Raw genomic sequence first — 57,671 nt, 5'->3', positions numbered from 1 at the left:
GCGCCGGGTAATGATATTGACCACGCCGCCCATGGCGGAGGCCCCATACAGCGATGACGCGGGGCCCTTGAGCACCTCGACGCGCTCGATGCTTTCCGGCGACAAGGTGGTGAAGCTGGTCGAGCCGGAAGGCCGGCCATCGATCAGCACCAGCGTGCGCGGATTGATGGTGAACTCGAAGTTCGGCCGCATGCCGCGCAGGCCGACGCCCGCCAGACCGTTAGGGTACTGGATGACGTCCACGCTGGCGTTCTTCTTGAGCTGATCGAGGAAGGTATTGCCGACGGTTTCCTCGAGCACCGGGCCTTCGACGACCTCCATTGACGACGGCACTTCATCGCGGCGCTGGGCGCTGCGCGTCGCCGTCACCACCACGGGGTTGAGTTCGACCGGCGGCACCGGCGGCGGATTCGATGCGCTCAATGCCGCATTGGCACTGGCGCCGCGGGGTTCGGCGGAACCCTCGGCGGCCTGCGCGCCCCACGCGGCGCATGCCGCGACAACCGATACCGCGGCGCGCCGCGCCGCCTGCCGCCGCGCGCCATGCGCCACCCTGCTCCCTCTCATGCCATTTCTCCCTGAAATACAAATATGATATGTTATAACATACCAAATAATCAGGAATGCAATGCCTTGGAAGTCAATGCCAGGCCGAACCCGCCGCCCCTCGACCCCGACATGATGCAATACAATATCCGCACTATCCGGGGCGCCGACCCGGCGTCGGCGCCCCGCCAAAGGTGTTTTCTGGAGCAAATCAAGTTTTTGACCTAGCGCTACCCAAAAACAAGAGCGCGCCCCGGGGGGCGCTTGAAGGCCGAAGCGACATTCGCGGACTGCTCGCGGGGCTTGCCCTGGCGCTTGCCCCATTCAGCCTGCACGCTCACCCGCACGCCTGGATCGACGTGCGCAGCACCGTCATCATGTCATCCGACGGAATGATTTCGGCCATTGAAGAAGAATGGCTGTTCGATGACCTCTACTCTTTGGCTGTGATCGATGAAATGGCGATCGACAGCCCGCAAAAGACGACCGCAGTCAGCGATTTCGCCGCCAAGGTCATTGAAAACCTCGGCCCTTATGGCTATTTCATGCGAATCACGGCGGACGGACGCCCCGTCCGTATCGGCGCTGTCACGCAGTTCAAAAGCGAAATGAAGGGGCAACAACTGCTGTTGTCCTTTACCGCTCCGCTTGCCGAACCCGTGGATCCCATGCGTTATGCCGTAAAGTTCTCGGTTTACGATCCAAGCTATTTCATCCAGATGACTCACCGCCAGGACGAGCCGCCAGCCATCAGGGGCGCAGGGAAATATCGGTGCCAGGCCTACGTGAAGCAGCCCGATCCATCCCCCCAGGCCATTGCGCGCGCGTTTGCGCTGGACCGAGGGGCATCGCCGCAGGACAATCTTGGTGATCTGTTCGCGGAGAAGGTGCATATTCAATGCAAATAACGCAAGGACGATATTTCCGCGTTCTGGCGGGAGGCGGCATAGCGGGCGCCCTGACCCTCGCGCTATGGGTCTGCGCCGGTGATTATGACGTCCGGGGCAAGCTTCTGGCCTGGCTCATGAGCACGCAAGCCGAGCTGCACCGGGAGCTTGCCAGCGCCATGCGCCTGGTTGCGCAGGAGGGCTGGGCCGCAACCTGGCCGCTCATAGGAATAAGCCTGCTTTACGGCGTCTTCCATGCGGCTGGACCTGGGCACGGCAAAGCCGTGATTGCGACCTACCTGGGTACCAGCCGAACGCGTCTGCGCCGCGGCCTGCTCTTGTCGGTATTGTCGGCCATCGTCCAAGGCGTCGTGGCTGTAATGCTCGTCGAAGCCGTCGTTGGCCTGCTGGGCTACTCCTTGCGCCGCACCCAAGGTGCCGCAGCCCAATTGGAAAACATAAGCTTTGCCCTGGTCGCGGTGCTGGGCGCCGCGCTGGCCTTGCGCAGCATGACGGTGCTATATCGCCGGTGGCGCCAGCCAAACCGCCACGCCGGCTCCTTATTTGCGGGCGGCGGCGAAATGCAAGCGTACTGTGCCGATTGCGGGGGCCTGCACCGTTTGGCCGGCGGGCATATGGACCAGCCCCTGACATGGCGTACAGGGCTGCCAATTGTCCTGGCGATCGGAATGCGGCCATGCACGGGGGCGATACTCGTGCTGCTAGTCGCCTACTCGCTGGGATTGCGCTGGGTCGGGATCGCCGCCGTGCTGGCCATGTCACTCGGCACATCAGCGACCGTCGCCCTGCTGGCAACAGCGGCCGTCACGCTTCGGCAAGGCATGCTGCGCGTTTTTCAGCGGCAAACATCGTCCAAACGCCGGACAGGCGTCATTTTTGACGTGCTGGGCCTCATCGGCGGAACGGGTATTTTCCTGATCGGAATCGGGCTCATCCAGCAAGGGTTGAAGGCATCCAGCCATCCCCTTTTCTGAATGTTTACTCCGCAGGATTTCTGCCTTGCCGCCCTACGAGACACTAAGCACATATAGCGCATAAAACGGCACGCCCGTCAGCGCCCGGAAAACCGGCGCAAACAGCGAATACGGCAAGCCATAGCCTTCCATGATGCGGTGTATGGCGTACAGCTTGAGCCGAGGCTGCGGCCGCAGCAAATCGGCCAGCTTGCGCGGCCCCCAGTGAAACTGCGCCTCGGTGTGCCTGATCGATGGATGGCGCTTGGCGCGTCCGGCCGCCAGCCAGCAGATGGCGTCAAAGGCAAACAGGGATCCCGCAGGCGCGCGCTCGCCGAATGTCGCCAGTACAGCGTCGACCTCGCGCGGCTGCAGATACATCAAGACTCCTTCGCTGAAGAGGAACACCGGCGCCCCGCTGCGCGCCGCCGGCAGGCCGAGCCCGTCCCACCAGTTCGCCGCGGTCAGATCCAGCTCCTTCAGGGAATAACGCTCGGCGGGCGCCGGCAAAAGTGCGCGGCGCAAGGCCAGCACCTCGGGCAGGTCGGCGTCGGTCATCGTGGCCTGGCCATTGTCCAGCCATTGGACATAGTGGCTCAGCCCGCAGCCCAGGTTCACGATATGCCCATCGGGCCGGCCTCTGAGATAGTCGGCAGCCAATTCGCGAAAGCGGCGCGTGCGCGCCAGCACGCCATAGACGCTATGGCGGTCGCTCAGCCACTGCTGGCCGTCGTCGCCCAAGGCCTCGAGCGCCCGCCCGGCGTAGGCGTCCGCCGCCGCCATTTCAGGAAACAGCGCATCGCCCAGGGCCCGGGCCGCCAGCGGAATGCGCAGCGTCGAACTGACAGCCGATATCGGCGGGCGTGCCGGTACTGCCGGTACTGCCGGTACTTCCGGACCTGCCGCGCCGGCCGGCGAGGCGGTCTGCGGCGGCGTCACCCCCTCGATCGACGCCTTATCCATCGCCGGATAATCGAGCGCGAGTTGCATTTGCTCCTCGGTCGCCTGTCCGGCTACCGGTCCGTTCATGGCTGCCGGTCCATTCATAGGTGGCTCTCCTGAGTTGTCGGGCGCGGCACCGGCATCGCAGCCGGTAGCCATTGCAATAATATCCCGATTACTCATTCCTTTCACCCCGGCGGCGGCGATCACTTTGCCTGCGAGGACTCAACGTCGCGCAGTCCGCGCGCGTAGCGAAACAACAAGCTGGCGACGGTATGGCGGTGGACCAGGACCGGGCAGAAAAAGCATTCGATCAGCACATGGCGATCGAACTCAGTGACTTCGACCACCAGGTCAAATGCGGCATGTGCCGCGCGATCGATCCGATCGCTCCGTGGAATCGCGCCAAACTGGCGCACCACCTGATCTTCGCCATCGCAGCGGCGCGAATAGATGAACGCGGCCATGCCGCCCGGGGAAGAAACCTCAATGGGCGCGCCCATGCAACCCGGCGCTTCGCCCGCAGCATTGGGAAGCGGGCGGCGCAGCGCGCCTTGAGGGATGCGAACCGCATAAGCCACCGAATGTGACATGCCATCGAAAAAGCCGCCCAGGGCCCGGGAGTCGAGCGCGACCAGCGTATCGACCGTGCCGAGCATCAAAAAACCCTTGATCACCATGCCGAATACGGCAAAAAGCACCTCCACCAGTGTGCAATCGAGCCGCTGTCCGATATTCTTCAATGCTTGCAGCTGGGGCTCGCACAGCACCATGGGCAGGCGGCCATCGACCGGATTGCCCGCTGCTCCAATACTCGTGCAATAGCGGGGCCTCGCCGGCCGGACCCTGGCTCGCCTGCCGTTCTTCGGACGCTCGGCGCAGCCGGACTCTCGCCCCGCACGGTCCGCCTGCTTGCCATTCATGACGGCTCCGATTCAATCACTGCAAGCGCCTTGGACCTCGATCCAGCATGCGAAGACCGGATGACCGTCGACCAGCACCGGAGGCGCGGCCCGATGCGCAAGAAATCCAGCGCGGCGCAAAAGCCGTTCGACCCCCAGGGGCGAGACAGTGATCAATCGCTGAACACCTTCGCTGGCCGCCAGCGCGATTACCTCGCGCAATAGCGTGACCGCCACGGGCGAGGAGAATTGACGCATGGGGCCGGCACCCGTCGCCTGAAAATCGACCGCGGCAAAGCGCGATAGTTCCCAGACATCGGCCGCCTCGGGCAGCGGCGAGCTCCCCATCAATTGGGGAAACACCTCCCCCAGCAGGTAAGGCCTATGGGTGGGCAGCAGGCGGGCCGTGCCCACCAGCCCCCCATCGCCATCGTCGCGCCGCGCGCCCATATAGAGTGTGTCGGGCCGATCGAACTGATCGTATTCCAGCCCGCCCTGGCACGCCAGGTCCCAACCCAGTTTCTCCACAAAGACCCGATGGCGATACCGGGCGAGCCCGGACATCAGCTCCGGGGCCAATACATCCGAAGTGCCTGCGAAGATTTCCACCCTTGTCTCCCTGTGAATATGCAATACGTGCATTCCACAGGGTTGAGCGGTTTTGCGTAACTACCCTTTAGCGTAGGTAGGCTCAACCATAGCGTTCGCTGACAGCGCGACAGGTCGGCTCGGTCCAGGCCATGGCGTCGACCACGGTCGCCAGTATTTGCAGATTCTTGTCCCAGCCATAATCCCGCGCGGCCGCATCGACCAGCATCACGTTGCTGCGCGGCAATCCGACCCTGACACAGCTTACTTCGCCGCCGCTCGCCTCGATGCGCCAGTCCCATCCGAGTGAAACATAGGGCTGCGAGACGCTGGCCCATTCGGTGTAGCCGGTAATCGAGGTCGGACGCCCGCAGGCCGGCGGGTCGGCGCGGTCTTCATCGTCGAGCGCGGACACGATATGAATCAATCGGGTCGAAAGGATGGCGTCTAGCGGCAGGCGCAAGAAGCCATCGTGCATGGGCTGCGTGGCGGACATAATTCCCTTACCAATTCAACGGCTCGCCGATTGCGGCGAACGCTTGTAGAAAGATAATGGTATACGCAGGCCGCGGCGTCAATTGCCTTAGTTAAGCAAACCAAGCATCGCGGCGCGCACTACCGCCGCAGTCTTGTTCGCCGCCCCCAGCTTAAGGACCGCATTTTTGGTATGGAATTTGACTGTGTCGACCGAGATGGTGAGGATTTCCGAAATTTCGCTCGACGTCTTGCCATCGGCGTGCCACTTGAGCACTTCAGTCTCGCGCTGCGTAAGGGGAACCCCGGGCTCGCCGTGCAGATGGCGTGTAAGCACGCGCGTAAGCGACAAATGAGCGATATTCACAAGCCAGCGCATCTTGAGCTCCTTGCTTTCCAGTTCGCTGGCCGTGAGCGCCTCGCTCGACCGAACGAGGGTGAGCATGCCGCCGACCCCGTAACCATCCAGGCTGGACTGCGCCCAGCCGACGCGCAAGCCGCTCAACTGCGCCTCGGCCCATAATTGCCGGGTGCCGGCGAATACGCTGTTACTCCATAGCAACGGCGCATTCGTGCGGCGCCCATGACGCACGGTCGGGTCTATGCCCAGGTAGCCGGCCTCGGCATAGCGCGCCTGCCAGGCGGAGGGATAGTTATTGACCATGATGATTTTTGGATTGGTCAACGGCAGCGGCACGCGCAGGCCATAAGCGCAATGCTCGAAGCCGAGCATGCGCGCCGCCACTTCGATCTTCCCGAAGACGCCATGCTCGTCCACGTCCGAATCGACACTGGTCAATGTCAATAGATCCTCTGCCCAGCCCTTCATTGCGATTCCTCCCGGAGAGAAATACTGCACAACCCGCTGAGTTGCACGCCACAACCGTGTCCAGACCTCGGGCCATATCAGCCGTTCTCATTCTTGCGAATGTCGTTCTTATTGGAATAATTATTATTTAACTACTATTTCGCAGCCCTGGCTAATATTTCAACCCTATAACTTAGAAGAAATGATAATACACGCAATAAAAATGCAAATCATTACATTATGAGTTGATAATTGTTTCATTATCAAGTCAAGACGTTTTCATTTGCCGGGAAATATGCGCCTGCCCTGCCGCCGGATTCTGGACAAGCATGATGGGCCGCCGGGCCCGACGAGGCGCGCGGCTTTCTCACCACGATGCGCTAGCGGCATCGCGGCGCGGAACTGGATAGATTGGGTGGACCGGGCCAGGAATTCCGGGCGCCGGGCGGGGTCATGCCGCCGGCCGTTACTCCTGCTCGGGCAAGGCGCTGGACGCGCGGCGCGCGCGCACCCGGTCCAGGGCATCGGGGCGGTCGACCAGCACGCATTGCTTGCCGGTGCGCGTGCAGTGATCCTTTACCCGCCAGTAGGTGCCGTGGCTCACGCAGCCGGTCTGGCAAATCACCAGGTCGGCGTCGACCAGAGAAGTTTCCAGCGCCTTGCCATCGATGCCGTCATGACGCAGGAAACGGCCGCCGGAGTTCTCGATGGCGCGTTGCGCGAGCGTCGCGCTGGCCTCATCCTGCCCGATGCACAACACCGCCTTGTCATACAGGTCCGCCTCGGCCAGCCGTTCGGCGGGCAAGTCGACGCCGGAATGCGGCGCGGCGCTTGCCCGCCTTGCCGTGCGCTCGCGCATCAACACACCGATGCGCGCTTTCAGCGCCTCCAGTTCGCGGGCCATGTCGGCCCGCTTCGCCAAGCCAGGCGCGGCCGCGGCGAGCGCCTCGTAATCATCGCGGGCCCAAGCCAAGGCGCTGTCGCGGGAAATCACGGCCGCGCGCAGCATCATCACCTGGGCTTCCAGCCGCTCGATCATGGCGGCCTGTTTGCGGACGACCCGGCTGGCGCGATATTGCGCGCGCCCGTATTCCGTCATCAAAACGATATGTTCCTGCTGAAGGCGCTCAAAATCCAAACACATTGTCCTCGTCGTCGTCATCGTCCGGCCACTCCCACAGTTGCGCGCGCGGGCCGCGGTTCAATACTGCATCGACCGCATTGCACGAAGCGCTTTTCTTGCACATTGAGCCGCATTATAAATGGTAATCATTTCGTTTAATAGCGGCATTGCGTCGCTCGATGACCACCCCCGGCAAGCGCCCCGCTGCTATCAGCCGTCACGCCGCTCCAGCGCCCGCTCACAGAAATGGGTGAGGATCTGCACTAAATACGCACGGTCGGGCGGCTCGCCCGCCGATACGGCATCGTCGGCCAGGCCGTGCAAGGCGTTAAAGAGCATGACGGCCACCCGATGCGGATCGTCCACGGTCCACACGCCGGCCTGTGCGCCGCTTTGCAGCATGACCGCAAGCTGGCGCACCACGACGTTATCGCTCATCTCGCGCCGGTTCTCCGGGCGAAACTCGTGAAAGATCACATCGTGCAGCGCGACCTGGTCAAAATACGTGTCCAACCCCGCCTTCACCCACGCGCGCAAGCGCGCCTTCCAGTTATCGGGGCGATGCCGCGCCATCGCCTGCTCGAGCCGCGCAAAAAACCCTTCCACAAAGCGCTCCTGCAACGCGGCGAGCATGGCTTCCTTGGAGGCAAAATACAGGTAAAAGGTGCCTTTGGCCACCTGCGCGCCCGCGGCAATGTCGTCGACGCTGGTAGCGGCAATGCCCTTGGCAACGAAGAGGTGCTCGGCGGCGGCCATCAGGTCGGCGCGCCGAGCCTGCGGCGCCTTGGTGCGCGGTCGCGCCATGGCCGAGGGTGATTGCCCATCTGGGTCCCGCAGGCTGTCCGCGGCGCGCCGCACCCGACCGGCCATCAGCCAGGTACCTTCATCTGGGCGGCCAGGGATCTGAGCACCGACGGCTGATCGAGCACCAGGCCACGCGGCGTATATACGGTTGCCTGCAGCCACGTCAGCGCGTCCTCGGGCTGCGCGAAGGTGTCCGCGGGTACGCCAAACAGTTTTTCCACATTCATTTTGCGCATTTTTTCATAATGATCGATTGGTACGACGCTGGCCATGCCCATGACTTGGGCGCGGATCGCCGGGCCGCGCTCGTGCAGCCAGAGCTTGGCCGCCTGCGCGGCGCCAGCCGGATGAACCAGCGCGTCGGCGTCGGCGAATACGCGCAGCGACGCAAAGGGCTCGCCACGCTCAAGCCAACGGTTCCATTCGTCGGTAAACGCCTGCATATCCTCGAGTGTCGAAAGGCCCGAAGCCACCGATACCACCAAAGGCCAGTGCGACAAATCATGGTGCGTCATTGTAAACTTCCTCCGATAGAGAACTTGCTGGGTCCCGAAACCTATCATTTGCGTTCGATCAGGCGCAGCGGCGTGCCGTCCGGATCGCTGAACTGCACCCAGCGATAGCGCTCATTCTCCCCGGCCTGCAGGGACAGTCCTCGGGCTTCGAAGTACCGAACGGCCTCACGCAGATCGTCCACCCGAAAACCGATCGATAACTCACCCATTGGCGGGTGGGCGGGCATGCCGCTCGCGCCAGGGCTGCCCTCATGCAGCTCGATCACCAGCCCTGGTGCGTCGACCTCAGCATAGTCCGAGCAGCGCAGACCTAGTGGCAAACCCAGCGTCTGCGTGTAAAAGCTAAGCGACACCTCCAGATCCCGGATCTGCAGGATCACGCCTGAAGCGCTCAGCAACGGGCGGTCGGTTCGCACGGACAATGGAGGCATCGTGGTCATAGGCACCAGTGACCCCGTATGGTTCGCGCCCCGACGGCTCGCAGCGCCGACACTGTGAGTGCGCGCACCGCGCGGCCCGGCCGTGTCGCGACCCTTACGAGTCCGCCGCGCCATGGCGTCGGCCATGTCGACGGTTGGTGACAGCCCATCAAACGCTCCTTCGGATTCAGCATAACCTCAATACTGACTAACGGTCAGTCATTTGTCAATCACATTGAGAATTATTTACACTTTCGGAGATATCCGCGATCTAGTCCCCGGCGCAACATGTCCGGATAGGCAGTCTTTGACGACCGCCGCAACCCAAAACATGACCTGCATAGCTGCGCCAACGCAGCACGAGCGTCGCCCCGCACCAGTGCTATTCTCCATGGACGCAGGCTGCGGTGGTCAGGCGCGCACATGGCCGCACGCAAAATCATGTCAAGCTCACTTTCGTTGGGTGCTGGCTCTTTCAGTAGCGGCTCCGAGCGGCGAGTCAACAGCCAAGCCAAGGCACGCAGGCCCTCTGCTGCCTCCTTTACGCGGTACTCCCCGCTTCCAGTCTCTGTCATTTCGTGCTGCCTTTACCGTGTCGCAACACTTATCATGGGAAATGCCTCAATGCTCAGCTTGGTGACGGTAACTACTTAGTACTTAGCGGCGGCATTGCTGGACGTCGATTCGGCACGCAGCACCCTGGGTAAGCTGCCGACAATAGCACGCCATGTTGTCGACTCCGTTGTCCCAGGCGGCTGTGCATCCATGAAGCGCGCGGCGAGGTTTCCCGCGGTATCGAAGAATTCTACGATTGTGATATCCCCTTGCCGGCTGCCGAGGCGTACAACCCAACCACGGGCGATATCCGGCGCGTGTATGTGCAACGCTAGATCTTTCGCCTGATAGCTAAACCAGCCTTCACCAATGAACTGGGCTCTGTCGAACGCGCCCGAGAACAATTGCACCAATCCCAAGTTGCCGATGGCAACCGTTGCTGGCTCTTTATCTTGCACTAGGCGCTTGGCAAGTAGTTGCACCGATTCTGGGCTGACGGCATAGGCGGCGTTAGATCCCCACTCCTGCCAGAGCTTTTGATGCGCACGCGGCAATTTCTCCAGCAGGAGTTCTACAGCGAGGAAATCCGCGGTCGCACGCAACGCGGTGCATAGTTGTTCCACTGACTCGTTTGGCGGCGAGTCAGTTGCTGCCGATGCAGTCCGAACTGATAAGGTTGTTGGTTGAACGGGTGCCCTGAACTCCCGAGTCATGCGATCGAACGCGTCGTTATGACGCTGACCCTCAAGAATAAATTTATTGATCGACGTTCCATAGGCATCGAAGGCCTGCAGGCTGCGAACCGGTGTCCTCTTCGGGCCGTAGTAATGAATGACCGAAAACAAGTACTTCCAGTTTTTCCAGAGAAAGTGCAAATGCAGCGGTTCGCCGGCATAAAGGACTTCAGGATTGCCGACATGTGCCAAATCGCGCTGCGATTCCAGGACCGCTGTGCGTTCGCTGATGCCGTAGTCGTTACGCGTCACGGAGGTCACCCGGCCGAAGCTAGCGGACTGGGCAAATATGCGGCGCAAGTCTGATGTATCGCTACGCAGCAGAACCACATCCGGACCGACTTCTGTCGCCAGCAACTGGGCTTCGGTCGTGTTCAACGCCTCGCTCGCATCGCGGGCATTGCCGTTCGGATGCGCCGCATGGAACACCTTCCAGCGGCTGGCCAGATCGCTTGGCGGCGACGCCGCCGATGCCGCCACCCAGAACGACGCCGCCAGGCAAAGCGTCAACAGCATTCGATTCCAATTATTCCAACGCATGTTCACTCTCGACGGTTAACCGTATTAAGGACGGCGACCCGCCTGTTGGCGGTCGAGACCGTGCACCGTCAACCGCAACACGCTCAAATCGGAGTCCGAGGCAATATCGTGTTCGGTATATCGCCATCGCGTCCAGTGCCGGGTGGCATAGCGGCGCGTGGCGTTGCTGTAGCGGAGCGATGCGGGGTCATCGGATTGGCTATGGGACAGCATCACGTAAGCCTGCACGCCATCCTTATCAAAACTGACCACCTGCATATAGCTATTCCCGAGCAGATCCCTGTCTCGAATGTCTCCGCTCGCCTCGTCGCCCCATGCCGCGCAAGCCGAAGTAAAGTATCCGGGTCCATCACAGCCTCCGAACAACGGTATGTTGCGGCCATCCTTATCGACATACAGCACCTCGCCTCGCGCTGGGTCTATCGGTCTCCCAGATGCCTCGATGCTCAAAATGGCCGCACCGAAGCCCTGGGCAATATCGGGATTTCTGGCATCAAGGCCCGAAGGGGTATTTACCGGGTCGGCCGGATTAAACGGCACCGCGTACAAGGACGGGCCCGCGATCTTGCCTATGCGTTTCCATATCTCGTCCCACAAATACGCGCCTTTCGCATCCACGGTTGCCGCGCCGTTCCAATGCCGCAACACTTCGCATGCCTTGCCGATTGCGACCTGCTTGGCCGGGTTGAACGTCAGCCCTGTCGCAATGTCCTTGTACACGGAAATAGACGGACGCCGACATACTTCGGTGAGCAGTCGATTCTTCAACAACAGCGCCGACATCGCTTGGCTGCCCAGCGACATGGCGCGCACTGACGCACTGTCGGCTCCTGGGTCGCCAAGACCATCCGTACCGGCCAGGCGTTCACGAACCATCAGATATCCCAGCCGCTGGCGCAGGCTCAATGGTTTTCCGGTTTCACCGAAAATCTGCGCAAAGCCGCCCAGGGGCGCCGCTGGATTGGCAAGCCGGTAGCTGTTGTTCATGTTGGCGACATAATCGCGGCGCAACAGGCTAGGCATGGCGCTGGCAGGCAGCGCGCCAGCCTGTACGGCGTCGGCATCGGTACGCCAGTTGCACATTGAACGGCTACCGTCCAGGAACGGCACGCCTGGGGCACCTTTATCAAACGCCTTGCCCAGCTGCGTGGCGCAGGCGGCGGCCAGGTCGTCCGGGACATTGGGTACTGCGCCGACATCTGCGTACCAGGCACGTCCATCGTTGCGGCCCACCGCCAAGGTGTTGACCCACGGCATTGCAACCAGGCGCTTCTGGATGGCGATGAAATCGTCAAGCGATCGGGCCTGATCCCATTCGAGGAAGTTCTGGAATATCCTGAAGTTCTCCGCGTTGACATCACGCAATGCGAACGCCTTGTGCTCGGTCCACTTCAATGCGGGCGAGAATGACGCCAAGTCCACAACCGGGCCAAACCGGGTTCGATAAAGGGTACGGTTAACCTGGGCCAGACTGCCATCGCCACGCAAGACCTGCACGGTCAGGGGCACGGCAGTCATCGCCATCGGCTTGCCATCGTACAGATAGGTCGTGGGATCTCCCGCCTGGAGCGTCAATTCGAAGATGCCGAACCGGCGGGCCGCTGATACCGTGTGGGTCCATGCGACTGCGTTGTTGAAGCCGAGCATGATGACGGGCACGCCCAGGAAAGACACGCCGCTGACGTTGATCTGTCCTGGAATCGTCAGTTGCGCCTGGTAGAAGCGGTCGGGGCCTGCCCAATACCAATGGGGGTTTCCCAGCAGCAAACCGCTGTCTGTGCCAGTAGCTGAAGCGCCAAAGGCGATGCCATTGCTCCCTATTCCTGACTGCCCGCCTGCCTGAAGCCACACGCCGGCGACCCTGCGGGTCAAGTCCGCAAGCGGTGCCGGCAGCTTCGAATCCCTGCGCAAAGCGGGGTCGGAAGGCGGCTGGGCGTTCGCAATGCCTGAAATGAAACTCGTGGTCCCGCCGGCCATATTGGCCGCGTAAAGTCGACGGTAGATGTCTGCATCGCTGATGTCTGACAGCCACGGCGCAGTTCTGCAGGCCTGATGCGCGTTCGTATTGTTACGGGAACGCAAGCCGTTCAGATAAGCGTTGAAGCCCTTGGCGAATCCAGCGACGAGTTGCCGGATTTCGACCGACTGATGATCACGGTACATATTAACCACTTCACCGCTGTCAACTAGCTTGAAAAAGAAGTCAGCGTCGATGTTCTTGAGCTCGCCGATCGTGGAATGAGTCCGAAGACGCCCTTCAGGACCAAAATACTGTGATCGCTCGCCTCGATAAGTGACGAACGCCTCGGCCATCGTGCATAGATTATCCTCAGCCTGGGCATAACCATATCCGTATCCCAGTGCAACCCAATTGTCAGCTTTGATGTGAGGAACGCCATCCTCCGTTCTTCTGATCTCGACGGATCCATAAACCTCCTTTGCCACCGAGTCATGATCGTTAAAGCTGCGGCTCATGCATCCCGAAATCACAATTACGCCGATCAGCAACGCATAGGCTCGTCCCATCGAATTCCCCAAGTTGCGCGTGGAGCACCCACACCAGTTCATGCCATCATGCAAATAATAGAATAATTATCATTTCATTATTGCATGGGAATTTCCTTGCTGCCAGCACTGATTAACCTGAGAGCCACGTCCCCGACACGCTCCACCGCCTATGCGGTTATGTGCGCTTTGCTAAAGCCGCTCCGTAGCACCACATGTTGGGTTTTTACAAATTTCATTGTAGAATCGAATGAGAATCACTGTCATTGACGTTATTATTGAGTAACATACAGAATTCTTGGTGCCGACGCATTTGCACTCTCGAGCAAGCAATTTCGACCCGTGAAAAATGAGTCTGTCGTGTCGATTTGCGCGCAGCTTGATTGCCTCCTATAGAACCTCCTCATCATCGTGGTCGAACGCTACTACAAAGAACTCATTGGCTTTTTTTCCCGTTCACTGAGAGATCGTGATGCGGCGTGCGACATTGTTCATGAGTGTTACGCACGCGTGTTGTCAATGGACGCATCTATAGCAATTCCAGAGCCGCGCGCGCTTCTTTATCGAATCGGGAAGAATATTGTCACTGACAACGTGCGACGACGAGACGCAGAGGCAAAGATGCTGCAGACACTGGATATGGTCACCCCAGATGAAGCTCCGTCGGTAGAGCGTGAGGTGGGCGCTCGTCAGCAGTTAGACTGCCTTATGGCACGTTTGGCTGCAATGCCACGCAAGCGGCGCGAGGCCTTTATACTTGTGCGTATTTACGGTTGCAGCCATGCCGAGGCGGCCGAACATTTGAACAGTACGAAGATGGCCATCGAGAAGCATATCGTCCGAGGAGTGATTGATTGTATGAATCTCGCATCCGACCATGCATAGATCGACTGAGGATAAGCACGACGTCTCGCCCATGTGCTCCGAAAACGACGCCATAAACCCCTCAAAAGCATACATTGACCAAGAGCCTCTACGCCTGCCCGCAACACCATCGCGTAAACTGCTAGAACACGCTCTGCTTCTGATCGCACGAGAGCATGGTGGCGACACGAGTTGCGCAAAAGCGGCGGAGCAAGAACTGGCCTGTTGGCGGGCGGCAAACCCATCGCATGAATCCGCCTATCAATGGGCGCTGCGCGCATGGGCCTGTAGCGACGCACGCGCATTACGTGACCATGTGCCGATCCCGCCCACGCAGGCTGAACGCGGCATTCGTGTCCGACGCGACCGCCGCCGCGTCATTGCGACTTTGGGCATCGCCGGAATTGCTGCGGGCGTTGGCCGCTGGTTCTGGTCTCAATCTGTGCAGGAACTCGTTCTACAAACTGAACGTGCACAATTGCTCAGCAAGGAGTTATCGGACGGCTCTCAAGTGGATTTAGGGGCGCACACCACCGCTCATGTCCTTTATTACGCCGACCGGCGGGAAGTGCGCCTGAATCGGGGAGAGGCTCGATTCGTAGTCCAACCTGACGCCAAACGGCCCTTCATTGTCACGACGGACTGGGGACGTGTTCGCGTCGTAGGCACCGTCTTCTCGGTTGCAGCACGCGATGGACATATGTCCGTGGCGGTCGCAGAGGGGCGTGTCGAGGTCTGGGCCAATCATAAAGCGGGTCGTCCATTCGATACGGACAGCGCATCCCCAAGCGTAATGCTTGGCCCGGGCGATGCAATACAGACCGACCATCAAGGACTAGGAGATCCTCGCCGCATACAAACCGCCGACGTTGGCGCGTGGCGGCAAGGTTGGCTTGTGTTCGATGGGACGCGATTGCCAGAAGCGATCGACCGCTGGAACGACTACATGACAAAGCCGCTCGTCTTAGGTGCTGATCCCGCGCTTGACACATTACGCCTGACGGGAAGTTTTCCAATGCGCGACCCTGATGCTTTCCTGAGCAGCCTGCCAAAAATCCTTCCGATAAAGATGGCCCAACGTGCCGATGGCGTGGTAGTCATTCGCGCGCGCTGATCCACGCCTCAGAAAATAATTGTCCGGTATTTCGCATCTCGCCCGTCTTCCGATAAACATAACCAAACAGAGAGGACGTCGAAGCAATGCTTAAGCTACCATTCCAAATACCGGACTTGCCGATACCACGCAGCGGTAAAAACAGAATCGCCGCTTCGGGGCATTTATTGACCATAGCGTTCGCTAGCGCAACCGCTCTGGCTTTTATAGCAGTGCCACATACGGCATATGCTCAGAATCAATCTGGCACTGCTGCCCTCGCCTCAACATGGCAGTTTTCACTACCTTCACAGCCATTAGGCAACACAATCAATGCCCTAGCTCGCCAAAGCGGGGTGGCGATTTCGGTGGATGCCACCCTTGTTGCGGGGAAGACTGCTTCGGCGCTGCAGGGTTCAATGACGCTACGGCAAGCACTAGATCGGGCGCTAGAAAGCACCGGCCTGATAGTTGCCGCCAATGGCTCCGCTATAACGGTGCAACCACCAGCAACAACGCAGAATGCCACTACATTGCCAACGATTACGGTTACGGCCCCACAAGCACCGATAACTTCCCTAAACCTTGACGCTCCGGTTACCAGCGGTGCACTCGGGACCCGCACTCAACTCGACACACCGTTCTCAACCACTGTAGTCGATAAGCAAGATATCGAGCGACGTCAGGCTTCGACGCTCGGTGATATTTTCAACCTCGACGCGTCTGTGGTGAACCAAGGGAACACATACAACACGCGTTCCAGTTATTTAACGGTCCGTGGCCTGCAACTGGACTACGCAAATGGCTATAAGTTAAATGGCTTGCCGATCATCAACTATGGCGTCGAGCTGCCTTATCAAGATTTTGAGCAAGTCGAAATACTCAAGGGGCTTTCTGGGTTCATGTACGGATTTGGATCCCCTGGAGGTATCGTCAATTTTGTGACGAAGAAGCCGCCTATCCTTGCCGACGGGCTTCTGCTAAGTGCAGATGTCGGCTACAAGTCTGATGGGATTTTTAAAGAGCATGTCGATATCGGTGATCGATTCGGTACTGACGGAATGTTTGGCTTCCGGCTCAATGCTGCTCACGAAGGGGGCGAAACGTATAACGGAGGTCACGTCAACGGAAATGATGTGTCTCTTGGACTGGATGCGCACCTGACACCGAATTTGACGTGGACATTGGACACCTTGTATCAAAAACGACACGCCTCAGGGCAGGTCGCGGCGATATCGACACTTCTTGGATATACAGGCACCAGTCTGCCGTCGCCGATCAATGGCCGTGCCGATAATTTAACGTCGTCCGATGGCTCTCCACAATCCACCGAATTTGGCTTAATCACAACGGGCTTGAGCTATGCGATCGCGCCGGACTGGAAGGTTAGTACGAACTATAGTTACTCGTCGACAAATCGGCGCTACATCGAAGACTGGCTGTACATCTCGAATCCGAATGGCGACTATACGGAGCGCGTCTACGACCAAGCAAACAAGTATAAATTTCAGCAATGGCAACTAATGCTGGAAGGGAAGGCTCAGACGGGTCCATTTGAGCACCAACTGGTTTTCGGCACATCGTCGCAAAAACAGACCAACGACGGGAATAGTCAGTTCTGCTTTTGCACAATTGGCACGGGCAACATCTATGACCAAAACACCATTACCTATAACAGCGCCATAACGCCGTCGTGGTACCGTCAGTCAACCTATGATCAGACCGGATTTTTCGGAAGCGACACCATCAAACTGACCGACCGCTGGTCAGTCCTCGCTGGTGCCCGTTATACGAACTACGAGCAGAATGGATATACTGCAGCTGGCGCACAGACGATCCATTATAAAAAGGACGGTGTCGTCACGCCAACGTTCGCGCTAATGTACAAGCCCCGCCCGGACACGACACTCTACGGTAGCTATGTTGAATCCCTCGAGCAAGGCGCGCAGGTGCCTCTGATGTATGAAAATGCAAACGACCTTCTCAAGCCGCTGAAAAGTAAGCAGTACGAAGTCGGCGTCAAGACAGAACATGACTCCTGGAGTGCTACTGCTTCCCTGTTCAGGATAGAGCGAGGTGCGGCATACGGTAACAGCGACAATGTCTACGTCCAGAACGGCAAGCTTCGATACCAGGGCCTGGAGCTCGGAACATCTGTGAATTTCACCACGAACCTGTCTGTTGCAGGGTCGTTCACAGCGATGAATACTGAATATGTGAAAACCAGCGAGAACGTGGGCAATCGCGTCTCGGTCACACCCAATTACGTTGGAGCACTACGCGTTGCTTACGCGGTTCCCCAACTGCAGAATTTGGAAGTGGGTGCCGACGGGCGATACGTGAGTACGCAAAAGCTTGACGCTGCGAACTCGATCGAGATTCCCGGTTATTTTATTTTCAATCTCACGGCGAACTACAACACCCGAGTTTCGGGGCACGACCTTCAGTTGACTGCAGGTGTGTTTAACGTCGCCAACAAGAGATACTGGTATGCACAGAGCGAAGGTGTAGTTTTGGTAGGTATGCCGCGAACGGTCGGCATCATGGCGAAAATCAGCTACTAAGCCATCGGAGAAAGAGGTATGCGGACGTACCTCCTCCTCCACCATCGTCAAGCACGAGTGAGAGAAGGCCGCGTTATCGTTGGGTAGGAAAAACGTGGCGTTCGGCTCCGCGTTGAATGGCCCCAAGGAGTCATCGCGATTGAGACGCCAATAGTGATCCGCCGCTATCGCTCAATGCGACTCTGCTATGACTCCGCCACCGAGAACGTCTGTGCCACCGAATGGTTAACTGACATTAGCCAATATCTCCTTCAGCTTATCGGTGGCTTGGGACCGCGTAGTGCCCGATATCTTTTTCTCTCCAAGTAAACTGGTTTTCAGTTCCTTGAGAGTCTTCGCCGAAATCAATGTGGCAAGGTCACATTCCATACCTAGGTCTCGTGATACCCGCCATTGCACACGTATGGCGCCAAGGGAGTCTCCGCCAAGATCAAAGAAGTTATCGTGTCGGCCGACCCGAGCAACACTCAACACCTCCTGCCATATCCGCGCGAGTGCCTCTTCCGCCTCGCCCTGCGGCGCCTCGTAGCCTTGCAATGCGAACTCTGGGGCTGGCAGCGACTTGCGGTCCACCTTTCCGTTTGGCGTTAGCGGCAGCGCCGCAAGCACGACGATAGCCGACGGCACCATGTATTCCGGCACAACTTCTCCGAGCTTAGCCCGTAGTTGCTGAGGGTCCAACTCCAGGCTCGCCGCCGCCGTCACATAGCCTACAAGACGCTTCCCGCTCGGACCCTCGTGTACGGTCACTATCGCCTCGCGTACCCCACCCTGCGCCTGTAGCTGCGTCTCGACTTCACCCAACTCAATTCGGAAGCCGCGGATCTTCACCTGGTGGTCGAGTCGGCCTAGATACTCCAGCAGTCCGTTTGTCCTCCAGCGCATCAAGTCCCCTGTGCGGTACAGCCGGCGCCCTGCTTCGCCGAATGGATCTGGCACGAACCGCTGCGCCGTCAGCGCTGTGCGGTTCAGATAGCCCCGGGCCACGCCGTCACCTCCGATGTAGAGTTCTCCCGCCACACTAGCCGGTGCCAGATTCATCTCATGGTCCAACACATACACCTGCGTCGCCGATACCGGTCGCCCCAGCACGATGGGGCCATCGTCGACGTGGTCTACCGTCGACCAGACAGTTGTCTCGGTGGGGCCATACATGTTCCACAGATCCACGCCGACGTCTCGTAACCGCCGCGCTAGGTCCGCGGACAATGCCTCACCGCCGCAGAGCCCCCTGATTCGCAAATGGTCCTCGCCCGCGGCAAGGAGGACTTGCCAACCAGATGGCGTCGACTGCATCACAGTGACACAATGACACTCTACGAGCGCACGCAGCTCAGCCGCATCGCGCGCAGCCGAGCTCGGCGCTACCACAAGTCGTGCGCCGCGCGTCAATGGTAGAAACAGCTCCAGCGCGGCAATGTCAAACGACAGTGAAGTCAACCCCAACAGGACGTCCTCCGCATCAAGCCCCGGCCGATCACTCATGCTATTCAAGAAATTCGATAGTGCGGCGTGGCGCACCATTACCCCCTTGGGCTGCCCAGTCGAGCCGGACGTGTAAATCACATAGGCCAGGTTCTCCGGGTGCACCTTCACTGCGGGATTGCGATGGGGCAGTCCGTTCACGTCTAGCCGATCGAGTTCCAGCGCCGCGACATCCTCTGGCAATGGCAGTGCGTCGCGCACCGTCGACTGCGTCAGTACGAGCGCCAAACCGCTGTCGCTCATCATGTAGGCCAGCCGCTCTGCTGGATATGAGGGGTCCAGCGGCACGTAGGCGCCACCGGCCTTGAGCACCGCCAGCAGTGCCACCACCAGTTCCATCGACCGCTCCAGCGCCACGCCTACCTTCGTCTCCGGGCTCACACCCAGGCCGATCAGGTGGTGCGCCAATCGATTGGCCCGCTCATTCAACTCCGCATAACTCAGTCCCTCGTCGCCATACACCAGCGCTACCGCCTCGGGTGTCAGCGAGACCTGGGATTCGACCTGGTGGTGTACCGGGGACGGTGCTCGGGTCGACACGTCGCCGCGCCCGCTCCCGAGAATTTTCTCCCGCTGCGCAGCATCCAGCAATGCCACCTCGCCCACCCGTTCGCATATTCCTTCGTCCGATACGAGCGAGTGCAGCAACGCAGCATAGTGTGTGGCCAGTTGGCAGATCGTCGCGGGCTCGAACAGCTCGCCTGCATAGGTAAAGTTCGCCAATATGCCACCGTCCTGGCTTTCAAACGTGTTTAAGGCTAGCTCGAACTGCGCCGTCCTCTCGTGCAGCTCGTAGCTTTCGACCTGTATGCCGGGCAGCCTCTGCAGCACGTCACTGCCCAGCCGCTGGTGGTTGTGCATCACCTGGAACAGTGGCGTATGGCTTAGGCTGCGTTCAGGCTTCAACGCCTCCACCAACACATCGAACGGAAGATCCTGATGCGCTTGCGCGCCCATCACCCCACGTTTGACAAGTTCCAGCACCGCGCTCAGCGACATACGGCCGTGTATCTGTGTGCGGATGACTTGCGTGTTCACGAAAAACCCAATCGTTCCCTGCGTCTCGCCTCGGCCTCGGTTTGCGTTAGGAATTCCTATCCGAATATCTGCTTGTCCCGAGTACCGATGCAGCAGAATCTGCAATGCAGACAACAACACTATGAAGGGTGTCGCCCCTTGTGAATGCGCACGCTTGCGGATGCGGCTGACCAAGTCATCTGGCAACTCGATCGGTACGCGCGCTTCACCATACTGCCCCAGCGTCAGGCGTGGATGATCCACCGGCAGTTCCAGCACGGGGTGCTCCTGGCCGAGATAATCCTGCCAGTACGCCAACTGCCGCTCCTGCTCGCCCGCCTCCAGCCAGCCACGCTGCCACACTGCATAGTCCGCGTATTGGATCGGCATTGCCGGCAGCGACACCTCCAGGCCATTCAGGTTCGCCTGGTACGCCTGCACGAACTCCTTGAGCAACACCCCGATGGACCAGCCATCCGACACGATGTGGTGCATCGACACCAGCAACACATGCTCCACCTCGGCCAGCCTGATCACCTCGATTCTCAGCAGCGGGCCGGCCCTTAGGTCAAACGGTCGGCGCCCGAATTTCTCCGCCACGTGCTTTAACCGCGCCTGCGGATCGGTGTCGCCCGTCAAATCCGTGAACGCATAGTCGTATGGCAGCGAATCGTGGATGACCTGCACCGCCATGCCCTCGTCGCGCTGCTCGAAGGTCGTGCGCAGCGATTCGTGCCGCTGGACCAGGACATCGAAGCTCGCGCGCACCGCCGCGACATCCAGCCCGCCCTGGAACCGAAGCCCTCCGGCGATGTGATACGCGCTGCCCTGCGGCTGCAGGTTCCACAGGAACCACTGGCGCTGCTGCGCGTATGACAGCGGCACGGCCTGCCGCTCGCTGGGTGGAATTTTCCGGATCGGCTGTTGCTCGAGCGTGCTGGTCGCCGTGGCCGTGGCCAGCCCCTGCAGCGTTTGGTGTTCGAACAGTTGCCGAACCGCCATCGGTATCCCGGCTTGCTGTGCACCGGAGACCACCTTCAGGCTCAGGATGGAGTCGCCGCCAAGCTCGAAGAAGTTGTCGTGCCGGCCCACCCGCTCGACCCCCAGCACTTCCTGCCAGATCGTGGCCAGGGCCTTTTCCACATCGCCTTGCGGCGGTTCGTAGCCCTGCGATGCGAACTCCGGCGCCGGCAGCGCCTTGCGGTCCACTTTGCCGTTCGGACTCAAAGGCAGAGCATCCAGCACCACGATGCCCGAAGGAACCATATAGTCCGGCAGCGCCGCGCTGACATGGGCTCGGAGCGTGGTGGTATCGAGCACCTGTCCGGCCTGCGCCGTCACATAGCCCACCAGCCGCGCCCCGCCCGGGCCCTCCTGCGCCGTCACGATCGCCTCGCGCACCCCGGGCTGTGCCTGCAACTGTGCTTCCAACTCGCCCAGCTCGATGCGGAAGCCCCGTATCTTCACCTGGTGGTCGATCCGACCCAGGTACTCCAGCGCGCCCGCATCGTTCCAGCGCGCCAGATCCCCTGTGCGGTACAGCCGGCCGCCGTCCTCCCCGTACGGATCCGGCACAAACCGCTCCGCCGTCAGACCAGGCTTGCCCTCGTAGCCGCGGCCCAGCCCCGCGCCGCCAAGGTACAACTCGCCGGGAACCCCTGGCGGCGCCAGGTTCATCGAGGCGTCCAGCACGTAGGTCTGCACATTGTCGATCGGCCGGCCGATCGGCACCACCGCGTCGCCCGCGGAACATGTCCAGTGCGTGACGTCGATCGCCGCTTCCGTCGGCCCGTACAGGTTGTACAGCCTGGCCTGCGGCAACAACGCCAGCGTCCGGTCTTGCAACGCGGCCGGCAGCGCCTCGCCGCTGCATACAATGCGATGGATCCCGATGCACTGGGCCGCTCCGTCATGCTCAACGAAGGCTTGCAGCATCGAGGGCACGAAGTGCAGCGTCGTGACCTGGTGCCGCTCGATCAGGGCCACCAGCTCGGCCGGATCGCGGTGCGCGCCCGGCGGTGCGACGGCCAGCCGGGCGCCCGCCATCAGCGGCCAGAAGAACTCCCACACCGACACGTCGAAACTGAACGGGGTCTTCTGCAGCACCGTGTCGCTACTGTCCAGGCCGTAGGCCTGTTGCATCCAGTCAAGTCGGTTCGCCAGTGCGCCGTGACGGTTGCCTGCGCCCTTGGGCCGGCCGGTCGAGCCCGAGGTGTAGATCACGTAGGCCAGGTTCTCCGGATGCACCGTCACCTCCGGGTTGCTCGCCGGCCGCGCGCTGACATCGAGCCTGTCCACCTCCAGCGCCGTCACGCCTTCGGGCAAGGGCAGCGCCTGGCGCGAAACCGAGTGCGTCAGCACCAGTTCCAGCCCGCTGTCGACCATCATGTAAGCTAGCCGCTCGGCCGGGTATGACGGATCCAACGGCACATAGGCGCCGCCCGCCTTGAGCACCGCCAAGAGCGCCACCACCAGTTCCACCGACCGCTCCAGTGCCACGCCCACCTTCGTCTCCGGACCCACGCCCAGGCCGATCAGGTGATGCGCCAGGCGGTTGGCCCGCGCGTTCAGCTCGGCATAGCTCAAGGCCGCTTCGCCGTACACCAGCGCCTGCGCGTCCGGCGCCAGTTGTGCTTGCGACTCAATGTGACCGTGTATTAACCCTTGGGCTCCACCCGTGTGCGCCTGCCCTTGATGCGACAAGGCTCCCAAATATTGGGCATCAGCCTCCGGAAGTTCACACGCATTCCAAACGCACCGGTCGTCGTCGCTCGAAATTGCCTCTAAAACCGTAGCAAATAAATCAATCAGGCGAGGAACCACCGCTGCCGATCCAGGATGCTCAGCGTATTCAACGGCAACTTCGACTGAGGCGGCCGAGACTGCCAAATCGATGCCTAGGTCAAATTTCAACGGTGACCTTTCGGCAATCCAAGGAACGAGTGTCGCTTCACCAAGCGCAATTTCCTGAGACCTGGATTGCGGCCTGAAGTTAAAGAGCGATTGAAAGAGCGGTCCCGCGCCAAGAGATCCGCGCTTTCTGAGCCGATCTGCCACCAGTTCCATCGGGCAACCGGCGTGATCAATCGCTGCAATCACGTTCCGGCCTACATCACGAACAAAGTCTCCTATTGCTTGCTCAGGCCGAACTTCGATCGTGAAGGGAAGGGTGTTAACAAAATACCCCACGACGTCCATATGCGAGCTTTCACCACGTCCGGCATACGGAACACCTACAATCAGCCGACGCCTCCCAGAATATGTCCACAGCACCAATTGCCACGCGGCAAAGTACAGGACAAACGGTGACAAGGCCATATCCTGGGACCGTCTGAGGACTTTGGTCGCTAGATCTGATGGCAAGTGGAAGAGTTGCCGCCTGGCTATTTCGACATCACTCCCATCGCTCGTTCCCTCCGGAAGGATGTCGAAGCGAGATATGTCCGAACCGATAGATTCTTCCCAATATGCAACATCAGTATCGAACACGCCGGCCGCGCTCAGGTCTCGCTGTAGCTTCGCATACTGTCCGAACGTCGACTCCGCCCCAGCCTTGAAGTCATCACGGCCCGCCAAGGCCGAGCTATAGGCAACCGCCAGATCACGAAGCAAAAGATCATTTGACCATGCGTCGCAAATCAGATGATGCATGGCTATAACCAGCGCGGATTGCTGCCCGACGCTGGAGACCAAGGTCACCCTCAGGAGAGGAGCTCGGCCCAGATCAAATCGGCATATTGATTCGGCCTCAACGAGGCCTTGCAGCTCGGAACCAATCTCCCCGCTTGCACTAATCTGGGCTAGCTCAAAGGGCGCTTCCGGCAGAACCTTCTGAACGGGGCAGGTTTCACTCTCCAAAAATATGGTCCGAAGCGCCGAGTGCCGTTCGATGAGCGCTTGAAACGCGATCTGAAGGCACGTCACGTCCAGCGTCCCCTTGACGAGGAACGAGTGGACCGTATTGTAGGGATCGACCTCATTCGATAACTTGTGAGAGAGCCAAAGCATCTCCTGTCCGAACGATAACGGATAGGTCGCAAAGTCAGTACGAACGTTCCTAACAGGCAGGTTATTCATTTTGTCCCTCGTTACTGATAGCGATTAGGCAGCAGATCGAGCTGGTCATGGATCATGAGGAAGCCCTCAAAGCGTCTCCGCAAGCGGCTGACCGTCGCCGAGGCGAGGCAGCCGCATCGCCCCGTCAGCCCTGCAGGAGGTAATCTGCAGCGTGCTTCTCTATGTTGGAATTTTCTTGCGCGATTGAGTCGATATGGCTTGCCAGCGCCCGAATCGACCGGTTCGTCAATACGCCGCCCGGCTTGAGATCGACGCGTAAGATTTCACGAATCTTTGCTGCGAGACGAATGGCTTGGAGCGAATGAAGGCCCACATCAAAGAAATCGTCATCAATTTCTATGCGCCGCCCTCCTATCAGGCCAGCGATCGCGTCGACGATGAATCGTTCCACGTACGTACCTGAGCGAACGGCACGTATTTCCACCACCTCCTGACCAGGCCGTACGGGTAGGATAGACGACAGCTTTTGTCGATCGATCTTTCCGTTGGCAAGGCGCGGTATCTCATCAATGACGGAGAAATAGCTAGGGATGAAAGCGTCCGGAAGGTATTTTTGCAACGATCTTCGGGCGGCTGCATGAGCGCCGACGGAAAAGTCCAGCCTACCTACCAGGTATGCTGCCAGTTCGGTCTCTCCTTTATCGCGCGTCGGGCATACAACTGCCTGTTGTATGCCCGGCAGGCGCAGACATGCGAGTTCGACCTCTCTCAATGCGATCCGATATCCGCGGATCTTCACTTGATCGTCGATTCGTCCCGTCAACGCAAGTCTTCCATCAGCGGACTGTCTTGCCAGATCACCGGTTCCGTAGAACCTTTCCCCGGGCGAGTCGGGAAGCTGCACAAAGCCGTCGCCGGGGAGTTGACCTAAATAGCCCCGGCATACCTGCGCACCAGCAATATAGATTTCACCCTCTTCCCCACGTTTCACCAGCCGCCCATCCTGGTCGCGGATGGAGATGTAATTGTTCGATAGAGCAGCGCTCAGGGGCAGGCCCCATTCGCCGGCTTCGAAAGCCTCTTTCTCGCCCAAACGATGTACGAGAACACCGACTGTGCACTCTGTTGGACCATAGTGGTTGTAGATGACTGCTGACGGGTGGATTTCGCGAATCTTGCCTACGAGCGCACTGTTTGCGGGCTCGCCGCCAAGAATAACTATCTTCGGCATCATGCACCCCGGAGCCTCGATTAGAACCTCTAGCTGAGACGGCACGACTTTCAAGCAGTCGATGCGCTCCTCACGAATGAACGCGGAGTAAGCGACTGGGTCTTGCATCTGCCCCTCAGTGGCGACGACAAGCGTCGCGCCGGAGAACAACGCCCCGTAAAGGGTTGTGTTTCCCAGATCCGCTGCGACCCCCGAAGACAGCGCTAAACGCAGCTTATGGTCAAAACCGCACGCCAAGGAGATCGCCGCAGCATAGTTAAGCAACTGAGCATGCTCGACAACGACCCCCTTTGGCACCCCCGTCGAGCCTGAGGTGTAGATGACGTATGCCGCATCTGTTGGGCTGGGAAGGTCCGGAACATGCCGCGGATGTTTAACAGCAGCGGCGAGCTGGCTAACATCGGCGGTGGCCAGGCCCCACTGAATAGGATCCATCACATTCGACACGAGCATCATTTTCGGGGCAGCGTTGGCCAAGATGTACTGACAGCGCTCCACTGGCCATGCTTCATCTAGCGGCAGATACGCTGCCCCAGTACGCATGACGCCAAGAATGGCGATTACCAAATCGAGCGATCTGGGCATGCGGACGGCGACGATATCTCCTGGCCGAATACCGGCCAGGGCAAGTCCGGCGGCCGTAGCTGCGACCCGTTCCATTAAGCCACCGTATGATAGTTCCACATTCGCCATTCGAAGCGCGATTTGGTCTGGAACCGACGCATTCCACGCCTCAAGCCTGTCGAATAAGGTTTGCTCCACGAATTGCACAGTGCTACCAGTCAAGCAAGACACTTCCGAATCGTTCATATAGCCTCCGTCTTGAATTTTGCGCAATAGGCTCTCGACGGCACCATCTCTCCCATGGCGACGACGATCTTCCGTTGCCCTTCATAAGGGTCGCGAGCATGGGCTGTGAGCATATTGTCCAGAAGCACTACGTCACCCTCTGCCCAACTGAACCGGACAGCGCAGGCATCATAGGCTTCAGATAGTGCCCGTAGATTTTCTACTTCTATAGGCTCGCCTCCGCCGTACCGGACATTACGAGGCAGTCTGTCTTCACCGACCATAGACAAGAGATACTCCCTCAGGTCTGGGGCCAAAAAAAAGGGGTGATGCAACTGGATCTGGTTAAACAGAGCCCGTTGCTGCGTAATGGGATGCTCGATGACAGCCGGACTCAGGTTCGTCATTTGCAAGTCGTCATCGCCTAGCCATAGGCAGTCCATACCAGCGGCTCGACAAACTTGCTCTGCGGTCTGCCTATCCTCCGTATGAAAGAAGTCCTGCCAGCGAACATCCAGCCCGTCAGTGAATGTCCTGATGTACAGAAGACCTTCAATCGCCAGTCTTTCACTGAACGCGGGCGGGATATGTTCCAGGATCTGTCGGCAGTCGACGAGCGGTGTCGCTCCACCCTTGACGGATGGCAGCTCGCAGTAGAACCATTGCTTTCTCGGCCACTTGTCGAGGTGTGAGCTCTCGTTATGGAAAAGAATCATCTCGCTTTCGGGATAAGGCGTTGAGCGATATGCCCGCTTGGCACCTTCCTTCGGCGGCAGATCGCCATACTCGCCGTATAACTCATCGCACATTGCACCAGCGAAGCGCTCAAAAGTCTCGATCGTACCGATTCCGAACCCACGAAACAGGATCGCTCCACGAGCGCATAATAGTTCGTCAATCAAGGCAAGATTTTGTGAGGCCCAACTGATGGCGTCTATGGTCGGCGCGCCCGCGCACACCACTGCTGGGCGCGATATCGCGCCGCTCGTGGGCCAGACTTGCTGTATGACTTGCTTGGAGTCAATAGTAATAGTTTGCTCACTCACGATAACCCCATTGATTGAGTTAATTCATTCTTTCGATAGCGATATGCACGCAGCCTGGGCCGCTACCAAACTGATGCATCGACGCGCCTACCCCCGACCGCAGCAATGTCAGGGAAGACGTTCATAAACTTCGTTTCCGGAGAATTCACGAGACGTTTGATCAGTTGACGCCATTGCCGCAGCACCGCCGGCATCGACTCCGTACCAAATAATGCTTTCGAATAATGGCACCGGTACTTGAGCCCGTTGGAGGATTCCGTGAGAAAGAACTCCATCCCGAACTTCGAATAACTCGCGGCGACATCGACCGAATTGATATCCAGTCCCTCAATGCGGAAATTCCCTGTGGGGAAGTTCTGCATGACAAATAGCGAATTAATCAAGCCGCCCGCAGGCCGAATGCCGGCCTCTCTGGCACATTGAACAATCTGGTCTGTAGGCAATTCGGCGTGGTCAAGAACAGTTCGGAGCGATTTAGCGGTCCGCTCCGAAAAATCCCTGAACGTTAGTACTTCGGCAGAATTCGCGAGTGTCGATCTAACTGGTACCACGTTAACGAAGTAGCCAACCATTCGTTGCGTGTCTCCATGGTCGCGACCCGCCACATCGACGCCGACCACAATGTCTGGCGCTCCAGTTAGCCGATGCAAGACGGCAAGATGTGCGGATAACAGCACAGTAAAGAGGGTTACACCCAAGTCGATGCAGAGACTATCCAGCCCCTTCAGTTCCGACCATGGTACTAATGCATCGATGCAATTGGCGGCAGGAGTGTATTGCCCTCCGGCCTGCTGGCCTGGAAGAGCGGCTACTCCCTTGAAATCGGCCAGATAGTTCGCCCAGAACTTTCTAAGCGCAATCCCCCTCACTCCGCTCAGCAGCTTTTCGTGCCAAGCACCGAAATCAACATACTGCAGCTCACCCGAGGGTGGAATATCTAACGCCTTATTCGTCAAACGAAGCCGATAGCATGAGGATAGCTGGTCGAGAAGAATTCCCAATGACCATCCATCGGCAATCAGATGGTGCATCGACACTGCGATGATGTGCCGGTCAGTCGAGATTTCGTACACGCGAGCACGCCAGAGCGGGCCGGTCACCAAATCAAAAGAAATTCTCGCGAAATCGCTGAGAACCGACTCGATGTGTTTTCTTCCGTCGATCTCGTCGGACACTAGGACTTCCACCTCGACGTAGTCAACCGATTCGACATCGATTGATAGGGTAGGCCTGCCATGCATGTCCGGATATCTCGTACGCAGAATTTCGTGCCTAAACATCAGATCTGCGAAGCTCGCTCTTAGCACATGACGGTCTAGCTTCCCTCTGATCTCGAATGCTCCCACGATGTTGTAAAGCGCCGGCTCCGCAGTGAACTGGCACGCGACCCACAGACCGACTTGCTGCGGAGCCAGCGCCATCTCGACATTCCGGTCAATGGACTCGAACGGCAGGCGCGGCACAGCGTCCTCCATTGAGTCTCGTCGAATTTCGAGAAAGGCAGCGAGTTCCGCAATCGAGGGATGGCTAAATACGGCCCCGAGCGGCAGTTCTATGCCGCATGCTTTTCGTACCCTTGCCGTCATTTGAACGGCAAGAATTGAATGGCCACCCAGCTCGAAGAAACTTTCATCTACACCGATGCCGTCAATACCGAGTATCTCTCGCCATACTTCAGCGATCGCCCGCTCTATGTCTGTCGAGGCGGCCCTGACCTCATGCTTGCGGGAGCCGGCGCCATATTCGCGAAGAAGCCCCCGGTCCAGTTTTCCGTTCGCCGTCAACGGGATCCGCGGCAACACGACGATATGAGGTGGAACCATGTGCGGCGGCAATTGCGACCGTAAATGATCTCTGACGATTGCACTCAACGACTGGATATACTTCGCTACCACCGGTTCGCTAAACGTTCGGCCCGCTGCGAGATATTCGCTTTGTTCGATAGAATTTGCTGAAGCATTCTGGCCGTCCTCATGGCTCGATGGGCGGTAGAAATGAACATCGATTAAGCCGCTGTCCGGGTCGGAGCCCCATTCAGTCTCGACGGACCATCCGTGCTCATCTCCAAGCCGGTACAGGTCGGACGGATCAAGGCCGGCTGTAGAGAAGCGCATTTTGGCACGGTTCGCCGCTAGCACCGTGTCCTCGTCGGAACTTGCACTCAACGCACGCACCAGCGCTACATCGGCCATGACTCTCGAATTTGGTACACCAATAATGCGGACCGATGAATGTGTCGCACGGCTCAACAGGTCGCGGACCCAGCCAAAGTCCGCGCCGTCGGGCATCGCAACGATGGAACTTGACGCGCCTCGACTCTGGCGATGCCCCTTGGTTAGCAGCGCATCGTAACGATAGGCGCTGAGCTCATTGGCATATCGTGCGTCCTTGAGTCGCACTTCGACATCGAGAAGGCCTGCCTCTCGTGCAACGAGCCTAAGCGCTTGCGCGTCTATGAGAAGCTCGTCATCCTCCATTACCGCCTTTTCAATCAAATGGCGGATACTTTGCACGCTCAAGTCGCCACTGGCACGAGCCATCTGAATTGCCGTGTGAAAGCTGGCTTGGTTCGCGTACGGCCGAAGGTCGCCCAGAAAGATCGCTCCGTTCTCCGTCAAGCGTGAGACCGCGCTACCAAGCACTTCATGAAAGTACTCCCACGACGGAAAATACTGCGCAACGGAGTTGATGATGATCGTGTCGAAGGGGCCGCCCACGCAGTCAGCCAGTTGGTTCGCTTGCGAAGTGAACAGCTTGACGTTCGTGTATCCGTTTTTTGCAACCCATTGCGTCAAGTTTGATATTGCGGATTGAGAGAAATCGATACCCGTATAGGACTCGCAGGCAGGGGCAATATGCTGCAGTACTAGCCCTAGGCCGCAGCCAATTTCCAATACCTTGCGTGGCCTTAGATCCTTTATGCGACGCACCGTGCCAAGCAGCCACTCATTCATTTCCTCGAATGGTATAGGCCGATCGCTATAACTACTATTCCAGCCAACAAAGCTCGGACTGAACGGCGCCGTTTCGTAGGTGGTGTCAAAAATCTCCTCCCAGTCTTCGGCCAAATTGCTGGCCAGTGGGTCGTCCGACTGTCGGCGAATCTCAGCCTGCTCACGAATACCTTGCAGGTCTGGCACAACGAATAACGTCAGTCTCCTATCATTCGCATCGGTGTCGATCACTACCGCTTCAGCATCCTGCACTGCGGCATGACCGCGCGCGGCGGCCGATACCTCTCCCAGTTCGATCCTGAATCCACGCAGCTTTACTTGCTGGTCTGACCGACCGATATACTCTAGATGATTGTCGCTCGTCCATCTTGCAAGATCACCGGTCTTGTATAGGCGCCCACCCTCAGCTTCACCATACGGGTCCGGAATATATCGACCTGCGGTAAACGCCGGCTTTAATAGATAGCCTCGCGCCAATCCCGGCCCACTGACGTATATCTCGCCTGGCGTACCAGGCTTTACCTTCTCCAACCTGTCGTCAAGCACATACCATTTCAGATCCGGAAGAGGTCCGCCGATTGGACTGCCTTGCGATTTTCGCTCAAACGTAGGGCGATCTATTTCGCAAAAACTAACATGTACGGTGGTTTCAGTTATGCCATACATGTTTAACAATTTTGGCTGTTCAAAGCCGAGCCTATCGAACCACGCGGTTAGCACGCCTAAATCGAGGGCTTCTCCGCCAAAGATAACGTAACGCAGCGGCAAGTCCACCGATTGCTCCACCTCATTCAACAGCGCCACCATCGTTTGGCGAAAAGCAGATGGAGTCTGGTTCAATACCGTGATCCCTTCACTGATTATTAGATTCGAGAACGCCTCGGGATCGCGTGCGGTATCCTGCGGCACGATGACCAGTCGGCCGCCATGCGTCAATGCGCCAAATATCTCCCACACCGAGAAGTCGAAGGAGTATGAATGGTATAGAGACCACACGTCCCTTTTATCGAACCGAAACAGCGGCTGCGTGGTGTCTAAGAGTCGGCAGACGTTATCGTGGGTAACAACTACGCCCTTAGGGTCTCCAGTAGATCCGGAGGTGTATATGACATATGCCATATTCGCAGCATGCGCACATATAGAGCTCTCCTCATCGAGGCTCACATCGCCCACATCAATTTCCAGGGCCTCATCAACTAGAATCAGGCTCGCGCCTAGGCTCTGCAATCGCTCGCGCAGCTGTCTTTGTGAAAGTATTATTTTGGCGCCGCTGTCGGCGAGCATATATTTCAGGCGGTCCTTCGGGTAACTCGGATCCAGCGGGAGATACGCCGCACCGACTCTTAGAATTGCAAGGATGGCGACGATTAACGCCGGAGATCTATCCGTCGACACCCCGACGATTGTTTCGGGGCCAATTCCAGCGGCACGCAGTTGCGATGCCACATGCTGTGAGGCCTTATCTAGCTCACCATATGTGAGCTGCGTGTCGCCCTGAGATATCGCGACCGCCTTCGACCGTCGCTTCGCGTGTGCAAGCACCCTCTGGTGGAGGCTCATCATGGTGTCGTTATGATGACTATGTGCCAGGGCTTGGACCGCTGCGGGCTTTGGCGCAGTCGCCCGGTTGATCTCTCCGACAGTCTTGGCTTTCCCTTCCAGCATCGACACAAGCAAAGACTCAAATTGACTCGCCATACCGGCTACGGACTCTTCGGTAAACTTTGTGCGGTCAAAGACGATATTGAGGATCACATCATCGTCGACCAGAAAACGTACATTCAGAGGATAGTGCGGCTGCTCGACAATTCGTATTTGTTTTAATTTCAATGAGCTCGCCACCTCGGTGGCTGTCGGCGAGATATTCTTTGGATAGTTTTGATAAGCCAGTAACGCGTCGAACAAAGATGTGCCGGCTGTGATACCGCATGCCAACTGAATTTCAGCCAGTGGCGTGTGCTGATGTTGCATCATGGCGGCCAGGTCGCAGTGGATTCCCCATAGCCATTCGCTCAATGGCGCTTCCGGGTCTACCCACACACGGGCTGGCAGCGCGTTAATAAAAAGGCCGATTACCCGCTCGATGCCGTCAAGTTGTGGCGGCCGCCCAGATGCGGCCACCCCGAAAACCACGTCCTGGGTCCCCTGCATTGCCGACGCTAAAAGCGCCCAACCACCTTGCATGACGACATTCCGGGTGACATGCAGATCGCGCGCATATTTCTCTAACTCCGTCACAGTGACTTGCAGCCGAATCTCGTATGTGGAATAGACATCGTGGGAGGGATGACTGACGCCGCTGCCGCTCGTGGCCGGCTGATAACCGTCAAGCACTTTGCGCCAATAGTCCAGGTCTTCCGCAGCGGGTCTGTTCTGTATCCATCCTAGGAAGTCCCAGAAACTGGGTTGCTCCGCCCTAAGGGCAATAGTCGTCGAATGCCTCATATCCCCGCCGCACTCATATGCCTCGCAGAAGGCGCTAAATAGCAAGGGGGCCGACCACCCGTCCATTAAGATATGGTGAAAATGCAGAATGAATCGATACTGCTGGCTTGGAAGTCTGATCAAGCTCGCCCACATAAGGGGGGCTCTGTCCAAATGGAACGATCGAGACCGCTCCGCGCGCAGCAAGCTCTCGACTGCAGTGTCGATGCCCTCTTCGCCGGCATCACTCCAATCCAGGAATTGAACTGGCATGCGTGCGTCTTCGTTGACACGCTGCCGGATTTCGCCGTCTAGGCTCTCGAAGAATTCCGCCTTTAGGGACGTGTGTTGAGCAAGCACACTATCCCAGGCGAGCTGGAACCTATCTACGTCCAGTTCAGCACTGATCTCGTAAACGGTGGATGACACGTACATAGCCGAATTGGGGGCAAAGCGGCTATGAAACACTAGGCCCATCTGCATGGGAGACAGCGGATACCCGTCTACGACACTGTTGGACGCCTCAAATGACAGGCTTCCATTCGTGTGGTCGGCTGCCTGGATCGGTATATCTGCCTCAGTGACCATAGATAGATCAGCTATGGTCTGTCGCCGAAATACGTCGCTCAACTGAACTTTCCATCCTTCAGCGCGGGCTCGACTGACAAAGCGCGTGCTGGAGATCGAGTCGCCTCCAAGCTGGAAGAAGTTGTCATGGCGCCCAACCTGCTCAACACCCAAGATATCTTGCCATATTCGCGCCAGCGCCTCTTCCACCTCACCTAGCGGTGCTTCGTAGTCCTGCGAAGCGAACTCAGGCCTCGGTAGCCGCTTGCGATCCACCTTGCCGTTCGGCGTCAGCGGCAGTGCCTCCAGAGCCATGATCGCCGATGGCACCATATATTCAGGAAGCAACTCGCCAAGCTTGGCCCGCAGCGTTTGAGCCTCCAGTGTGTGGCCGGCCTGAGCAGTCACGTAGGCCACGAGCCGCGTCCCCGACGGACCCTCCAGCGCGGTGACCACAGCTTCCCGAACGCCGGACTGCGCGTGTAGTTGAGCTTCCAGCTCGCCCAATTCGATCCTGAATCCGCGGATCTTGACTTGATAGTCGATTCGGCCCAGGTACTCCAGCATCCCTTTTGCCGTCCACCGCGCCAAGTCTCCCGTGCGGTACAGCCGGCTCCCTCCGACGTCAAGCGGATTTGGCACGAAGCGCTCAGCCGTCAGTCCTGCTCGACTCTGATACCCCCGCGCCAATCCCTGCCCACCAAGATGGACTTCGCCTGCCACGCCCGGCGGCGCTAGCTGACCGCCTGCATCCAACACGTACACATGAGTATTTCGAACCGGGTGGCCCAAGCCAATATCTGGTCCCGTCACCCGGTCCACCATCGACCAAATGGTCGTCTCGGTCGGGCCATACATATTCCACAGCGTCACACCGGCGTCATGCAATCGACGTGCTAACTCGGCCGGCAGCGCTTCGCCACCGGACAACCCCTTTATTTCTAGCCTGTCGTTGCCGCCGGCAAGGAACAGCTGCCATCCCGACGGCGTAGACTGCATGACGGTGACACCGTGCCGCTGGATAAGCTGTCGCAACTCGGCACCGTCGCGCGCCGCGTCTGCTTGCGCGAGCAACAGCCTCGCCCCGCATACCAATGGCAGGTAGAGTTCGAGCGCTGCAATATCAAATGAGAGAGACGTCACAGCCAGGAGTACGTCATCGTCGTTCAGGCCTGGTTGCGTCGTCATGCTGCGCAGAAAGTTTGATAGTGCGGCGTGGCGCACCATTACCCCCTTGGGCTGCCCAGTCGAGCCGGACGTGTAAATCACATAGGCCAGGTTCTCCGGGTGCACCTTCACTGCGGGATTGCGATGGGGCAGTCCGTTCACGTCGAGCCGATCGAGTTCCAGCGCCGCGACATCCTCTGGCAATGGCAGTGCGTCGCGCACCGTCGACTGCGTCAGTATGAGCGCCAAACCGCTGTCGCTCATCATGTAGGCCAGCCGCTCTGCTGGATATGAGGGGTCCAGCGGTACGTAGGCGCCACCGGCCTTGAGCACCGCCAGCAGTGCCACCACCAGTTCCATCGACCGCTCCAGCGCCACGCCTACCTTCGTCTCCGGGCTCACGCCCAGGCCGATCAGGTGGTGCGCCAATCGATTGGCCCGTTCATTCAACTCCGCATAACTCAGTGCCTCGTCGCCATAGATCAGTGCTATGGCCTCTGGTGTCTGCGGTGCCTTGGATTCGATTTGGTGGTGTACCGGGGGTGGTGCTGGGTTGTCGCCGTCTGCGTGCCCGCTGCTGAGGATTTTCTCTTTCTGCGTGGCATCCAGCAATTCCACTTCGCCCACTCGTTCGGCTTTTCGTTCTTCCTCTACGAGCGCTTTTAGGATTGTGGCGTAGTGTGTGGCGAGTTGGTCGATGGTGGTGTGCTCGAACAGTTCGTTTGCATAGGTGAAGTTGGCCGATATGTTTCCGTCTTGGTTTTCAGACGTGTTTAGGGTTAGCTCGAACTGGGCCGTTCTCTCGTGTATGTCGTAGTTTTCGACTTGTATGCCGGGCAGGGTCTGGAGTACGTCATTGCCCCGCTGCTGGTGGTTGTGCATTACCTGGAACAGTGGTGTGTGGCTTAGGCTGCGTTCTGGCTTTAGTGCCTCCAGCAGCACATCGAACGGCAGTTCTTGATGCGTTTGCGCGTGCTTTACGCCATGTTTGACTGTTTCCAGCACGGGGCTCATCGGGGTGTGGTCGTTTATTTTTGTTCGGATTACTTGCGTGTTCACGAAGAATCCGATCGTTCCCTGCGTTTCGTGTCTGTCTCGGTTTGCGTTTGGAATTCCTATGCGAATGTCTGTTTGTCCCGAGTACCGATGCAGCAGAATCTGCAATGCAGACAACAACACTATGAAGGGAGTCGCCCCTTGTGAATGCGCACACTTGCGGATGCGGCTGACCAAGTCATCTGGCAACTCGATCGGTACGCGCGCTTCACCATACTGCCCCAGCGTCAGTCGCGGATGATCCACCGGCAGTTCCAGCACGGGGTGCTCCTGGCCAAGGTAGTCCCGCCAGTACGCCAACTGCCGCTCCTGCTCGCCCGCCTCCAGCCAGCCACGCTGCCACACCGCATAGTCCGCGTATTGGATCGGCATTGCCGGCAGCGACACCTCCAGGCCGTCCAGGTTCGCCTGGTACGCCTGCACGAACTCCTTGAGCAACACCCCGATGGACCAGCCATCCGACACGATGTGGTGCATCGACACCAGCAGCACATGCTCTGCCTCGGCCAGCCTGATCACCTCGATTCTCAGCAGCGGGCCGTTCGTTAGGTCGAAGGGTCGGCGCCCGAATTTCTCCGTCACGTGCTTTAACCGCGCCTGCGGATCGGTGTCGCCCGTCAAATCCGTGAACGCATAGTCGTATGGCAGCGAATCGTGGATGACCTGCACCGCCATGCCCTCGTCGCGCTGCTCGAAGGTCGTGCGCAGCGATTCGTGCCGCTGGACCAGGACATCGAAGCTCGCGCGCACCGCCGCGACATCCAGCCCGCCCTGGAACCGAAGCCCTCCGGCGATGTGATACGCGCTGCCCTGCGGCTGCAGGTTCCACAGGAACCACTGACGCTGCTGCGCATGCGACAGCGGCAGTCCACGGCGCTGCATCTCAGGAATGACCGAGATCGGCTCTTCGACCGCCTGATCACCGATCGCCGCAGCCAGAGCCTGCAGCGTCTGGTGTTCGAACAACTGGCGCACCACCGTGGACAATCCCGCCCGCCGGGCTTCCGACACCATCCTCAGGCTCAGGATGGAGTCCCCACCGAGCTCGAAGAAGTTGTCGTTCCGGCCCGCCCGCGGCACACCCAGTACCCGCCGCCAGACGCCCGCCAGCGCGGTCTCGATCTCGCCCACCGGCACCTCATATCCCACCGACACAAACTCCGGCGCCGGCAACGCCTTTCTGTCCACCTTTCCGTTGGCGGTCAGCGGCAGCACATCCAATACCACCACCACCGACGGCACCATGTACTCCGGCAACACGGCGCCCAGTCGGACACGCAACGTCGCACTGTCGAGCACCTCTCCGGCCTGCGCCGTCACATAGCCCACCAGCCGTATGCCGGCCGGGCCCTCCTGCGCCGTGACCACCGACTCCCGCACCCCGGCCTGCGCCTGCAGTTGCGCCTCCACCTCGCCCAGCTCGATCCGGAACCCCCGGATCTTGACCTGTTGGTCGATGCGACCCAGGTACTCCAACTGACCCTCGCCGTTCCAGCGCGTCAGGTCGCCCGTGCGATACAGCCGACCGCCGTCCTCACTGAACGGGTCCGGCACGAACCGCTCCGCCGTCAGACCAGCCCGATTCAGGTAGCCGCGCGCCAACCCGTCTCCGGCCACGTGCAATTCGCCCGCCACACCTGCCGGCACCAGGTTGCCGTCGCCATCGAGCACATACAACCCCAGGTCCGGGATCTGCCGGCCTACCGGGCTGCGCTCCCCCGCCACATCCGCCTGCGTGATCGGCCGGTAGGTCACGTGCACCGTCGTCTCGGTGATCCCGTACATGTTCACCGGCCGAGGCTGTGCATCGCCGTACTGCGCGATCCATGGCCCCAGCGTGCGCGGATCCAGCGCCTCGCCACCGAAGATCACCGTGCGCAGCGACAACCCGCCGTCGTACACCCCAGGCACCTGCATCAGTTGCCGGAACGCCGAAGGCGTCTGGTTCAATACCGTCACCCCTTCGCGGCGCAGCAGCGCCAGGAATTCGTCGGGCGAGCGGCTCACCAGCTGCGGCACCACCACCAGCTTGCCGCCGTGGCACAGCGCACCGAACACCTCCCACACCGAGAAGTCGAACGCATACGAGTGGAACAAGGTCCACACGTCCGACGGCCTGAAGCCGAACCACGCGTCGGTCGCCGCCAGCAGCCGCGCCACGTTGCGATGCGTCAGTTGCGCGCCCTTGGGCCGCCCGGTGGAGCCTGACGTGTAGATCACGTATGCTAGGTTCTCGTGGTACACAGGAACATCGGGATCGGTCTCCGGTTCGCCGGACAGGTCCACCTTGTCCACCTCCAGCGCTACCACGCCCTCGGGCAGCGGCAGCGATGCCGCCACCGACGCCTGCGTGAGCACCAGCTCCAGCCCGCTGTCGGTCATCATGTAGGCCAACCGATCCGCCGGGTAGGATGGATCCAGCGGCACGTACGCCCCTCCCGCCTTGAGCACAGCCAAGAGCCCCACCACCAGCTCGGCCGAGCGCTCCAGCGCCACTCCCACCTTCACCTCTGGACCCACGCCCAGACCAACGAGATGGTGCGCCAGGCGATTCGCCCGGACATTGAGTTCCTGGTAGCTGAGCGCCTGATCGCCATACACCAGCGCCACCGCCTGCGGCGCATGCGCTGCCCACGCCTCGATCGCGTGGTGCACCAATGACGCCTGCGGCCAGGCTGCACCTATGCTGCACCATTCCCGCAAGCGCCGATGCTCAGCACGCGTAAGCAGATCGGTCTCGCCTATCGCGGCGTCCGGTTGACGAACGATCCCCCGCAAGGCAGAGAGGAAGTGCCCCTCCATGCGTTCGACCGTATCCGCGTCGACACGTCCCTCCGCATAGGTAAAGATTCCGCGCCAGTCATCGTCGGCCCGCTCGCGCACGTCCAGCGTCAGGTCGAACTGGGGTCTTGCGGGCGCAACGGGATATTCCTCGCACCGCCAACCAGGGACGCGATTCAACTCGCGCAAGTCGGTGCGTATGTAATTGAAGGCCACCTGGAATAAGGGGTTGCGGCCCGTTTCACGATCGGGCTGCAATGCCTCGACGATGGCATCGATGGGTATATTCCCGTGGCGCCTGGCCTCCAGGAAAACCCGGAATACCTCGGCCAATACCTTGCGCAACGGTGTCGCGCCGTCCAGCGCGACTCGGATGACCTGTGTATCGACCAGGAAGCCCACCACCCGCTCCAGGCCGGACTGGCTGCGCGCCGAGATAGGCACGCCGATACTGATGTCGTCGTTCCCGGTGTTGCGGCGCAATGCCAGATAGAAAGCCGCCAGGAAGACCATGGCCGGCGTGACGCCAGATTCTCGCGCAAGGCGGCGGACATCGGCGACCAGCCCGGGCTCGATCGCCACCGCCAAGATGCGGGCGCGTGGGGCCGTGTCATACCCTTGCGCTGCGCCCTGGTTGAAATCGACGATCCGCGGGGCATCACCGAGCTGAGCCTTCCAGTAAGCCACCCCCGCTTCGAAATCAGGGCCGCCGCGCTGGCTGTCGCGCCTGGCGGCAAGTTCGATATACCCGATTGGCACATCTTCGAGTTCAGGGGATATCCCGGACCGGAATGCGCGGTAGCTCTGTGACAGCTCGTCTACGAGCACCTGCATGGACTGGCCGTCGGCAAGGATATGGTGCACGACCAGAAGCAATACCTGGACCGCAACGCCGAGATCAAACAGTGCGACACGGAACAATGGCGCCCGGGTCAGGTCGAATGGTTCGTCGATCGCGGCCCTTATCCCCTCGTCAAGCGCCGCCTGCTTATCCATGCGTCCACGTAAATCCACGCAGCGCCATGGAAGAGGAACGGAATCCAGAATGGTCTGCTGCGGTCCGTCCGCCCCGTCGTAGAAAACCGTAAGCAGGGAAGCATGCCGGCTCGCCAGATACATCAGGCTATTGCGCAACGCCGGTTCGTCTACCTCGCCCTCGATCCGGATCGCGACGGGAATATGGTAGGCGGAATTATCCGGTTCCAGCTTCCACAAGAACCACTGCTGCCGCTGTCCGGCTGTCAGCGGGAAATGCCCAACCGGCTCAGCTTCTCGCGCCGCGGCTGGTATTGCGACGGCGGCGCCATCCCGAGCGAGGCGATCGATGCGCGCCGCGGCGTCTCGAAGCCTCGGCGATTCGAACAGATCGGCAAGGTCGTAGCCGATGCTCCATATTTCCCGAACACGCGCCACCAGTTGGACGCCGGTCAACGAATTGCCGCCCAGACCGAAATAATTGGCGTGCGCTCCGTCTACTGCCGTACCGAGAATCTCCGTCCACAGTTGCGCCAAGCGCCGCTGGGTGTCGTCTTCCCAGGTATCGGATCGAGCCGCCACGGCTCCGTTGGTCGAAGCGCGGAACCGGCCGTTTTCGTATACCGCGTAGAAATCCAGGCTATCGTCCTGGTACCCTTGCCTGGCGGCGCCTCGCCGCAGTTTGCCGCTGGATGTCTTCGGAAGCGCGCCAGGGTTCAACAGCACAGCTACGGACAGCGGCTCTCCATGGGCCGCGCTCACGATCTCGTTAAGCGCTGCGACAATGGCCTCCGGACTGGCCAGTTTTTGACTACGGTGTGCAATCTCCAGCGCCAGGCCTATCCCCTCACGGCCCGCCACGTTCACCGCAAACGCGGCGACACGGCCTTTGCGTGCGAAGTCGAATTCCGCTTCGACAGACCTCTCGATATCCTGGGGATAGGTGTTCTGCCCTCGCACGATGATCAAGTCTTTGAGCCGTCCTGCCACGTACAACTGCCCGCCATGGACGAAGCCCAGATCTCCAGTGCGCAACCAACGCTCATCCCCTGCCTGGATGAATGTCGCGCCAGTCGCCTCCTGGTTGCGCCAGTACCCGGCGGCCACGCTCGGCCCTGAGAACCATATCTCTCCGATGACGCCATCGGCGCAATCACGTTGCGAGGCCGGCTCGACGACCCGAAGCGCGTGCCCGGCGGCCACCGAACCGCATGCGACCAATCGGGCATCATCGGGCTTCTCGGCGACGTGCCCCCGCGATAATGCCGAGCTGTCGAAGCTCGGCGCAATCACGCCGGCATCACGCGCAACGCCCGTGACCAGCAAGGTCGCTTCGGCCAGACCGTAACAAGGATAGACTGCGGACGGACGGAATCCGACCGGCCGGAATCGCTCGAAAAAGGCCTCCAGCGTGTCGTAGCGCACGGGCTCGGAGCCGGAAAATGCCACCCTCCAGCTCGAAAGATCCAGTTTGCCCAATGCCGCATCTGTTATCCGATCCACGCACAGGCGGAACGAAAAATCCGGACCTCCCGAGATGGTAGCCCTATGCCGGCTGATCGCTTCCAGCCACCGAATGGGATTTTCCAGAAAAAACCGCGGGGACATCAGCACAAGCGGGATGCCCCGATAGAAGGGCTGCATCAGGGCGCCGATCAAGCCCATATCGTGATAGAGCGGCAGCCAGCTTGCGAACACATCGTCTTCACCCACTTGCAGCCGTTCCCGGATGGCGGCTTCATTGGCCATCAAGTTGCCGTGGGTGACCATCACGCCCTTGGGGTCCGAGGTCGACCCTGACGTGTACTGAAGAAAGGCGATATCGTCCAGGTTCGCCTTGATTGGCGCGATGGAGGCAGGGGCCGGCCGCGGCAATCCGTCAACGCCAAGCACCAGCGCATCCGGCGCGATCGTCGAGAATTGCCGGTGCAGCGTTTGCGCGAGTAAGGCCGATGTCAGGATGCACCGGGCACCGGCGTCGGCGGCGATGACGCGCAGCCTATCCAGGTGCTGTTCCTTGCTGGATTCCGGCGGAAATGCCGGCACGGCGATGATGCCGGCGTACAGGCATCCGAAGAACGCCGTGACGTAATCGACCCCGCTGTCCAGCAGGATGAGCGCCCGCGTCCCGCGCTCGAACGTCGTCGACAGTTTCCCGGCGACGCCCAGCGCGCGCCGATGAAGCTGCGCATACGTATAGGCATGGTCTCCCTGCGCGTCGACGCAGACGAGCGCGAGGTCCTCGGCTCTTCGCTCGGCCAACTCCGTCAGCCGCATTGCCATGGTGTCGACTGTCTTAAGCATGAAGGCCGCTCCGCAGTGAAGAAAGAACATGGAATGCGCTGTCGAGAAACGCCGGATGGCGAATGATCTGGATGTGATCCGTGTTGACCGCCTTTACGAGCGTGACCTCCCCTTGCGACACACCGCGCCAGCGGGCCAGGTGATCGTCAACGGGCGAGGCCGCCGTCCCATTGGCAACCCACAGGGAAAGCCCCGCGCACTGGCCGCCTGCGTGCCCTGTCGTCTCGATCGCCGAGAAATGCTTGCCCACCAGAATCGAGGTCTTCAGCACCGAGGCGCCGGCCTCGCCGCCGGGCACGATCCGTTTCCAGCGGCTCGCATCGCCCTGAACCGTTTCCAAGAGCGCATCGATTTCTTCCTGGCTGACACTGCGCGGATAGGCATCGATATCCGTGGCGGCGTCCGGTGCGATGGCGGCCATTGCCTCTCGATCGCGGGGAGAAGAGTCCACCATGCCCAGGAAGGCGACTTCCTCTCCCATGGCTTCAAGCACGAATGCCATCTCCCGCGCGACCCAGCCGCCGCTGGACCAGCCGAGCAGGTGATAAGGGCCGGACGGCTGGACGCGGCGTATGCGCTCCACATAATCGCGGGCCATTTCGACCAGGCTTTTCGGCCACCACGCCGGTTCGGTGTAGAGGGGCGACTGGATGCCGTAGAGGTTCGCCACGCCCTCGACGTGCTTGGCGAGCGTCCGGTATTCCGCCACCAGGCCATATCCCGGGTGGACAGCAAAGAGGTTGTATCGCCCTGATGGCGCATTGAGCGGAAAGAGATTTGACGGCATGTGGGGAGATTTCGCGTCCAGATGCGCCGCCAGGCTGCCTACCGTCTGATGGGAGAACAAGCTCTCCAGGGAAAAATCGGCGATGCGATGGCGGTTCGCCAGCGACGCGACGGTCAGGGCCTTCAGGGAGTCTCCGCCCACTTCGAAGAAATTGTCGGTCACGCCAATGTCGTCACGCTGCAGGACCTCACGCCAGATGGACAGGAGTTTTGCCTCCATTTGCGTGCTCGGCCCCGTGGCCTGGCGCGCCGACCGGACATCCCCGGCGTCCGGCAGTGCCTTGCGGTCTACTTTTCCGCTGGGCAGCAATGGCAGCGCGGGCAGCACCACCAGCGCCGAGGGCACCATGTATTGGGGCAGCGCCGACACCAGGGCATCACGCGCCGCCTCTGGCGCGGCGTCGCCAACGATATACCCGACCAGGCGTTTATCGTCGCCCTCGCCTCGCAGTTCGACCGCGGCCTCCTTCACCCCAGGCACGGCGCGCAGCGCCATTTCGATCTCGCCGGGCTCAATCCGGAAACCCCGCAGTTTGACCTGCTGGTCGACGCGTCCGAGGAACTCGACGGTCCCGTCCTCCTGGCGGCGGCACAGGTCTCCGGTTCTGTACAGGCGGCCGCCCGCCTCGTCGTAGGGATCGGGCGCGAAGCGCTCGGCCGTCAGCGCCGGGCGGTCGTGATAGCCGCGCGCAAGCGTCGCCCCGCCTATGCAAAGCTCGCCCAATCCGCCCGCCGGAACCTCGTTGCCATCCAGGTCCAGGATGCAGGCGTTGCGAGACGGATACGGCTTGCCGATCGGCGCGGCCACATGCTCCGTGTCGGACTGCCGGGTTTCCCTGTACGTGCAGGCCACCGTCGTCTCGGTGGGGCCATAGAGATTATCCAGTCGAATATGCGAAAGCGGACCCGCGCGCCACTGCGCCAGCGCATCGCCGGGCAATGCCTCGCCGCCCACCGTGATCTGCCGTAACGACAGTTCCGCTGCCTGGGGCGGCTCACGCAGCCATTGCTGCCAATATGCCGTTGGAATGCGGGCGAAAGTGACGCGCTCTTCGACCAGGCGCTGGTTGATGGTCCGCAGATCCCAGGGCTGGCGGCCGCGCATTACCACCTGCCCGCCCTGTATCAGCGCCGGCAGCATTTCATGCAGGGCGACGTCGAAGTTGATCGTCGACGACTGTAGTTGGCGGTCCGCATCCGTAATGCGGTATGTAGCGAGAAAATCATCCAGATGGCGGCTCAGCGCTCCATGGCTGATCGCGACCCCCTTCGGCTTTCCCGTCGACCCGGATGTGTAGATGACATAGGCAAGCTGTTCCGGATGGACCGGTTCGTACCATGCCTGCGCCGGCTCGTCAGCCACATCGTCCGCGCGCACGATGTCCCGGCGCTTCATCAGGTCGCCGTGCCTGTCCGCGATCGATGCATCGGCAACGAGCCAGCGTATGCCCGCATCGTCCATCATCTCGGCCAGTCTGCTTTCGGGGTATGCGGGATCCAGGGGCACGAACGCCGCGCCGGATTTCAGGATACCCAGCAGCGATGCAATCAGCGCCGGCGAACGCTCCATGCATAGGCCGACCCGGTCTTCGGGGCCGGCGCCCAGACGCTTCAGACGCCGGCCGATTCGATTCGACCATGCCTCGAGCGTTGCATAATCCAGCGCCTCGCCATCACAAACCACGGCTCGGCGATCGCCCATTTCCCTGGATCGCGCGGCGATACGGGCGGCGACGGGCTGGAACCGATGGGCCGCCAGCGGTTCATGCCGCGGCGTGCCCGGCAGCGCAATTTCGCCAACCCGCCCAATGTCGGAACGCACGATCTGTCCGAGCACAAACTTGAACTCAGCCAGCAGCCTGGCGGCGAGCGCATCGCCCACACGCGAGCGGTTCCATTTCCATTTGACAACGACCGCATCGTTCGGAACGACGGCAATGGCCAAGGGATAGTGTGTTTTCTCTACTGTCTCGATGCCGGCAATACCCAGCGCGTATTCGCCGGCACGGATATTTTCGTCGATGGGGTAACTTTCGAAGACCAACAGCGTATCGAACAGCGCGTCGGCCGAGCGTCCCAGCCACTGCTGGATATCGGCCAGCGAGGCGTACTCGTACTGCCTCAGTTGGCTGTTATGGTCCTGCAGTCCGCTCAACCATGCGGCAATGGGCGCCTCGCCCGGGACGCCAAACCACAGGGGTACGGTGTTGATGAAGAGCCCCATCATGCTCTCGACGTCTGCCAATTCGGCGGGCCGGCCCGAAACGGTAACCCCGAACGCGACGTTGCGCCGGTTGCCGTAGCGCGCCAGCACGATCGCCCAACTGGCCTGCATCAGCGTATTCAGCGTCACCCGGTACTTCTGCGTGGTGGCGCGCAGCAAATCGCTGAAGTCCTTGCCCAGGTTTTCCCGGATCTGGCCAGCCCCCTCGCCATGGACGCGTGAACGCCCAAGGCTTTCCAGCAGGACCGCGGGATCTTCGTACCGCCTCGCGATCTCCCGCCACCATGGTTCCGCGTCAGGCCGCGCCTGCAGCCAGGCCACGTATTCACGATAGAGCCTACCCACGGGCAGCGTTACCGGTCCGCCGTTCGTCAGCACGCCATACAGGTGCATGACTTCGCCCATGAGCTGCGCGCTGCTCCAGCCATCCATCAGCACATGGTGATCCGTCCATACCAGATCGTAGCCCTTGTCCGGACGAGCAAACAGCGCCACGCGAAGCAGCGGCGCGCGGCCCGTGTCGAAACCCCGCGCGATATCGTCCCCAAGCCAGTCTCGCAGGCTCGCTTCGTACGCCGCGGCGGATGATTCCGACCAGTCCATCATCTCGTACGGCAGTTTGACCGAGCGCTGCACCACCTGGAGCGCCTGGCCGCCATGGGCCCATTCAAAGTGCGTGCGCAACACCGCGTGGCGCGCCACCACCATTTCCCATGCCGTTCGCAGATGCTCTGGATCCAGCTCGCCATGCAGCGTCAACCGTTTCTGGTTCACGTATACGCCTGCGCCGGACTTCAACAGGCTATGGAACATCATGCCTTGCTGCACAGGCGTCGCGGGATAGATGTCTTCGATCTCCTCAAGCGACAGTTCCAAGCGCTCCAGTTGCGCCTGCGTCAGCCGTGCCAGAGGAAAGTCCGACGCCGTCGCTTCCGGCTTTTTGCCGGCGCAGTGCCGGATCAATACGCGAACCTTGTCCATGAACGTATCGGCCAGTCCCCGAACCACCGTTGCGTCAAGTTCGCCGGCACGGTAGCTCCAGCGGACCGACAAGCGCCCGCTGGCTACCATTGCGTTCAGATCCAGCGCCATATCCGCCACCAGACCCGGGACTACGGACTCGCCGCCGGACTCCTGTGCGAAGCTGAAGCGCCCGCCGCCCGCCAGGCTGCGATCGAACTGACCCAGGTAATTGAACGCCACGCACGGCCGGCGTAAATCCGCTGCTCGCTCGCCCAGTAGACCGAAATGCAATCCCCGCCTTGGAACCGATCGCAGGCGTTCCTTCACTGACACGATCGACCGGCGCGCATCATCCCCCGCCTCCAGCCAGACCGGGTAGCGCGTCGTAAACCACCCCACCGTACGGCTCAGATCCAGGTCGGCAGCCTCTTCATCCAGCGGCTCGCGCCCATGGCCTTCCAGCGCCACCAGCACGCCGCCGGAGCCGTTCCAGCTACCCAGCGTCTGCGCCAGCGCCGTCAACAGGATGTCTTCCGCACCCGCGCGATAGCTGCGCGCCGCCTCCCGCAGCAACTGGCGGGTTTCCACCTCGTCCAACTCCGCCGCCACCGAACGGCTTTCGCCCGGCTCGACGCCAGTATTCAGGGGTAGCGCCGCATGGGCGCCAGCCAAGGCATCACGCCACCAAACCGCTTCGTTCTGTACGATGGGCGTCCCGCCATACGCCAATTGCCGCTGCACCCACACGCTCCATGGCGTATTCGGCGCAAGATTGGCTTGCTCGCCCCTGGCCGCCCGCTCATAGGCCTGTTGCAGCTCTTCAAGCAACACTCGCCACGACACGCCGTCCACTGCCAAATGATGGATCGCCAGCAACAAGCGCGCGCCGCCATCCACTTCAAAATATCCCGCCTTCAGCAGCGGACCACGCGCGATGTCAAGGCTGCGCTGTAGTTGGCTGCCCCCGCGCTCGAGAGAGGCCTGCCAGTCCGGCACGCCGCGCAGATCGCGCACTTCCAGGACCTTCGAAACCTCGCTTGCCGCGACACGTTGCCGCCACCGGCCTGCGGCGTCCCGCTCGAAGCGCAGTCTCAACGCATCGTGACCCTCGATCAATGCCTGAACAGCGCGCTCCAGCGCGGGAACCTCAAGTCCGCCTTGCACCGCCAGCAATACCGACTGGTTCCAGTGCGACTGTCCTTGAGGGAAGCGTTCAAAAAACTCGATCTGAATTGGCGTGAGGTCCAGCGCCTCGTGTACCTCCTGATGCCACGCGTCCTCGACCGCTTCCCCCGCTACCGTTGCCAGGCTCGCCACTGTCGGATGCTCGAATATCTCCCGAGGCGTCACCTTCTGGCCCGTCTGGCGCGCCCGCGCCACGATCCGCAGGCTCAAGATCGAATCCCCGCCGAGCTCAAAGAAGTTGTCGTGCCGGCCTACCCGCGCCACACCCAGCACCTGCTGCCAGATCTCCGCCAGCGCGATCTCGATCTCGCCCATCGGCGCCTCGTACGCCTGCGAGATGAACTCCGGCGCCGGCAGCGCCTTGCGATCCACCTTGCCGTTGGCCGTCAGCGGCAACGCCTCCAACACCACGATGGCGCTGGGCACCATATATTCCGGCAGTGCCGCGCCCAATTGGGTGCGCAGCGTCTGACCGTCCAATTGCTGGTTCGCTTCCGCAGTGATGTAGCCCACCAGCCGGGCGCCGGACGGCCCTGCCTGCGCCACCACTACCGCTTCGCGCACTCCGGACTGAGATTGCAGCTGCGCTTCCACCTCGCCCAGCTCGATGCGGAATCCCCGGATCTTGACCTGGTCATCGATCCGACCCAGGTACTCCAACTGGCCCTCGCTGTTCCAGCGCGCCAGGTCGCCCGTGCGGTACAGCCGGCCGCCGTCATCGCTGAACGGATCCGGCACGAACCGCTCCGCCGTCAGGCCCGGCTTGGCTTCGTAGCCCCGGCCCAGGCCCGCTCCACCCAAGTACAACTCTCCGGACACGCCCTCCGGCGCCAGATTCATCGCTCCGTCCAGCACGTAGGTCTGCGCGTTGCCGATCGGCCGCCCAATCGGCACCACCGCATCGCCCGACCGGCACGTCCAGTGCGTCACGTCGATCGCCGCTTCCGTCGGACCGTACAGGTTGTATAGCCTTGCCTGTGGTAGCAGCGCCAATACCTGATCCTGCAACGAAGCCGGCAGCGCCTCGCCGCTGCATACGATCCGCTTGATCCCTATGCACCGGCCCGCCGCCTCGTGCGCCACGAACGCCTGGAGCATCGACGGCACGAAGTGCAGCGTGGTCACCCCGTGACGTTCGATCAGCCTCGCCAGCTCGGCCGGATCCCCGTGTACTCCCGGTTCGGCCACCGCCAGCCGCGCACCCACCATCAGCGGCCAGAAGAATTCCCACACCGACACGTCGAAGCTGAACGGTGTCTTTTGCAGCACTGTGTCCGAAGCGTCCAGGCCGTAGGCCTCCTGCATCCACGCCAGCCGGTTGGCTAGCGCGCTGTGCCGGTTGCCCGCGCCCTTGGGGCGCCCGGTCGAGCCCGACGTGTAGATCACATACGCCAGGTTCTCCGGATGGATCTGCACCTGCGGGCTGGTGGCCGGCTGCGCGCTGATATCCAGCGTATCCAGCGCCAACACCCCCACGCCTTCAGGCACCGGCAGCCCCGCGCGCACCGACGATTGTGTCAGCACCAACTGCAACCCGCTGTCGGCCATCATGTAGGCCAGCCGATCGGCCGGGTACGACGGGTCCAGCGGCACGTATGCCCCGCCTGCCTTGAGCACCGCCAACAGGCCCACCACCAGGCCGATCGAGCGCTCCAGCGCCACCCCGACCTTTACCTCGGGGCCCACGCCCAGACCGATCAGGTGGTGGGCCAACTGGTTCGCCCGTGCGTTCAACTTTGCGTAGCTCAATGACTCGTCGCCATGTAACAGCGCCACGGCCGCCGGCGTCGTCTCCGCTAGAAATGCTACGATCTCGTGGACCATGCCCGGGATATCAGGCATATCCTCCCCGCATGACAGGGCTTTAAGCCGCGTCATTTCAGCCCTACCCAGCCAATGCACGTTGCCGATTGCCTGCGTCCCATTTTCCGGCAGCGTCACCAGAATCTGTCTTGCCAGCTCAGCCGCCTGCATGACGGCCCTTGTGTCGACCGCATTGCGCCGGTAGCGAAAATGCAGTGACAAGCGGTCAGCGAGCGTGACAACCATCGTCACCGCGTAGTTCGTTTCCTCGTGGTTCTGTAGACCTCCAAACTGCAGGCCGCTGGAACCCGCCGCTTTCAATGCCTGGTCAACGGGATAATTCTCAAAGACCACAATGGAATCGAAAAGCGCCTGGGTGCCGTTGCCAGCCAGGCGTTGAACTTCGACCAGCGACACATGCGCATGTTCCTGGAGGGCGACACCCTTGGCCTGGATAATCCGCAGCCACTCATCCAGCCGGACGTTTTCTGGAACCGGCACAACCATCGGCAGCGTATTGATGAACAGCCCCAACAGGGTTTCGACCTCGTGAAGGTCCGATGGCCGCCCCGCAACGGTCGCACCGAAAATCACCGTATCCTGGCCTGTGTGGCGAGCGAGCAGCAGCGACCATGCGCCTTGCACCAGGGTGTTCACGGTCACCTGATTTTCACGTGCAAATCCGACCAATCGGGCCGTCGCCGCCGCGTCCAGTTCCACGCTCAACTCGCCGTGGCCGGAAGCCGCGGCTTCCGAACGCGCCATGATGCCGGCCAGGTACGTGGGGGAGTCCATGTCTAGGACCTGCTCCCGCCAATACGACTCGTCCGCCTGCAGATCGCGATTCTGCAGCCAAGCGACGTAATCGCGGTAAAGACCGCCTTCCGCCGGAATCGTCTCGCCGCTATAGTGGCGCAGGATTTCGCTCATGAGTCGCGCGCTGCTCCAGCCGTCCATCAACACGTGATGATCTGTCCACACCACGTCGTGGCCCCGGTCCGGCCGCTCGAATACCGTCACGCGCAGCAACGGCGCGCGTCCTACGTCGAAACCTCGCGCGATATCGTCCGTTCGCCACCGGGCTAGCCGCGACTCGTATTCCCGTTCGTCCAGCGCGGACCAGTCTATCGTCTCGTACGGCAGCGCCACCGAGCGATGCACCACTTGCAGCGCCTCGCCGCCATGGCGCCATTCGAAATGCGTGCGCAGCACCGCATGCCGGGCCACCGCCGCCTCCCACGCCTCCCGCAGCCGCATCCGATCGAGCTTACCGTGCAGGGTCAGGCGTTTCTGGTTCACATATACGCCCTCGCCCGATTGCATCAGGCTATGGAACACCAGCCCCTGCTGAACCGGCGTCGCTGGATAGATGTCCTCGATCTCATCCAGGTTCAGCTTCAGCTGTTTCAACTGTGCCTGCGTCAGCTTCGCCAGGGGAAAGTCCGACGCCGTCGCGCCCGGCCGCATCTTTGCGCAGTGCACAATCAGTGCGCGCAGCCGTTCGATGAACCGATCCGCCAGCGTCCGCACGATGGACTCATCCAGCTCGCCCTCGCGATAGCTCCATTGCATCGACAGCCGCCCGCCTGCAATCATCCCATTCAGGTCCAGCACCATGTCTGCAACTAGTCCGGACGCAACGGCTTCACCCCCTGACTCACGCGCGAAGCTGAACCCACCCCCTTCGATCAGACTCTGGTCGAACTGCCCCAGGTAGTTGAACCCCACCCGCGGCCGCGGCAATTCCGCAAACTGATCGCGCAGCAGGCCGAAGTGCAGACCCTTGCGCGGCACCGACCTCAACTGCTCCTTCACCGACACGATCGCCCGGCCCGGTTCCTCTTCCGCGTGCAGCCACACGGGGTACTGTGTCGTGAACCACCCCACCGTGCGGCTCAGGTCCAGTTCTTCATCCAGCTCCTCGCGGCCATGGCCTTCGAGCGCCACCAGCACCCCGCCATTGCCGGCCCATTCGGCCAAGGTCTGCGCCAGCGCCGTCAGCAGAATATCCTCCACGCCCGTACGGTACGCGCGCGGCACGTCTTGCAACAGTTGCCGCGTCTGTATCTCGTCCAGCCCCACGGTCACTGAACGGCCCGCTCCCGGCTTACTCCCAGTGTTGACCGGTAGTGCTACGCTTGCACCCGTCAGTGTCTCCCGCCACCAACTTGCTTCTGCCCGCACGGCCTCGGTTTGCCCATACGCCAACTGCCGCTGCACCCACGCGCTCCACGGCATGTTCGACGGCAGGCTCGCCACCTCGCCGTTCACCGCCTGTCCGTAGCCCTGCTGCAGTTCCTCCAGCAGCACCCGCCACGACACCCCGTCCACCGCCAGATGGTGAATAGCCAGCAGCAGCCGCGCCTCATCCTTAAGCCCGAAATAGCCCGCACACATCAGCGGACCGTGCTCGATATCCAGACTTTTCTGCAGCCGCGTGCCCTCCCGCTCAAGCACACTTGCCCAGTCCACATCGCCCTTCAGGTCGATCACCTCCAGCAACCGATGATCTTCGGTCGGCGCCACCCGCTGCGTCCAGCAAGCGCCCTGTTCGGCGCGACTAAACCGTAAACGCAGCGCGTCGTGCGCGGCGCTGATCTGGCGCAAGGTGGCGTCCAGCGCAGCCAGATCCGGATGTCCGTCGATGCTTAGCAATACAGATTGGTTCCAGTGCGATTCTCCTTGGGGAAAGCGCTCGAAGAACATCGCCTGGATGGGCGTCAGACCTAGCGCCTGATGCACCTCCGCATGCCGGATCTCCTCGCCATAGTCCTGTGCCATCCGTGCCAGCCCGGCCACCGTCGGATGCTCGAACATCTGTCGCGGTGTGAGCTTCAATCCCACCTTCCGCGCCCGCGCAATGATCTGCAGGCTCAGAATCGAATCACCGCCCACCTCGAAGAAGTTGTCCGTCACGCCCAGATCGTGGCGGCCGAGCACCTCGCACCAGATCGACAACAGGGCCGTTTCTCGTGCATCGCCCGGTCTGACTGCCTCCCGGCCTGGATTCTCATCCGCTGCGGGCAAGGCCTTGCGATCGACCTTCCCGCTGGGCAGCAGTGGCAGTTGCTCCAGCTTTACATAGGCCGACGGCACCATGTACCCCGGCAGCCTGGCCGATGCTGCCTCGCGCAGCGTGGTCTCATCGGCCTCGCCCACCACGTACGCCACCAGCCGCTTGCTCTCGCCCTCGCCTTGCAGTTCGACCGCCGCCTCGTTCACATCGGCCACCTGCCGCAGCACCGCCTCGATCTCGCCCGGCTCGATCCGGAACCCGCGCAGCTTGACCTGCTGGTCCATCCGGCCCAGGAAGTCGATCGTCCCGTCCTCCCGGCGCCGGCACAGGTCACCGCTGCGGTACAGCCGCGCACCGTCTTCACGGTACGGGTCCGGCACGAACTTCTCCGCCGTCAGCCCAGGACGCCCAAGATAGCCGCGCGCCAGCGTATCGCCGCCAATGCACAGCTCGCCCAGCCCGCGGGTCGGCGCCTCGTTCCCCGCGCCGTCCAGCACATACACGCTGCGCGAGGGGTACGGCCCACCGATCGACACGATCGCCTGGTCCGTATCGGCCTGCGTCGTCTCGCGATACATGCACGCCACCGTCGTCTCGGTCGGCCCGTACAGGTTGTCCAGCCGGATGTGCGCCAGCGGTCCTGCGCGCCACCGCCTCAGCGCGTCACCCGGCAACCCCTCGCCGCCCACCGTGATCTGGCGCAGCGCCGGCAGCGACTGCGCCGGCGGTGGATTGAGCAGCCACTGCTGCCAGTACGCCGTCGGAATCCGCGAGAACGTCACCCCCTGTTCAGCCAGGTGCCGGCTCGTCGTCTCCAGATCCCAAAGCTGCGGCCCGCGCATCTCCACCTGGCCTCCTTGGATCAGGGCCGGCAACATCTCATGCAGCGCCACGTCGAAGTTGATCGTCGACGACTGGAACTGCTTGTCCGCTGCCGTGATGCCGTACGTGCCGATGAAGTCGTCCAGGTGCAGGCCAAGCGCGCGCTGGCTGATCGCCACGCCCTTGGGCAAGCCCGTAGAGCCGGACGTGTAGATCACGTAGGCCAGTTGTTCAGCCAGCACCGCGGCGTTGATCGGCGCCACGGACTCGTCTCGCACCTGCGAGACGACGACGACCTCCCGGTCGGCCAGCAGATGGGCCAAATGTGCCGCTGTCCGCGCATCCGCCAGCACGCGCGTTACCCCCGCGTCTTCCATCATGTAAGCCAGGCGCTCCGGGGGATAGTCCGGATCCAGCGGCACGAAAGCTCCGCCCGACTTCATGATGCCCAGCAGGCCGGCGATAAGTCCTGCCGAGCGTTCCACGCACAGCCCGACACGCTCCTCGGGTCGAATACCCCCGCGCTGCAGGCGGTGCGCGATCTGGTTGGCCCATGCATCGAGTTGGCCATAATTCAACCGCTCGCCCTCGCAGTGCAGCGCCGGCGCCTGCGGCTGCGCGGTGGCGCGCGCGCCGATGCGTGCGGCTGCCGGCTGGAATGGATGGTCCATACGCGGCGCGTACGCCGTCTTGTCCACGCTCAGTCGGATCTCGCCCAACGGCAAGTCGGCGCCCGTCTGCGCCACCTGCTCCAGGACCTCCATGTAATGATCCAACAGCCTTTCGATGACAGATGCGTCGAACACATCCTTCGAGTAGTGAAAGGCCGCGATCAGTTCTGTGCCATCGCCGACGTTGAGCACCAAGTCGAAGCGCGATGTCTCCAACGCCATGTTCACACCGGAGATAGTCAACCCCGGCAATCGGATGCTCGTGCGATCCGCCACGCCGAAATTGAACATGGTCTGGAATAACGGCGTATGGCTCAGACTTCGTGCGGGCTGCAAGTCCTCGACCAGCCGGGCGAAAGGCAAATCCTGATGCGTATGCGCTTCCAGCATACGCACACGAACTTGCTCGAGCAGCTCGTTAAAGCGCGTCAATCCTTCCAGTTCGCTGCGAATCACCAGCGTGTTCACAAAGAAACCGATCAACGGCTCGGTCTCGCTGCGGTCGCGCCCCGACACCGGCACGCCGACGCGGATATCCTGCTGCCCGCTATAGCGCGCCAGCAGCACGCAATACGACGACAGCAACAACGTAAATAAGGTTGTGCCCCGCTCCCGCGCCAGCCGTTTCAACGCGTCCGCCGTCCGCCGACCGACGGTGCGCGATATCCGCCCACCTTCGGCCGTACGTAAACCCGTGCGTTTGCGCGAAAACGGCAATTCCAGGGCAGTATGTTCCGTCCCTAGACGCTCCCGCCAATACGCCAATTGCCGCCCGATGGTGGCATCGTCTAGCCATTCGCGCTGCCACAAGGCGTAGTCCCCATACTGGATCGGCAGCGGCCAGGCCGCCGCATGAATGCCAGCATGAATCGCCTGATAGGCCTGCGCGAACTCCTTGTTCAACACCCCCAGCGACCAGCCATCGGAGATGATGTGATGCATGGCGAAATGCAAGACATACTCCCGCGCGGATACGCGGATCAACGCCACGCGAAAAAGCGGCCCACGCTCCAGATCGAAGGGTTGACGCGACAACCGCGCCAAGCGCTCATGCAGCGGCTCTTGCGGGCCCGCCTCGGCTTCGGTCAGGTCGTACTCGCTCCAGCCGTAACTCGTCTCTTCGACGACCTGCCACGCAAGGCCATCGATCTCCTGAAACCGCTTGCGCAGGCTTTCGTGGCGCGCCAACACACGATCCAGCGCGGATCTCACGTCGACCGGCCTCAGGTCGCCGCTCAGGCGCACCGCTCCGGAAATGTTGTAAGCGGCGCCGTTTGGATCCAAACGCCACAGGAACCAAAGGCGCTCCTGTGCATGCGACAGGGGAAATCGGCGGCCACGCGACGGAAATGGAACGATCGGCAACCGGGAGGCATCAATACCGCGGGCTTGAACCTGACTGCGGAAAATGCGCCGCTTCTCGTCGGACAAAGCGACATAGGCCTGCGAGATGGCCAATAGTTCATCGTCGGGTCGCGCAACGGCCTCACTCATCGCCATCACCCTTTCCGCTTTCATTCCCTATTGAAGCAACTTCTGTCGGCGTCCTACTTTCGGTGCGATCCCCGCGCTGCTGGCAGTCGAAGTCCGCCTGTGGCACACCCTCGCCATCGGCCCCAGGTTCTCGACCCTTCCTGCCAATGTTTGAAATAGATATCATTCCATTTTTCGGCTCAGAAGTCAGCCTGTCCGCACGACGGGCGAGAAACGGGCACTTATCAACGTTTGGCGTGTTGTCGTCAGGAAGAAAATATTGTTTCCACTCCAGGTTGCCCGGTTCGCCGTAAAAGCCCAGATCGGGATGGGCCGGAATGTCATCCCATTCTTTCAGGCGACGGCGCACTTCGTTGCGCGCTTGGGCGCCAATCACACGATTGGTCACTTTATCGATAAATACGCTACGCGGCTGAAACAGCAATACCATCCCGGGGCCGAGATTCCGGCTATGGCGTGCGCGGAACGACGGGCATGCACAAACGACGAACATCTGTACCGATGCGTAGGTGAATTCCCATGCCCCGTCCGAAGGGTCCGGCTGGAATAACACGGCAGAATCAACGTCATGGTCATGCAAATACTGCAACGCCTGCCAGAAGTGGGCGTGGTAGTCTTGATGAGTCAATGGGACAGGGTCGGGCTCGAAAAAAATAGCAATATTGTTCTTTTGGTACGCCGGCTGCACGGATAGCGCGGCAAATGTCGACATGGTTTCGGGAAGATCTGAAATATCCTTGCCGCGCACATAGGAATAAAACATCTCGCCTTTTCTTTCTGCTTGCGTACCGAAAAAGCATGGATAAGCGGAATCCATGACGTTGCGCCGCAGGATCCCGTAGGACTGAGTCAGCCATTCGGGAATTGTCTCCGGCCCTACTACACCGCCAACAATAATGCGCCGTCGCCAATCTATAGCATCGGGTGATGAGCTTGGCGCGCCAGCACTATTGGGACCGTCAAGTTGCATGCCGCTCTCCGTTTCTCCCCGCATCTGGCCAAATCGCGCCTGCGGCAGGTTCATTTATTCGATCAATGTGCTTGCACCGGATGACGAATCGCAGTTTCGGCCAACAATTCTTCGATCCACGCGTCCGGGATGATAGGCTGGTGATACGTACACTCCTCGGATACGACGGTAGAGCCGTGCAATCGCCCGTCCGGAATCAGCACCATGTCGCCCACCGTCATCTTCAGTTGCATACCCAGATTTCCCCAGAACACCATATCTCCGCGCTCGATGACGACCAGCCGATGGTCGCTATGCACATGCGTGGTCGAGCACATCTCGCGCGGCTCCACGAACGTGTCGCGGTCGATATTCGGGTACTCCACCTGGATGCGTTGGTCGATGACTCTGGCCCATGCGCAATATCGCGGGATAGCGGAAAGCCAGCGCAATTGCTCACCCAGGTCCCAGCGCGCCCGGTCCGCAAGCTTCGCATAGGCGCCTGCACCCTGGCCTACCCGGGACAGCGCGTTGCCGCCATGGATATCTTCGACGACAGCCAAGGCATGACGCAGGCGCCGGTCCAGATCGGCATAGAGAGATTCTTCGTTGGCGGGCGGGACAGCCTCCAACTGCTTCAAATGCGGGCAGGCCGCGAGCAGCGCGGCGCCAAAGGCCAGCCATTCGGCCTCGGCCGCAAACGCGGCGCCCAGCAGCGCGAACGCCCGATCAGGTCGTGATCCCAGCGCATAGAGCAGATTAACCTTGGCCAAACTGGTCGGCAGATAAAACTGCCAATACGAATGAGATTGCCTGGCGACGCCCGACATGGCCGCCACCTCGCGCATCAACGCGTCGGATGGCAACGCGCCCGCAAGTGTCGGCCAGTCTGTGGATGCAATACCAGCGAAATAACCCGATGCGGCCGCGCGCGCAAGTGCGCTGCGACGGGATGGCGCCAGGGCCCACTGCTGAATAAGGATCAAACGCAGCCCTTCGTTCAGGTAATCGTTGCGCGTCAACATCGCGAACAGGCCGGCCCAATGACGCTGTTCGGCATCGAACACTTCTCGAACAAGGCGGGAATAGTCTCGAATCACCTTGCCCGCGACCGGTTCGTTGCCCAAATAGGTGAAGCCGTAACTTTCCAGGTATGGGCGGATTTGTTGACCCAATAATTGGTTGCTGTCCCGATAGAAACTCTCGAACCGTTCGAACTCCAACGCGTTCTGTCGCCTGGGCAAGCGGGCAATGCCAAGCTCATTGATGCTAAGCAGCAACCGATTGGTGGCGAGCGAAGGAAGGCGGCTGACCGTCTCGGCCGAGATCGGCTTTTGGAATTTAAGAAAGGCCAGGTCTTCGGGACGCAGCGGTCGGCGATAAAAATCCTCATCGAGTTCCAGCTCATCGACCACCGCGCTGCGGAACGCCTCATGCGACGCAAATTGCTTGATCAGACCCAAAATTTCGTCCCGACGCGGCTTATGCTGCGAGAAATCAAAAAGCGGTGGCAGAGATGACTGGTTCACGATTGCTCTCCTGACTAATATTTCTGATATGGGCTACATGGCCGCACACTTCTTTTCTTGCGGGTTGCTCCGAGAAATCGGACGCAGGAGCGAATCGCGCTCCAGGCTCGAAGAAACCTTGTCTATCACCCAGCTACGGTGTGTATTGATAAAGAAGTGGTCAGCTTCAAGCATTTCCACACTAACGGGACCGGAGGTCTCTTCGGACCAAGCCAGCAGATTGTCACGGTCTTTCACGACATCTTCGTCGCGCGTGCCGCCGAGTACCAACATCGGGCACTGCAGTGGCAAACGCTTGCGGTAGTGATGCGTGCCGCACAGATGAAAATCCGCGCGCAGCATGGGGGTCACCAGAGCCATCAACTCGGGGTTTCCCAACAGTTCATCGGCCGTCCCGTTAAGCGACTTTATTTCTTCGAAGAGCTCGTCCGCGGGGCAATCCAGCCACTTGTCTTCCCGCTCCCGCCGCGACGGCGCAATGCACGCCGAAGCGCCGAACCAGACCGGAGACACTCGATACCGATCCCGCAACTCATACGCCAGTTCAACGCCGATCAGAGCCCCCATGCTATGGCCAAA

Annotated in this window: 26 protein-coding genes (2 of these 26 cut by a window edge); 5 read left to right on the top strand and 21 right to left on the bottom strand. The window is 60.5% G+C overall.

Annotation, left to right across the window (positions count from 1 at the left end; all coding sequences use genetic code 11):
- A protein-coding gene (locus tag BUB23_RS11060; protein WP_178372303.1) for a TonB-dependent receptor crosses the window boundary here: on the bottom strand, positions 1-567 show its 5' portion. 1,569 nt of this gene lie to the left of the window's left edge; 567 of the gene's 2,136 nt are visible here — the first part of the coding sequence; its start codon is at positions 565-567; its stop codon lies off the left edge, out of view.
- A gap of 173 nt (positions 568-740) precedes the next feature.
- Between BUB23_RS11060 and BUB23_RS11055 the strand changes: the two genes are divergently transcribed.
- Complete coding sequence (locus tag BUB23_RS11055) at positions 741-1,454, top strand: DUF1007 family protein (protein WP_073103183.1); 714 nt, start codon at positions 741-743, stop codon at positions 1,452-1,454.
- The gene (locus tag BUB23_RS11050) at positions 1,445-2,428 is read left to right on the top strand and encodes a nickel/cobalt transporter (protein ID WP_073103182.1); all 984 of its coding nucleotides are present in this window, start codon (positions 1,445-1,447) and stop codon (positions 2,426-2,428) included. Before BUB23_RS11055 ends, BUB23_RS11050 begins: the two co-directional genes overlap by 10 nt.
- A 33-nt stretch (positions 2,429-2,461) precedes the next feature.
- Here the strand turns inward: BUB23_RS11050 and BUB23_RS11045 are convergent, their stop codons facing one another.
- The 12 genes from BUB23_RS11045 to BUB23_RS10990 all read right to left on the bottom strand — a co-directional run bounded on the left by BUB23_RS11045 (position 2,462) and on the right by BUB23_RS10990 (position 13,337).
- Entirely contained in the window at positions 2,462-3,454 is a 993-nt protein-coding gene (locus BUB23_RS11045) for a class I SAM-dependent methyltransferase (RefSeq protein WP_245801237.1), read from the bottom strand.
- Positions 3,455-3,555: 101 nt separating this feature from the next.
- A complete protein-coding gene (locus BUB23_RS11040; protein ID WP_143160952.1) occupies positions 3,556-4,272 on the bottom strand; it encodes a hypothetical protein in 717 nt (238 codons plus the stop codon).
- A 12-nt stretch (positions 4,273-4,284) separates the two neighbouring features.
- Positions 4,285-4,815 carry an acyl-homoserine-lactone synthase gene (locus BUB23_RS11035; RefSeq protein WP_425439540.1) on the bottom strand — a complete coding sequence of 177 codons (531 nt, stop codon included), beginning with the start codon at positions 4,813-4,815 and terminating at the stop codon, positions 4,285-4,287.
- A 127-nt stretch (positions 4,816-4,942) separates the two neighbouring features.
- On the bottom strand, positions 4,943-5,335 hold the full coding sequence (locus tag BUB23_RS11030) for a DUF4902 domain-containing protein (protein ID WP_073103179.1): 393 nt from the start codon (positions 5,333-5,335) through the stop codon (positions 4,943-4,945).
- Between the two features lie 87 nt (positions 5,336-5,422).
- Positions 5,423-6,142 (bottom strand): autoinducer binding domain-containing protein, encoded by a 720-nt coding sequence (locus BUB23_RS11025; RefSeq protein ID WP_073103178.1) that lies wholly within the window; start codon positions 6,140-6,142, stop codon positions 5,423-5,425.
- A 445-nt stretch (positions 6,143-6,587) separates the two neighbouring features.
- Positions 6,588-7,265 (bottom strand): DUF2325 domain-containing protein, encoded by a 678-nt coding sequence (locus BUB23_RS11020; RefSeq protein ID WP_073103177.1) that lies wholly within the window; start codon positions 7,263-7,265, stop codon positions 6,588-6,590.
- 189 nt (positions 7,266-7,454) lie between these two features.
- Complete coding sequence (locus BUB23_RS11015; protein WP_084135965.1) at positions 7,455-8,114, bottom strand: TetR/AcrR family transcriptional regulator; 660 nt, start codon at positions 8,112-8,114, stop codon at positions 7,455-7,457.
- The gene (locus BUB23_RS11010) at positions 8,114-8,563 is read right to left on the bottom strand and encodes a hypothetical protein (protein ID WP_073103176.1); all 450 of its coding nucleotides are present in this window, start codon (positions 8,561-8,563) and stop codon (positions 8,114-8,116) included. The genes BUB23_RS11015 and BUB23_RS11010 overlap by 1 nt, the downstream gene beginning before the upstream one ends.
- A 44-nt stretch (positions 8,564-8,607) precedes the next feature.
- Entirely contained in the window at positions 8,608-9,003 is a 396-nt protein-coding gene (locus BUB23_RS11005) for a VOC family protein (protein WP_178372302.1), read from the bottom strand.
- 221 nt (positions 9,004-9,224) lie between these two features.
- On the bottom strand, positions 9,225-9,557 hold the full coding sequence (locus BUB23_RS27570; protein WP_073103174.1) for a nitroreductase family protein: 333 nt from the start codon (positions 9,555-9,557) through the stop codon (positions 9,225-9,227).
- A 75-nt stretch (positions 9,558-9,632) separates the two neighbouring features.
- Entirely contained in the window at positions 9,633-10,787 is a 1,155-nt protein-coding gene (locus BUB23_RS10995) for a ChuX/HutX family heme-like substrate-binding protein (RefSeq protein ID WP_073103173.1), read from the bottom strand.
- Between the two features lie 48 nt (positions 10,788-10,835).
- Positions 10,836-13,337: a penicillin acylase family protein gene (locus BUB23_RS10990; protein WP_143160951.1), complete on the bottom strand. Its 2,502-nt coding sequence runs from the start codon at positions 13,335-13,337 to the stop codon at positions 10,836-10,838.
- 390 nt (positions 13,338-13,727) lie between these two features.
- Here BUB23_RS10990 and BUB23_RS10985 point away from each other — a divergent pair, with 390 nt between their 5' ends.
- From BUB23_RS10985 to BUB23_RS10975, 3 genes are all read left to right on the top strand, one after another.
- Positions 13,728-14,201 (top strand): sigma factor-like helix-turn-helix DNA-binding protein, encoded by a 474-nt coding sequence (locus BUB23_RS10985; RefSeq protein ID WP_073103171.1) that lies wholly within the window; start codon positions 13,728-13,730, stop codon positions 14,199-14,201.
- Positions 14,202-14,232: 31 nt separating this feature from the next.
- The gene (locus BUB23_RS10980) at positions 14,233-15,294 is read left to right on the top strand and encodes a FecR family protein (RefSeq protein WP_084135990.1); all 1,062 of its coding nucleotides are present in this window, start codon (positions 14,233-14,235) and stop codon (positions 15,292-15,294) included.
- Positions 15,295-15,380: 86 nt separating this feature from the next.
- Positions 15,381-17,837, top strand: coding sequence for a TonB-dependent siderophore receptor (locus tag BUB23_RS10975; protein WP_073103170.1), 2,457 nt, complete (start codon positions 15,381-15,383; stop codon positions 17,835-17,837).
- 225 nt (positions 17,838-18,062) lie between these two features.
- Here the strand turns inward: BUB23_RS10975 and BUB23_RS10970 are convergent, their stop codons facing one another.
- The 8 genes from BUB23_RS10970 to BUB23_RS10935 all read right to left on the bottom strand — a co-directional run.
- Entirely contained in the window at positions 18,063-24,416 is a 6,354-nt protein-coding gene (locus BUB23_RS10970) for a non-ribosomal peptide synthetase (protein WP_084135963.1), read from the bottom strand.
- A 124-nt stretch (positions 24,417-24,540) separates the two neighbouring features.
- Positions 24,541-26,397: a non-ribosomal peptide synthetase gene (locus BUB23_RS10965; protein WP_073103168.1), complete on the bottom strand. Its 1,857-nt coding sequence runs from the start codon at positions 26,395-26,397 to the stop codon at positions 24,541-24,543.
- Positions 26,394-27,422: a TauD/TfdA family dioxygenase gene (locus BUB23_RS10960; RefSeq protein ID WP_073103167.1), complete on the bottom strand. Its 1,029-nt coding sequence runs from the start codon at positions 27,420-27,422 to the stop codon at positions 26,394-26,396. Before BUB23_RS10960 ends, BUB23_RS10965 begins: the two co-directional genes overlap by 4 nt.
- Before the next feature lie 62 nt (positions 27,423-27,484).
- On the bottom strand, positions 27,485-41,650 hold the full coding sequence (locus tag BUB23_RS10955; RefSeq protein ID WP_073103166.1) for a non-ribosomal peptide synthetase: 14,166 nt from the start codon (positions 41,648-41,650) through the stop codon (positions 27,485-27,487).
- Positions 41,643-54,620, bottom strand: coding sequence for a non-ribosomal peptide synthetase (locus tag BUB23_RS10950; RefSeq protein WP_073103165.1), 12,978 nt, complete (start codon positions 54,618-54,620; stop codon positions 41,643-41,645). Before BUB23_RS10950 ends, BUB23_RS10955 begins: the two co-directional genes overlap by 8 nt.
- The gene (locus BUB23_RS10945; protein WP_084135989.1) at positions 54,607-55,584 is read right to left on the bottom strand and encodes a YqcI/YcgG family protein; all 978 of its coding nucleotides are present in this window, start codon (positions 55,582-55,584) and stop codon (positions 54,607-54,609) included. The genes BUB23_RS10950 and BUB23_RS10945 overlap by 14 nt, the downstream gene beginning before the upstream one ends.
- 62 nt (positions 55,585-55,646) lie before the next feature.
- The gene (locus BUB23_RS10940; protein WP_073103163.1) at positions 55,647-57,092 is read right to left on the bottom strand and encodes a cupin domain-containing protein; all 1,446 of its coding nucleotides are present in this window, start codon (positions 57,090-57,092) and stop codon (positions 55,647-55,649) included.
- A gap of 33 nt (positions 57,093-57,125) precedes the next feature.
- Positions 57,126-57,671 carry the 3' portion of a thioesterase II family protein gene (locus tag BUB23_RS10935; protein WP_073103162.1) on the bottom strand. 222 nt of this gene lie beyond the right edge of the window, so only the last 546 of its 768 coding nucleotides appear in the window; its start codon lies off the right edge, out of view — the gene reads right to left on this strand; the stop codon is at positions 57,126-57,128.

The sequence above is a fragment of the Pollutimonas bauzanensis genome, from assembly GCF_900129885.1.
GTDB classification, from domain to species: Bacteria; Pseudomonadota; Gammaproteobacteria; order Burkholderiales; family Burkholderiaceae_B; genus Pollutimonas; species Pollutimonas bauzanensis.
The sequence above is the reverse complement of the archived record's forward strand: the minus strand, read 5'-3'. Positions and strand labels throughout refer to the sequence as shown.

Coding starts and splice junctions, on each gene's coding strand:
- BUB23_RS11050 (WP_073103182.1), top strand. CDS start 1,445: ATGCAAATAACGCAAGGACGATATTTCCGCGTTCTGGCGGGAGGCGGC.
- BUB23_RS11045 (WP_245801237.1), bottom strand. CDS start 3,454: ATGAATGGACCGGCAGCCATGAACGGACCGGTAGCCGGACAGGCGACC.
- BUB23_RS11040 (WP_143160952.1), bottom strand. CDS start 4,272: ATGAATGGCAAGCAGGCGGACCGTGCGGGGCGAGAGTCCGGCTGCGCC.
- BUB23_RS11035 (WP_425439540.1), bottom strand. CDS start 4,815: ATGTCCGGGCTCGCCCGGTATCGCCATCGGGTCTTTGTGGAGAAACTG.
- BUB23_RS11030 (WP_073103179.1), bottom strand. CDS start 5,335: ATGTCCGCCACGCAGCCCATGCACGATGGCTTCTTGCGCCTGCCGCTA.
- BUB23_RS11025 (WP_073103178.1), bottom strand. CDS start 6,142: ATGAAGGGCTGGGCAGAGGATCTATTGACATTGACCAGTGTCGATTCG.
- BUB23_RS11020 (WP_073103177.1), bottom strand. CDS start 7,265: ATGTGTTTGGATTTTGAGCGCCTTCAGCAGGAACATATCGTTTTGATG.
- BUB23_RS11015 (WP_084135965.1), bottom strand. CDS start 8,114: ATGGCCGGTCGGGTGCGGCGCGCCGCGGACAGCCTGCGGGACCCAGAT.
- BUB23_RS11010 (WP_073103176.1), bottom strand. CDS start 8,563: ATGACGCACCATGATTTGTCGCACTGGCCTTTGGTGGTATCGGTGGCT.
- BUB23_RS11005 (WP_178372302.1), bottom strand. CDS start 9,003: ATGACCACGATGCCTCCATTGTCCGTGCGAACCGACCGCCCGTTGCTG.
- BUB23_RS27570 (WP_073103174.1), bottom strand. CDS start 9,557: ATGACAGAGACTGGAAGCGGGGAGTACCGCGTAAAGGAGGCAGCAGAG.
- BUB23_RS10995 (WP_073103173.1), bottom strand. CDS start 10,787: ATGCTGTTGACGCTTTGCCTGGCGGCGTCGTTCTGGGTGGCGGCATCG.
- BUB23_RS10990 (WP_143160951.1), bottom strand. CDS start 13,337: ATGGGACGAGCCTATGCGTTGCTGATCGGCGTAATTGTGATTTCGGGA.
- BUB23_RS10980 (WP_084135990.1), top strand. CDS start 14,233: ATGTGCTCCGAAAACGACGCCATAAACCCCTCAAAAGCATACATTGAC.
- BUB23_RS10975 (WP_073103170.1), top strand. CDS start 15,381: ATGCTTAAGCTACCATTCCAAATACCGGACTTGCCGATACCACGCAGC.
- BUB23_RS10970 (WP_084135963.1), bottom strand. CDS start 24,416: ATGAATAACCTGCCTGTTAGGAACGTTCGTACTGACTTTGCGACCTAT.
- BUB23_RS10965 (WP_073103168.1), bottom strand. CDS start 26,397: ATGAACGATTCGGAAGTGTCTTGCTTGACTGGTAGCACTGTGCAATTC.
- BUB23_RS10955 (WP_073103166.1), bottom strand. CDS start 41,650: ATGCTTAAGACAGTCGACACCATGGCAATGCGGCTGACGGAGTTGGCC.
- BUB23_RS10950 (WP_073103165.1), bottom strand. CDS start 54,620: ATGGCGATGAGTGAGGCCGTTGCGCGACCCGACGATGAACTATTGGCC.
- BUB23_RS10945 (WP_084135989.1), bottom strand. CDS start 55,584: ATGCAACTTGACGGTCCCAATAGTGCTGGCGCGCCAAGCTCATCACCC.